General features: G+C 66.5%; 46 protein-coding genes and 5 tRNA genes (1 of these 51 running past the window's edge). 32 read left to right on the forward strand and 19 right to left on the reverse strand.

Features of this window, described 5'->3' with window-relative positions; genetic code table 11:
* Positions 1–276 precede the first annotated feature (276 nt).
* The 14 genes from folP (at position 277) to ABIA73_RS15790 (ending at position 17,767) form a co-directional block, all read left to right on the forward strand.
* On the forward strand, positions 277–1,173 hold the full coding sequence (gene folP, locus ABIA73_RS15725) for a dihydropteroate synthase (protein WP_088101360.1): 897 nt from the start codon (positions 277–279) through the stop codon (positions 1,171–1,173).
* Entirely contained in the window at positions 1,173–2,126 is a 954-nt protein-coding gene (miaA, locus tag ABIA73_RS15730) for a tRNA (adenosine(37)-N6)-dimethylallyltransferase MiaA (protein WP_032976514.1), read from the forward strand. Before folP ends, miaA begins: the two co-directional genes overlap by 1 nt.
* A 94-nt stretch (positions 2,127–2,220) precedes the next feature.
* Positions 2,221–2,496, forward strand: coding sequence for an RNA chaperone Hfq (gene hfq, locus ABIA73_RS15735; RefSeq protein WP_025878916.1), 276 nt, complete (start codon positions 2,221–2,223; stop codon positions 2,494–2,496).
* Between the two features lie 14 nt (positions 2,497–2,510).
* Positions 2,511–3,821, forward strand: coding sequence for a ribosome rescue GTPase HflX (gene hflX, locus ABIA73_RS15740; RefSeq protein ID WP_025878917.1), 1,311 nt, complete (start codon positions 2,511–2,513; stop codon positions 3,819–3,821).
* Between the two features lie 96 nt (positions 3,822–3,917).
* Positions 3,918–4,412: a CinA family protein gene (locus ABIA73_RS15745; protein WP_025878918.1), complete on the forward strand. Its 495-nt coding sequence runs from the start codon at positions 3,918–3,920 to the stop codon at positions 4,410–4,412.
* A gap of 35 nt (positions 4,413–4,447) precedes the next feature.
* Positions 4,448–6,130: a 2-polyprenylphenol 6-hydroxylase gene (ubiB, locus tag ABIA73_RS15750; RefSeq protein ID WP_025878919.1), complete on the forward strand. Its 1,683-nt coding sequence runs from the start codon at positions 4,448–4,450 to the stop codon at positions 6,128–6,130.
* A gap of 211 nt (positions 6,131–6,341) precedes the next feature.
* Complete coding sequence (gene lexA / locus ABIA73_RS15755; RefSeq protein WP_025878920.1) at positions 6,342–6,977, forward strand: transcriptional repressor LexA; 636 nt, start codon at positions 6,342–6,344, stop codon at positions 6,975–6,977.
* Between the two features lie 201 nt (positions 6,978–7,178).
* A complete protein-coding gene (recA, locus tag ABIA73_RS15760; RefSeq protein WP_025878921.1) occupies positions 7,179–8,216 on the forward strand; it encodes a recombinase RecA in 1,038 nt (345 codons plus the stop codon).
* A 110-nt stretch (positions 8,217–8,326) separates the two neighbouring features.
* The gene (gene recX / locus ABIA73_RS15765) at positions 8,327–8,818 is read left to right on the forward strand and encodes a recombination regulator RecX (protein WP_025878922.1); all 492 of its coding nucleotides are present in this window, start codon (positions 8,327–8,329) and stop codon (positions 8,816–8,818) included.
* A 105-nt stretch (positions 8,819–8,923) separates the two neighbouring features.
* A complete protein-coding gene (gene alaS, locus ABIA73_RS15770) occupies positions 8,924–11,572 on the forward strand; it encodes an alanine--tRNA ligase (RefSeq protein WP_025878923.1) in 2,649 nt (882 codons plus the stop codon).
* 148 nt (positions 11,573–11,720) lie between these two features.
* A complete protein-coding gene (csrA, locus tag ABIA73_RS15775) occupies positions 11,721–11,924 on the forward strand; it encodes a carbon storage regulator CsrA (RefSeq protein WP_025878924.1) in 204 nt (67 codons plus the stop codon).
* Positions 11,925–12,002: 78 nt separating this feature from the next.
* Positions 12,003–12,095 (forward strand) — tRNA-Ser (locus ABIA73_RS15780).
* Between the two features lie 288 nt (positions 12,096–12,383).
* Positions 12,384–17,114, forward strand: a complete 4,731-nt coding sequence (locus ABIA73_RS15785) for an ATP-dependent helicase (RefSeq protein WP_354276003.1) — start codon at positions 12,384–12,386, stop codon at positions 17,112–17,114.
* A 170-nt stretch (positions 17,115–17,284) separates the two neighbouring features.
* Positions 17,285–17,767, forward strand: coding sequence for a hypothetical protein (locus ABIA73_RS15790; protein ID WP_032976518.1), 483 nt, complete (start codon positions 17,285–17,287; stop codon positions 17,765–17,767).
* A 57-nt stretch (positions 17,768–17,824) separates the two neighbouring features.
* Here ABIA73_RS15790 and aceE read toward each other — a convergent pair whose 3' ends face one another.
* A complete protein-coding gene (aceE, locus tag ABIA73_RS15795; protein WP_354276004.1) occupies positions 17,825–20,497 on the reverse strand; it encodes a pyruvate dehydrogenase (acetyl-transferring), homodimeric type in 2,673 nt (890 codons plus the stop codon).
* 272 nt (positions 20,498–20,769) lie between these two features.
* On the opposite strand from aceE, the gene ABIA73_RS15800 reads away from it, so the two are divergent.
* From ABIA73_RS15800 to ABIA73_RS15815, 4 genes are all read left to right on the forward strand, one after another.
* The gene (locus tag ABIA73_RS15800) at positions 20,770–21,285 is read left to right on the forward strand and encodes an RNA polymerase sigma factor (RefSeq protein ID WP_025878928.1); all 516 of its coding nucleotides are present in this window, start codon (positions 20,770–20,772) and stop codon (positions 21,283–21,285) included.
* Positions 21,282–22,319 carry a FecR family protein gene (locus ABIA73_RS15805; RefSeq protein ID WP_333622262.1) on the forward strand — a complete coding sequence of 346 codons (1,038 nt, stop codon included), beginning with the start codon at positions 21,282–21,284 and terminating at the stop codon, positions 22,317–22,319. The genes ABIA73_RS15800 and ABIA73_RS15805 overlap by 4 nt, the downstream gene beginning before the upstream one ends.
* Before the next feature lie 141 nt (positions 22,320–22,460).
* Positions 22,461–25,394, forward strand: coding sequence for a TonB-dependent receptor (locus ABIA73_RS15810; RefSeq protein ID WP_354276005.1), 2,934 nt, complete (start codon positions 22,461–22,463; stop codon positions 25,392–25,394).
* An 11-nt stretch (positions 25,395–25,405) separates the two neighbouring features.
* Positions 25,406–27,001, forward strand: a complete 1,596-nt coding sequence (locus tag ABIA73_RS15815) for an alkaline phosphatase D family protein (protein WP_354276006.1) — start codon at positions 25,406–25,408, stop codon at positions 26,999–27,001.
* Positions 27,002–27,056: 55 nt separating this feature from the next.
* Here ABIA73_RS15815 and ABIA73_RS15820 read toward each other — a convergent pair whose 3' ends face one another.
* From ABIA73_RS15820 to ABIA73_RS15835, 4 genes are all read right to left on the reverse strand, one after another.
* Positions 27,057–29,165, reverse strand: coding sequence for a phosphocholine-specific phospholipase C (locus ABIA73_RS15820; protein WP_354276007.1), 2,109 nt, complete (start codon positions 29,163–29,165; stop codon positions 27,057–27,059).
* A 10-nt stretch (positions 29,166–29,175) separates the two neighbouring features.
* Entirely contained in the window at positions 29,176–31,554 is a 2,379-nt protein-coding gene (locus ABIA73_RS15825; RefSeq protein ID WP_354276008.1) for a TonB-dependent receptor, read from the reverse strand.
* Between the two features lie 117 nt (positions 31,555–31,671).
* Complete coding sequence (locus ABIA73_RS15830; RefSeq protein WP_059063777.1) at positions 31,672–32,598, reverse strand: c-type cytochrome; 927 nt, start codon at positions 32,596–32,598, stop codon at positions 31,672–31,674.
* Positions 32,595–33,941, reverse strand: a complete 1,347-nt coding sequence (locus tag ABIA73_RS15835; protein ID WP_354276009.1) for a c-type cytochrome — start codon at positions 33,939–33,941, stop codon at positions 32,595–32,597. The genes ABIA73_RS15830 and ABIA73_RS15835 overlap by 4 nt, the downstream gene beginning before the upstream one ends.
* Positions 33,942–34,124: 183 nt before the next feature.
* Here ABIA73_RS15835 and ABIA73_RS15840 point away from each other — a divergent pair, with 183 nt between their 5' ends.
* Positions 34,125–35,276 (forward strand): alpha/beta fold hydrolase, encoded by a 1,152-nt coding sequence (locus ABIA73_RS15840; protein WP_223482249.1) that lies wholly within the window; start codon positions 34,125–34,127, stop codon positions 35,274–35,276.
* A 3-nt stretch (positions 35,277–35,279) separates the two neighbouring features.
* On the opposite strand, the gene ABIA73_RS15845 is transcribed toward ABIA73_RS15840, so the two are convergent.
* The gene (locus ABIA73_RS15845) at positions 35,280–36,419 is read right to left on the reverse strand and encodes an MFS transporter (protein WP_354276010.1); all 1,140 of its coding nucleotides are present in this window, start codon (positions 36,417–36,419) and stop codon (positions 35,280–35,282) included.
* A gap of 187 nt (positions 36,420–36,606) precedes the next feature.
* Here ABIA73_RS15845 and ABIA73_RS15850 point away from each other — a divergent pair, with 187 nt between their 5' ends.
* Both ABIA73_RS15850 and ABIA73_RS15855 read left to right on the forward strand, forming a co-directional pair.
* Positions 36,607–37,302 (forward strand): alpha/beta hydrolase, encoded by a 696-nt coding sequence (locus ABIA73_RS15850; protein ID WP_033830819.1) that lies wholly within the window; start codon positions 36,607–36,609, stop codon positions 37,300–37,302.
* Positions 37,303–37,458: 156 nt separating this feature from the next.
* Positions 37,459–39,654 carry a TonB-dependent siderophore receptor gene (locus ABIA73_RS15855; RefSeq protein WP_154879985.1) on the forward strand — a complete coding sequence of 732 codons (2,196 nt, stop codon included), beginning with the start codon at positions 37,459–37,461 and terminating at the stop codon, positions 39,652–39,654.
* 54 nt (positions 39,655–39,708) lie between these two features.
* On the opposite strand, the gene ABIA73_RS15860 is transcribed toward ABIA73_RS15855, so the two are convergent.
* Complete coding sequence (locus ABIA73_RS15860) at positions 39,709–40,410, reverse strand: pirin family protein (RefSeq protein ID WP_025878940.1); 702 nt, start codon at positions 40,408–40,410, stop codon at positions 39,709–39,711.
* Positions 40,411–40,550: 140 nt separating this feature from the next.
* Between ABIA73_RS15860 and ABIA73_RS15865 the strand changes: the two genes are divergently transcribed.
* Positions 40,551–41,471 carry a LysR family transcriptional regulator gene (locus ABIA73_RS15865; RefSeq protein WP_025878941.1) on the forward strand — a complete coding sequence of 307 codons (921 nt, stop codon included), beginning with the start codon at positions 40,551–40,553 and terminating at the stop codon, positions 41,469–41,471.
* Between the two features lie 661 nt (positions 41,472–42,132).
* On the opposite strand, the gene ABIA73_RS15870 is transcribed toward ABIA73_RS15865, so the two are convergent.
* The 10 genes from ABIA73_RS15870 to ABIA73_RS15915 form a co-directional block, all read right to left on the reverse strand.
* Positions 42,133–42,209: transfer RNA gene (locus ABIA73_RS15870), tRNA-Arg, on the reverse strand.
* A gap of 32 nt (positions 42,210–42,241) precedes the next feature.
* Positions 42,242–42,318, reverse strand: a tRNA-Arg gene (locus tag ABIA73_RS15875).
* A 58-nt stretch (positions 42,319–42,376) separates the two neighbouring features.
* Positions 42,377–42,453, reverse strand: a tRNA-Arg gene (locus ABIA73_RS15880).
* A complete protein-coding gene (locus tag ABIA73_RS15885; RefSeq protein WP_099783584.1) occupies positions 42,444–43,370 on the reverse strand; it encodes an alpha/beta hydrolase family protein in 927 nt (308 codons plus the stop codon). Before ABIA73_RS15885 ends, ABIA73_RS15880 begins: the two co-directional genes overlap by 10 nt.
* Positions 43,367–44,176, reverse strand: a complete 810-nt coding sequence (gene thiD, locus ABIA73_RS15890; RefSeq protein ID WP_025879449.1) for a bifunctional hydroxymethylpyrimidine kinase/phosphomethylpyrimidine kinase — start codon at positions 44,174–44,176, stop codon at positions 43,367–43,369. The genes ABIA73_RS15885 and thiD overlap by 4 nt, the downstream gene beginning before the upstream one ends.
* A 332-nt stretch (positions 44,177–44,508) precedes the next feature.
* On the reverse strand, positions 44,509–45,177 hold the full coding sequence (locus ABIA73_RS15895; RefSeq protein WP_223482252.1) for a YoaK family protein: 669 nt from the start codon (positions 45,175–45,177) through the stop codon (positions 44,509–44,511).
* 10 nt (positions 45,178–45,187) lie between these two features.
* Positions 45,188–45,694: a hypothetical protein gene (locus ABIA73_RS15900; protein ID WP_025879447.1), complete on the reverse strand. Its 507-nt coding sequence runs from the start codon at positions 45,692–45,694 to the stop codon at positions 45,188–45,190.
* A complete protein-coding gene (locus tag ABIA73_RS15905; protein ID WP_025879446.1) occupies positions 45,691–47,091 on the reverse strand; it encodes a PhoH family protein in 1,401 nt (466 codons plus the stop codon). The genes ABIA73_RS15900 and ABIA73_RS15905 overlap by 4 nt, the downstream gene beginning before the upstream one ends.
* Positions 47,092–47,175: 84 nt before the next feature.
* Positions 47,176–47,655, reverse strand: coding sequence for a peroxiredoxin (locus tag ABIA73_RS15910; RefSeq protein ID WP_032977901.1), 480 nt, complete (start codon positions 47,653–47,655; stop codon positions 47,176–47,178).
* Between the two features lie 91 nt (positions 47,656–47,746).
* Complete coding sequence (locus tag ABIA73_RS15915; protein ID WP_025879444.1) at positions 47,747–48,307, reverse strand: glycine cleavage system transcriptional repressor; 561 nt, start codon at positions 48,305–48,307, stop codon at positions 47,747–47,749.
* A gap of 164 nt (positions 48,308–48,471) precedes the next feature.
* Between ABIA73_RS15915 and dapA the strand changes: the two genes are divergently transcribed.
* Positions 48,472–49,365, forward strand: coding sequence for a 4-hydroxy-tetrahydrodipicolinate synthase (gene dapA, locus ABIA73_RS15920; protein WP_025879443.1), 894 nt, complete (start codon positions 48,472–48,474; stop codon positions 49,363–49,365).
* Between the two features lie 32 nt (positions 49,366–49,397).
* A complete protein-coding gene (locus ABIA73_RS15925; protein WP_025879442.1) occupies positions 49,398–49,913 on the forward strand; it encodes a hypothetical protein in 516 nt (171 codons plus the stop codon).
* 357 nt (positions 49,914–50,270) lie between these two features.
* On the opposite strand, the gene fdxA is transcribed toward ABIA73_RS15925, so the two are convergent.
* The gene (gene fdxA, locus ABIA73_RS15930; protein WP_005409054.1) at positions 50,271–50,594 is read right to left on the reverse strand and encodes a ferredoxin FdxA; all 324 of its coding nucleotides are present in this window, start codon (positions 50,592–50,594) and stop codon (positions 50,271–50,273) included.
* A 186-nt stretch (positions 50,595–50,780) separates the two neighbouring features.
* Here fdxA and ABIA73_RS15935 point away from each other — a divergent pair, with 186 nt between their 5' ends.
* The gene (locus tag ABIA73_RS15935) at positions 50,781–52,205 is read left to right on the forward strand and encodes a sugar porter family MFS transporter (protein WP_025879441.1); all 1,425 of its coding nucleotides are present in this window, start codon (positions 50,781–50,783) and stop codon (positions 52,203–52,205) included.
* A 461-nt stretch (positions 52,206–52,666) separates the two neighbouring features.
* On the opposite strand, the gene ABIA73_RS15940 is transcribed toward ABIA73_RS15935, so the two are convergent.
* A tRNA-Glu gene (locus tag ABIA73_RS15940) sits at positions 52,667–52,741 on the reverse strand.
* A 49-nt stretch (positions 52,742–52,790) separates the two neighbouring features.
* On the opposite strand from ABIA73_RS15940, the gene pcnB reads away from it, so the two are divergent.
* The 7 genes from pcnB to pgi form a co-directional block, all read left to right on the forward strand.
* Positions 52,791–54,170 (forward strand): polynucleotide adenylyltransferase PcnB, encoded by a 1,380-nt coding sequence (pcnB, locus tag ABIA73_RS15945; protein ID WP_033830828.1) that lies wholly within the window; start codon positions 52,791–52,793, stop codon positions 54,168–54,170.
* A 3-nt stretch (positions 54,171–54,173) separates the two neighbouring features.
* On the forward strand, positions 54,174–54,659 hold the full coding sequence (gene folK / locus ABIA73_RS15950; RefSeq protein ID WP_080149163.1) for a 2-amino-4-hydroxy-6-hydroxymethyldihydropteridine diphosphokinase: 486 nt from the start codon (positions 54,174–54,176) through the stop codon (positions 54,657–54,659).
* 34 nt (positions 54,660–54,693) lie between these two features.
* On the forward strand, positions 54,694–55,509 hold the full coding sequence (gene panB, locus ABIA73_RS15955; RefSeq protein WP_080149162.1) for a 3-methyl-2-oxobutanoate hydroxymethyltransferase: 816 nt from the start codon (positions 54,694–54,696) through the stop codon (positions 55,507–55,509).
* Complete coding sequence (gene panC, locus ABIA73_RS15960) at positions 55,506–56,345, forward strand: pantoate--beta-alanine ligase (protein WP_032977891.1); 840 nt, start codon at positions 55,506–55,508, stop codon at positions 56,343–56,345. The genes panB and panC overlap by 4 nt, the downstream gene beginning before the upstream one ends.
* A gap of 72 nt (positions 56,346–56,417) precedes the next feature.
* Positions 56,418–56,924, forward strand: coding sequence for a hypothetical protein (locus ABIA73_RS15965; protein WP_354276011.1), 507 nt, complete (start codon positions 56,418–56,420; stop codon positions 56,922–56,924).
* A gap of 87 nt (positions 56,925–57,011) precedes the next feature.
* The gene (panD, locus tag ABIA73_RS15970; protein WP_004153087.1) at positions 57,012–57,392 is read left to right on the forward strand and encodes an aspartate 1-decarboxylase; all 381 of its coding nucleotides are present in this window, start codon (positions 57,012–57,014) and stop codon (positions 57,390–57,392) included.
* A protein-coding gene (gene pgi / locus ABIA73_RS15975) for a glucose-6-phosphate isomerase (RefSeq protein WP_354276012.1) crosses the window boundary here: on the forward strand, positions 57,389–57,671 show its 5' portion. Its footprint extends 1,232 nt past the window's final position; the window shows 283 of its 1,515 coding nt (coding positions 1–283); it begins with the start codon at positions 57,389–57,391; its stop codon lies beyond the right edge, outside the window. The genes panD and pgi overlap by 4 nt, the downstream gene beginning before the upstream one ends.

Raw genomic sequence — 57,671 nt, forward strand, 5'->3', positions numbered from 1 at the left:
ACCAGAGGGCGTTGCTCCTGAGGCTGCCGGCCAGCGGCCGGCACTACCGTGCCCGTTTACCGGAAGGGCTGGCGCTCCTCCAGCACACAGTTGCTACACGGACGTACTTGCGGCGTCCCCGCAATCCGACACCGTCCCGCCATCCCACGGATAGCCCGCTGTTGCCGCTGTTGCTGTTGTTGAGCTTGCCGGCCAGCGGCCGGCACTACCGCCTCTGCGGGTGCAGGGCGCAGCCCCGCCGCCTTAAACTAACCTTCGTTGCCCGCAGGATCTGCCATGTTCGACATCTCGCCCCAGCTCGATTGCGCCGGCCGCATCCTGCGCCTGGACCGTGCCCGGGTCATGGGTATCGTCAACGTCACCCCGGATTCGTTCTCCGATGGTGGTGCCCATGACACCACCGAGGCGGCGGTCGCGCATGGCCTGAAGCTGGTGGAGGAGGGCGCCGACCTGCTCGACATCGGCGGCGAATCGACCCGTCCGGGCGCGGCGCCGGTGTCGATCGACGAGGAACTGCGTCGTGTCATGCCGGTCATCGAGCAGCTGGCAGCGCGCACGACGGTGCCGATCAGCATCGATACCTTCAAGCCGGAGGTGATGCGTGCCGCGGTTGCTGCAGGCGCCGGGATGATCAACGACATCTTCGGCCTGCGCCAGGACGGTGCGCTGCACGCGGCGGCGGACGCAGGCGTGCCGGTGGTGCTGATGCACATGCAGGGCGAACCGGGTCACATGCAGGCCGACCCGCAGTACGACGATGTGGTCGCCGAGGTCCATGGCTTCCTGGTGCAGCGGCTGTTCGCCGCGGAGATGGCCGGCATCGCCAAGAAGAATCTGGTGATCGACCTCGGCTTCGGCTTCGGCAAGACCACGGCCCACAACATGACGCTGCTGGCCCGCTCGGAGCGTTTCCTTGAACTGGGCGTGCCGATGCTGGCCGGGCTGTCGCGCAAGCGCAGCCTGGGCGAGCTGACCGGTCGTCAGTCGCCGGCAGAGCGTGTCGCTGCGTCGGTGGCCGCACACCTGATCGCCGTGCAGCGCGGCGCCCGTATCGTGCGCGTGCACGATGTGGCAGCGACGGTCGATGCATTGAAGGTCTGGCAGGCGGTCGAGGCGGTACCTGCCGTGCGGGTGGACGCCAAGCCGACCCTCCGCTGGCCGGACGAAGACTGATGGCAGTGGATCAGCGGCCGCTGGCGATCGCCGTGATGGGGCCGACCGCCAGCGGCAAGACCGCCACCGCGATCGCGCTGGCGCAGCAGCTGGACGGTGAAATCGTCAGCGTTGATTCGGCGCTGGTCTATCGCGGACTGGATATCGGGTCGGCCAAGCCGGATGCGGCCGAGCGCGCGCAGGCACCGCACCACCTGCTGGACCTGCGCGATCCCTGGCAGACTTATTCCGCCGCCGAGTTCGCCGCCGACGCCGCCCGAGTGGTGGCCGACATCGTCGCCCGTGGCAAGACTCCGATCCTGGCCGGCGGCACGGGCCTGTACTTCCGCGCGCTGTTGCAGGGTCTGTCGCCGATGCCGGAGGCCGACCCGGCGATGCGTGCCGTGCTGAGCGCCGAGGCCGCCGAGCGAGGCTGGGCAGCGCTGCACGCCGAACTGGCCGCCGTTGACCCCGCCGCCGCAGCACGCATCCATGCCACCGACCCGCAACGCATCCAGCGGGCGCTGGAGGTCTACCGGCTGACCGGCACGCCGATCAGTGAATGGCAGCGCCGCCCCGGGGTGGCCCCGTTGCCGGTGCGCACGTTGAAGCTGATTCTGGCGCCGCGCGACCGCGCCGTCCTGCACCAGCGCATCGAGGCCCGCTTCGACGCCATGCTCGCGCAGGGCTTCCTCGACGAAGTGCGCGCCCTGCGTGCATTGCCGGAAATGCGGGCGGTGGCCGCACCGCTGGACCTGCCCGCCGTCCGCGCGGTGGGGTATCGCCAGGCCTGGGAGTACCTGGACGGGGACGGGGACGCGGCCCGCTTCCGGGACAAGTCCATTTTTGCCACCCGGCAACTGGCCAAGCGCCAGCTTACCTGGCTGCGCGGCGAGCTTGATGCGCGCTGGTTCGACCCCCATATGGATGGGGAGCGCCTCGCAGGCGCGGTGTCGACCTTCGTTGCACGCTGAACCGACGCTGGCCGTGTACCATCATGGGCCGGCAAGCGGCTCGGGGCCGCGGCAACCGCCGGCTACCAATAAGAACAATAATCAGGAGTGTGCAATGTCCAAGGGGCAATCGCTGCAGGATCCTTTCTTGAATGCACTGCGGCGCGAGCGCGTGCCGGTTTCGGTGTACCTGGTCAACGGCATCAAGCTGCAGGGCACGATCGAATCGTTCGATCAGTTCGTCGTCCTGCTGCGCAACACCGTCAGCCAGATGGTCTACAAGCACGCCATTTCCACCGTGGTGCCGGCGCGCAACGTCAAGGTCGGCCCGGGTGGTGGGTACGTGCAATCAGGTGAGGATGGTCAGGCGGGTGATGAAGCAGACGAATGATGTTGGAGCGGTGAATGTTTGACCGCTCGAAAAAGGGCGAACACGCCCTGTTGATCCAGCCGCATTTCGGCAAGCTGGAAGACGATGTGCTGGAAGAATTCGGTGATCTGGCGCGCTCGGCCGGGGCCAGCATCGCGGTGACCATCACCGCGCGGCTGGATCGCCCCAACCCGTCGACCCTGATCGGCAGCGGCAAGCTGGATGAGATCAAGGCCGCCGCCGAAGCCACCGGCGCAGACCTGATCCTGGTCAACCACGCGTTGAGCCCGGGCCAGGAGCGCAATCTGGAGCGTTTCCTCGAGCGCCGCGTGATCGACCGTACCGGCCTGATCCTGGACATCTTTGCCCAGCGTGCGCGCAGCCATGAAGGCAAACTGCAGGTCGAGCTGGCCCAGCTGCGGCATATGTCGACACGGCTGGTGCGCGGCTGGACCCATCTGGAGCGCCAGCGTGGTGGTTCGATCGGCCTGCGCGGCCCGGGTGAAACCCAGCTGGAAACCGATCGTCGCCTGCTGCAGAAGCGGGTTGAACAGCTGCAGAAGCGGCTGGAAAAAGTCGAAGTACAGCGCACCCAGATGCGTCGTGCGCGTGTGCGCAGCGAACTGCCGCGCGTGGCCCTGGTGGGCTACACCAATGCCGGCAAATCAACCTTGTTCAATGCGATGACCGGCGCCGAGGCCTATGCGGCCGACCAGTTGTTCGCCACCCTGGATCCGACCGTACGCCGGATCGCCGTGCCCGGTGGCAACGTCGTGCTGGCCGATACGGTTGGTTTCGTACGCGACCTGCCGCATGACCTGGTGGCGGCCTTCCGTTCGACCCTGTCTGAAGCGCGGGAAGCGGATTTCCTGCTGCACCTTGTCGATGCCGCCGATCCGCACCGCGAGGAGCGCATCGCCCAGGTCGACGAAGTGCTGACCGCCGTCGGTGCCGGCGACCTTCCGCAGTTGCTGGTGTTCAACAAGATCGACCGCATCGAGGGTGCCGACGTGCGCCACGACGGCCAGGACGGCGTGCCGGATGAATCGCGGCGTGAGCGGGTGTGGATTTCCGCACGCGACGGGCAGGGCATCGAGCTGTTGCAGGCCGTACTCGGCAAGCGGTTGGGTCTGCAGCACGTCACCGGCGAGTTGCGCCTGCCACCCAGTGCCGGCCGCCTTCGCGCTCGCCTGCACCAATTGGAAGTGGTGCGCAGTGAAGAGGCTGATGAAGAAGGCTGGCTGTTGCAGGTCGATCTTCCCATCGCCGAGGCCGAGAAGCTGGCGGCCAGCGCCGATGGCGAGCCGATCCGGGCCCTGCTGCCGGAGAAGCTGCCCGAATGGTGAGGCAGTGCCGGCCGTTGGCCGGCATGTCCTGCGGCCGCGACACCACCCTGCCATCTGCGGTACAACGTGCAGGTTCTTCACTTTTCAGCTACCCCGATGGCCTTCCCGACCGACGCCGAACTCAATGCCCAGGCCGCTGCGCTGGGCCAGCGCCTGCAACAGGCTTCGCTGCAGCTGGTGACTGCTGAAAGCTGCAGCGGCGGCTGGATCGCCAAGTGCATGACCGACATCGCCGGTTCCTCGGCGTTCTTCGACTGCGGCATGGTGGTCTACAGCTACGAAGCCAAGCAGCGCCTGCTCGGCGTGCGCGCGCAGACGCTGGAGCAGTTCGGTGCGGTCAGCCGCGAAGCCGTGCTGGAGATGGTCTCCGGGGCACTGGTCAATTCCGGTGCCGGCATCGCGGTGGCGGTGACCGGTATCGCAGGGCCGGGCGGTGGCAGCCCGGACAAGCCGGTCGGCAGTGTCTGGATCGGCTGGAAGCGCCGTGGTGGCTATGCCCGGGCCGAACTGTTCCAGTTCGATGGTGACCGTGAAGCCATCCGCCGACAGACCGTAGCGGCGGCATTGCACGGCATCGACGCCCAGCTGTGACATGCTGCTCCGGCAATCAACCGGAGTAGGCAACGATGTGGGAGACGCTGGGCACCGTCCGTGACCTTGGCCGGCTGCAGGAAATTGCCGCCGTCCTGATCCGCTACGGCTTCGGCGACGTCGTGCGGCGCATCGGCCTGGCCACGGTACTGGAACGTGCCGGCCGCCTGCTGCACTGGAACGAGGAGCGGCAGGAAATGCTGCGGATGACCGCGCCGGTACGCGTGCGCAGCGCCCTGCAGGATCTCGGGCCGACGTTCGTGAAGCTGGGCCAGGTGCTCGCCACCCGCGTCGACCTGCTGCCGCCGGACTGGATCGCCGAACTCTCCGAGTTGCAGAACGCCGTCCCGGCATTGCCCTACGAGAAGATCCGCGAACAGCTCGAGGCCGACCTCGGTGCGTCTCCGTCGCAGGTGTTTGCCTTCCTTGATGAAACCCCGATGGCCGCAGCTTCGTTGGCCCAGGCCCATCGGGCGCGGTTGCGTGATGGCCGCGAAGTGGTGCTGAAGGTGCGTCGCCCTGGTATCCGTGACGTGGTTGAAGCCGATCTGCGCCTGCTGGCACGGCTGGCCGAGATCGTTGAGGCACGGCTGCCGGATCTGCGCCGCTACCGGCCCGCCGAGGTGGTGCAGCAGTTCACCGTGTCGCTGCGCCGCGAGCTGGATTTTGCCGCGGAGTGCCGCAACGCCGAGCGCATCGCGCGCAACTTCGAGGGCCGTGACGACATCCTGATTCCGGCGGTGCACTGGCAATGGACCTGCGAAAGCCTGAATGTCCAGGATTTCGTCGACGGCATTGCCGGACGTGATCTGGCCGGTGTCGATGCGGCCGGCATCGACCGCCGTGAACTGGCCCGGCGTGGCGCCGACATCGTATTGAAGATGGTGCTGGAGGACGGCAGTTTCCATGCCGATCCGCACCCGGGCAACATCATCTACCTGCGCGACGGCCGCATCGGCGTGATCGATTTCGGCATGGTCGGCGCGTTGTCGGAGGTGCGTCGCTTCCAGGTCGCGCAGCTGCTGCATGGTCTGGTCGAACAGGATCCGCAGGGCGTGGCCGATGTGTTGCTGGACTGGGCCGGTGGCGTGGAAGTGGACGAGAACCGGTTGCAGCACGACATCAGCCTGTTCGTCGACCAGTACCGCGGCGTGCCGCTGAAGGACCTGCGCATCGGCCAGATGCTGGGCGACATCACCCAGTTGCTGCGCAGCTACAACCTGACCCTGCCGGCAGACTTGGCGCTGATGATCAAGGCCTTCCTGACGCTGGAGGGCATGGGCCGCCAGCTCGACCCGGATTTCGACATGGCCAGCGCCGCGCGCCCGTTCCTGGAGCGGGTGGTACTGCAGCGCTATGCGCCGCGGGCGCTGTTCAAGCGTGGCCGACGCAGCCTGCTCGGCATGATCGACTTCGCCGGTGATTTGCCGCGGGACCTGCGCAAGCTGGTCCAGGCGGCGCGCCGTGGCCGGCTGCAGCTGAAGGTCGAGACCAACGCGCTGCAGGGCTTCGGCGACCAGGTCAACCGCGCCGCGAACCGGCTGGTGATGGGGATCGTCACGGCAGCCTTGATCATCGGCTCCTCGATCGTGATGCACAGCGTAGGAGGCGTTTCCAGCCGTTGGCTGCTGGCGTTGGGCGTGTGTGGTTTCATCGGCGCAGGGTTCTGCGGGGTCTGGATCCTGTTCTCGATCTGGAGAAGCGGCAAGCACACGTAGTGTGATTACCGCGGTGGTTCCCGCCGGGAACCGTGGCATCGCGCAGCGATTCCTGTAGCGCCGACCGCGGGTCGGCTGCTTCTGCCTTTGCCGCCCCCAACCAGCCACGCCGCATTCCCGGTAGCGCCGGGCCATGCCCGGCGGCTTTCGCTCCTGCCGGAATCGCCCTCGGCACTTGCAGTCCTGGGTGTTAGTAGTAATACTACTAACCATGGACCTGACCGACACCCAGCAGGCGATCCTGCAGTTGATCGCCGAGCGTATCGAGAGCGAAGGCGCACCCCCTTCGCAGACTGAAATCGCGCGTGCCTTCGGCTTCAAGGGCGTACGCGCAGCGCAGTATCACCTGGAGGCGCTGGAGCAGGCCGGGGCGATCCGTCGCGTGCCGGGCCAGGCCCGCGGCATCCGTCTGGTGCAGGCACCGCCGGTGGAGAAGCTGGCCGAGCCGGGCCTGCCCGACAGCGTCCTGCGTCTGCCGATCCTGGGTCGGGTTGCTGCGGGTCTGCCGATCGGCGCCGACATCGGCTCGGATGATTTCGTGGTGCTGGACCGGGTGTTCTTCTCGCCGGCACCGGACTACCTGCTGAAAGTGCAGGGCGATTCGATGATCGACGAAGGCATCTTCGATGGCGACCTGATCGGTGTGCACCGGACCCGCGATGCCCATTCCGGGCAGATCGTGGTGGCCCGCATCGATGACGAGATCACCGTCAAGCTGCTGAAGATCGCCAAGGATCGCATCCGCCTGCTGCCGCGCAATCCCGATTACAAGCCGATTGACGTGCTTCCGGACCAGGATTTCTCGATCGAGGGCCTGTACTGCGGGCTGCTGCGACCGAACCGTTGACGATTCATCCTGCAATTCCCGCGGTCTTTTGTGGCGATTCTCTGGTTCTGCTGAGGTTGGTACGGATGTCCGATAATTTTTTTCCGAACGCCGGGCAGAATCTCAGCCTGTGCGATACGCCAGCCTTAAAGTGAACCCATGGCCAAGAAGACTTCCAAAGACAGCACCTCCAACGACGTGACCTCTGCAAGGACCAATCCGATGGACGAGAACAAGAAGCGCGCCCTCGCTGCAGCTCTGGGCCAGATCGAAAAGCAGTTCGGCAAGGGTTCGGTGATGCGCATGGGCGACCGCGTGGTCGAGCCCGTCGAGGCGATCCCGACCGGTTCTCTGATGCTGGATATCGCATTGGGCATTGGTGGCCTGCCCAAGGGCCGCGTGGTGGAAATCTACGGTCCGGAATCCTCCGGCAAGACCACGTTGACCCTGCAGGCCATCGCCGAGTGCCAGAAGCTGGGTGGCACCGCCGCCTTCATCGATGCCGAGCACGCGCTGGACCCGATCTACGCAGGCAAGCTGGGCGTCAATGTCGACGATCTGCTGCTGTCGCAGCCGGATACCGGTGAGCAGGCGCTTGAAATCGCCGACATGCTGGTGCGCTCCGGTTCGGTGGACATCCTGGTGGTCGACTCGGTCGCCGCGTTGACCCCCAAGGCTGAAATCGAAGGTGAGATGGGCGACCAGTTGCCGGGTCTGCAGGCGCGTCTGATGAGCCAGGCGCTGCGCAAGCTGACCGGCAACATCAAGCGCTCGAACACCTTGGTGGTGTTCATCAACCAGCTGCGCATGAAGATCGGCGTGATGATGCCGGGCCAGAGCCCGGAAGTGACCACCGGCGGCAACGCGCTGAAGTTCTATGCCTCGGTGCGCCTGGACATCCGCCGTATCGGCGCGATCAAGAAGGGCGACGAGATCATCGGCAACCAGACCAAGATCAAGGTCGTCAAGAACAAGCTGGCGCCCCCGTTCAAGCAGGTCATCACCGAGATCCTGTACGGCGAAGGCATCAGCCGCGAAGGCGAGCTGATCGATATGGGTGTCGAAGCCAAGCTGGTCGAGAAGGCCGGTGCCTGGTACAGCTACGGGGAAGAGCGCATCGGCCAGGGCAAGGACAACGCCCGTGGCTATCTGCGCGACAACCCGCAGGTTGCCGCCAAGCTTGAGGCTGAGCTGCGCGAGAAGTTCCAGCCGACCGAAGCCGTCCGTGAGGAAGGCGAAGACGAAGGCGACGACGAGTAAAGGCTTGCTGTGGGGCAGGGCGGCGCCGTCAGTGACGTCGCCCTGTCCTGCAGATTCGGTTTCCCCGACGGGGGACGCGCCAGGGACGGCGCATTTGATTGAAGGCGAGAATGAACGATTCCGACGCCCCGGCACCCGGCCGTAAGCGCCGCGTACGCGAACAGACGCCTGTCCAGCGCGCCTTGGGCCTGCTGGTCCGTCGTGAGCACTCGCGCAAGGAGCTGACCCGCAAGCTGACGTCCCGGGGCATCGAGGACGAGGCTGCGCAGGCGGCGGTCGACAAGCTGACCGAGGCAGGTTGGCAGGACGACACCCGGTTTGCCGAGAATCTGGTGCGCATGCGCGCCAATACGGGTTATGGCCCCATCCATGTACGTGCCGAGCTGGGAACCCACGGGCTGGACAGCGAGCAGATCACTGCTGCGATGGATACCTTCGAGGGCGACTGGACGGAGAATGCCCGGGATCTGGTCCGTCGCCGCTTTGGTGAGGCCGGTCCGCAGGACCTCGCGCAGCGCCGCAAGGCCGCCGATCTGCTGGCCCGCCGGGGCTTCGATGGCGACAGCATCCGCCGCGCGACCCGCTACGATCCGGACGACTGAGACTGATGGCGCCGGGCCTGATACCCTTTGGGGTTTCGGCGGTCCGTTCGACCCTGGCCACTGCGGCCGGCGGCACGGGCCCCGGCCCGCAGACTGCCAGCCCCCATGAACGCATCCGCCAAATTCACGACATCCCAGATCCGCAGCGACTTCCTTGAATTCTTCAAGGGCAAAGGCCACACCATCGTGCCGTCGGCGCCGCTGGTGCCGGGCAACGATCCGACCCTGCTGTTCACCAACTCCGGCATGGTGCAGTTCAAGGACGTGTTCCTGGGCGCGGAAAAGCGCAGCTACGTGCGCGCGGCCGACGTCCAGCGCTGCCTGCGTGCCGGTGGCAAGCACAACGATCTCGACCAGGTGGGCTACACCGCCCGCCATCACACCTTCTTCGAAATGCTGGGCAACTGGTCCTTCGGCGATTACTTCAAGAAGGATGCGATCGCCTGGGCCTGGGAGCTGTTGACCCAGGTCTGGAAGCTGCCGGCCGAGCGCCTGCTGGTGACGGTCTACCAGACCGACGACGAGGCCTACGCACTGTGGCGCGACATGATCGGCATTCCGGAAGACCGGATCGTCCGCATCGGCGACAACAAGGGCGCGCCGTTCGCCTCGGACAACTTCTGGCAGATGGCCGATACCGGTCCCTGCGGTCCGTGCACCGAGATCTTCTACGATCACGGCGACCATATCGCCGGTGGCCCGCCGGGCTCGCCGGACGAGGACGGTGACCGTTTCATCGAGATCTGGAACCTGGTCTTCATGCAGTTCGATCGCCAGCAGGACGGCACGTTGATGCCGCTGCCGGCACCGTGCGTGGACACCGGCATGGGCCTGGAACGCCTGGCCGCGATCCTGCAGCACGTGCATACCAACTACGAGATCGACCTGTTCCAGGCGCTGATCCGCAAGGCATCGGAGCTGACCGGCACCGCTGATCTGGAAAACAAGTCGCTGCGCGTGATCGCCGACCACATCCGCGCCTGTTCGTTCCTGATCGTCGATGGCGTGCTGCCGTCCAACGAAGGCCGCGGCTACGTACTGCGCCGGATCATCCGCCGCGCACTGCGACACGGCTGGATGCTGGGCGTGCGCCAGCCGTTCTTCAGCAAGCTGGTGCCGACCCTGGTCGAGCAGATGGGCGAGGCCTACCCGGAACTGCCGGCACAGGCCGATACCGTGGTGCGTGCCCTGCAGGCAGAAGAAGAGCGTTTCGCCGAGACGCTGGACTCGGGCATGAAGATCTTCGACGACGTTGCGGCCAAGGTCAGCAATGGCGTGATCCCGGGCGTGGACGCGTTCCGCCTGTACGACACCTACGGCTTCCCGCTCGACCTGACCCAGGACATCGCCCGCGAGCGTGACCTGACCGTGGACATTGACGGCTTCAACGCCGCGATGGAGACGCAGCGCGAGACCGCGCGTGCCGCCGGCAAGTTCGGCGGTGGCGTGACGCTGTCGGCCGATCTGGTCGCCACGCTCAAGCCGACTGTCTTCCTGGGCTATGACCGCCTGCAGGCCGACGGCCTCGGCGTGGTCGCGATCCTCAAGGATGGCCGCCCGGTGGAAGCTGCCCAGGCCGGTGACGAGGTCATCGTGCTGACCAACCAGACCCCGTTCTACGCCGAGTCCGGCGGCCAGGTCGGCGACACCGGCACCTTGTCCGCTGCCGGCGTACAGCTGCAGGTGAGCGATACCCAGAAGTTCGCGGGCCAGTTCCATGGCCACGTCGGCAAGATCACCCAGGGCAGCCTGAAGATCGGTGACGTGCTGTCCGGCCAGGTCGATGGCGAGCGCCGTGGCGCCACCATCCTCAACCACTCGGCGACCCACCTGCTGCATGCTGCCCTGCGCGAAGTGCTTGGCACCCACGTGCAGCAGAAGGGCTCGCTGGTGGCGCCGGACCGCCTGCGCTTCGACTTCTCGCATTTCCAGCCGATCAGCGCCGAGGAACTGGCGATCATCGAGCGCAAGGTCAACCAGCAGGTGCGCGCCAACAACGCCGCCGAAGTGCACAACATGGGCATGCAGGAAGCGCTGGACTTCGGCGCGATGGCCCTGTTCGGCGAGAAGTACGGCGAGAACGTGCGCGTGCTGAAGATGGGCGACTACTCCACCGAGCTGTGTGGTGGCACCCACGTCAACCGGACCGGTGACATCGGTCTGTTCAAGATCACCTCCGAAGGCGGTGTCTCGGCCGGTGTGCGTCGTATCGAGGCCGTCACCGGCCAGGGCGCGCTGGACTACGTGGATGCCGAGGAGGCCCGTCTGGCCGAGGCCGCCGAGCTGCTGGGTGGCAGTGCTGCCGACGTGGTCGAAAAGATCCGTGCGCTGGGCCTGCGCCAGAAGCAGCTGGAGCGCGAGCTGGAGGCCGTGAAGGCCAAGGTAGCCGCCGGCGCCACCGCCGACCTGTCCGGCCAGGCCGTCGAGGTCGCCGGTGTGAAGGTTCTGGCTGTCCGCCTGGAAGGCTTCGACGCCAAAGCCCTACGCGATGCCATGGACCGCCTGAAGCAGCAGCTGGGCGACGCGGTGATCGTGCTGGCCGGTGCCCAGGACGGCAAGGCGGCCCTGGTTGCGGGCGTGAACGGCAGTGCAATGGGCAAGGTCAAGGCCGGGGAACTGTTGTCCCATATCGCCGGTCAGATCGGGGGCAAGGGCGGCGGACGCCCGGACCTCGCCCAGGGTGGTGGCGAGGACGGGCCCGCCCTTGCTACCGCGCTGGCTGCGGTCGTCGAATGGGTCAGCCCCCGCCTGTGATGAATCCCTGCCGTCCCCCTCCTTGTAGGAGCGGGACGGCTGACGGTACCATTGCGAATCTTTTCCCTTTGTCGTGGGCGCGCTTCTTGACGGAGCGTCAAGCCGGTGGGGGATACCCTTCCACACGGTTCCATGGAGACTTAAAAAAATGTTGATCCTGACTCGCCGCGTCGGCGAAACCCTGATGATCGGTGACTCGGTGAGCGTCACCGTGCTTGGCGTCAAGGGTAACCAGGTGCGTATCGGCATCACTGCGCCGAAGGACGTCGCTGTGCATCGCGAAGAGATCTACCAGCGCATCCAGCGTGGTGACGAAGCCGGCAGCACCGGTGGTGAAAATTCTGCGGAATAAGGCTTTACCTTCGCGCGTGATTAACGTTATGATTCACGCCCCGCTGAGGTGCAACGCACCAGACGCGGAGAAAACCCCGGAGCGATGCCCGAGCGGCTGAAGGGGCTCCCCTGCTAAGGGAGTATAGGGTCAAAAGCTCTATCGAGGGTTCGAATCCCTCTCGCTCCGCCAGATGCAAAAGAACGCCCGCAGATCCTCGATCTGCGGGCGTTTTCTTTGTGCGTCACGTTGACCTGCGGCCCACGATCGCGGTGCCAGGTTCGCACCATGACCGCCGAGCGGAGCACGCGATGACCAGTGCGAAGAAGGCTACCTTCCTGCAGCGACGTCTGGCGTTTCCGTGACGGCAGGATGGCTACGCTCCGGGCCTTTGTTGTCGACCCCGGATCAGCTGCCTGATGCAGCCAGCGCCAGCCAAGGCCCGGCCAACGGCCCGCAGCTGGGTATGATCGACGCACCATGACGCCGCCTGATTCCCCGCAGGACCCGCTGCAGCGCTTCCATCCCGCGACGCAGGCCTGGTTCCGTGCCGCGTTCGACGCCTCCACGCCGGTGCAGGATCAGGCCTGGTCGTCGATCGGTGCCGGGCAACATACCCTGGTCATCGCGCCAACCGGATCGGGCAAGACACTTGCCGCATTCCTGCATGCCATCGACCAGCTGTTCGCCGAGCGTGATCGGCAAGCGCGCGCAGCGCCGTTGGCCAAGCCGGTGCGGCGAACCCGCGTGCTTTACCTGTCGCCGATCAAGGCGCTGGGCAGCGACGTGCAGCGCAACCTGCAGGTGCCGCTGCAGGGCATCACCGACGAGCGCGCCCGACGCGGCGAGCCGGCGGTGCAGCTGACCGTCGCATTGCGTACCGGCGATACCTCCAGCAGTGAACGTGCAGGCCTGGTGCGGCGGCCGCCGGACATCCTGATCACTACGCCCGAGTCGCTGTACCTGATGCTGACCTCGCAGGCACGCGAGATCCTGCGCGATGTGCAGACCGTCATCCTCGATGAAATCCATGCAGTGGCCGGTGGCAAACGCGGTTCGCATCTTTCGCTGAGCCTGGAACGGCTGGATGCGCTGCTGCACGAACCGGCGCAGCGCATCGGCCTGTCGGCAACGGTGCGGCCGGTCGACGAGGTGGCGGCGTTCCTGGGCGGCGACCGCCCGGTGAGCGTGGTCCAACCCGGCTCGGCGCGGCAGCTTCAGATGCGCATCGTTGTGCCGGTGGAAGACATGTCCAGCCTGGCTACGCAGGGCACGCCCGGGGAGCGCGACGGCGGCGCGCGGATCGGCTCGATCTGGCCGCACGTGGAGGCAAGCATTCTCGACAACGTGCTGCGCCATCGCTCGACGATTGTCTTTGCCAATTCGCGTGGCGTAGCCGAAAAGCTGACCGCACGCCTGAACGAGCTGCACGCCGGACGCAGTGGCGAAGACGGCGCAATCCGTGGCGATTCGGGTAGCGGGTTGGCCTATGGCTCTTTCACCGGCAGTACGGTCAACCGGGTCTCCGCTGCGCCGGCACTGATTGCACGCGCGCATCACGGATCGGTCTCCAAGGAGCAGCGCGGCGAGATCGAGCAGGCGCTGAAATCGGGTGCACTGCGCTGCGTGGTGGCCACGTCCAGCCTGGAGCTGGGGATCGACATGGGGCTGGTTGACCTGGTGATACAGGTGGCCGCGCCGCCGTCGGTGGCCAGCGCCCTGCAGCGCGTTGGTCGCGCCGGCCACCAGGTGGGTGGCATGTCCCGCGGTCTGGTGTATCCGCGTACGCGGCGCGACCTGATCGATGCCGCTGTGGTGGTGGACAGCATGCTGGCCGGACGCATCGAGGCCATCGCTCCGCCGCGCAACCCGCTTGATGTGCTGGCCCAGCAGACGGTGGCGGCGGTGGCGATGGAGCCGTGGCAGGCCGATGCCTGGTATGCGCGGGTACGCCGTGCCGCACCGTACCGCTCACTCCCGCGCAGTGCCTTCGACGCGGTGCTGGACATGCTTTCCGGCCGCTATCCGTCCGAGGATTTCGCCGGCTTCCGGCCGCGGCTGGTATGGAACCGGCAGAGCGGTGAGCTCAGCCCTCGCCCTGGTGCGAAGCAACTGGCAGTTACCAGCGGCGGCACCATTCCCGACCGTGGCATGTACAGCGTGGTGCTGCCTGAAGGAGAAGAGCGGGCCGGATCGCGCCGCGTCGGTGAGCTGGACGAGGAGATGGTCCACGAGTCGCGGGTGAATGATGTGATCACGCTGGGCGCGACCTCATGGCGGATCGACCAGATCACCCACGATCAGGTGGTGGTGACGCCTGCACCCGGACGTTCGGCGCGCCTGCCGTTCTGGCGTGGCGAAGGTGTGGGCCGCCCTGCCGAACTGGGACAGGCCATCGGCGCGTTTCTCGCCGCGTTGGAGGCGCACATCGACAGCAGTGACACCCCGGCGAAGGCGCTGCACGCACGCCTGCAGGCCAGTGGCCTGGACGCCAACGCGATCAGCAACATGCTCGGTCTGGTCGCCGAGCAGCGGCAGGCCACGGGCGTGCTGCCCACCGATCTGCGCCTGGTGGTGGAACGCTGCCGCGACGAGCTGGGCGACTGGCGGGTGATGCTGCATTCGCCGTATGGCCGCCGCGTGCATGATCCGTGGGCATTGGCGGTGGCAGCACGATTGCGCGAACGCTGGGGCATCGACCCGGCCGTGGTCGCCAGCGACGATGGCATCATCGCGCGGATTCCCGACAGTACCGGGCGCGTTCCGGGGGCGGACATGTTCGTGTTCGAACCGGAGCGGTTGCGCCGTACGATCACCGCGGCGGTCGGTCATTCGGCACTGTTCGCGGCGCGCTTCCGCGAGTGTGCCTCGCGCGCACTGCTGTTGCCGCGTCGCACGCCGGGGCGTCGATCGCCGCTGTGGCAGCAGCGCCTGCGCGCCGGCCAGTTGCTGGAAATCGCGCAGGCCCATGCGGAGTTCCCGATCCTGATCGAGACCGCCCGCGAGTGCCTGCAGGATGTCTACGACCTGGATGCGCTGGACGCGCTGATGCAACGCGTTCAACGCGGCCAGGTGCAGTTGCTGGACGTCGCGACCGAGGTGCCTTCGCCGTTCGCGGCCAATCTGCTGTTCGGCTATGTCGCCGAGTTCATGTACGAGGCGGACGTGCCGCTGGCCGAGCGCCGCGCCTCGGTGCTGTCACTGGACAGTGGCCTGCTCGCCGAGCTGCTGGGCCAGGTAGACCTGGGCGAACTGCTGGATGCGGGGGTGGTCGATCAGGTTGAATGTGAACTGCAGCGGCTGGAACCTGCGCGCAGGGCCCATGGCATGGAAGGCGTGTCCGACCTGCTGCGCGAGCTGGGACCGTTGCCTGCATCGGACCTGGCGCTGCGCCTGTCCGATCCGGAATGCGTGGAAGTGCACCTGGCAGCGCTGCAGGCGCAGCAGCGCGCCATCCCGGCTTCAATTGCCGGCCACACGCAGTGGGTCGCCGTGGAGGACGCCGCACGTGTGCGCGATGCGTTGGGTACGGCGCTGCCGGGCGGGCTGCCCGAGGTGTTTCTTGCAGGCATGCCCGATCCCCTCGGCGATCTGCTGGCCCGCCACGCACGTACGCATGCGCCCTTCACCAGCAGCGCGCTGGCCAAGCGGTTCGGGCTGGGTGTGGCGGTGGTCGACGGCGCGCTGGAACGGCTGCAGGAGCAGGGGCGGGTGCTGCGTGGCAATTTCGGCGCAGCGCGGCGACAGCAGGGAAATGAGCGGGTGCATCCGTCGCCGGACGTAGTGCACGAATGGGTCAGCGAAGATGTGTTGCAGCGTCTGCGCCTGCGTTCGCTGCAGGCCGCACGTGAAGCCACCCGGCCGGTGCCACCGGCAGCCTATGTGCGCCTGCTGCTGGAGGGGCAGGGGGTGTTGCTGGAAGGCGGCGCCGGGCGTGCCCGCAATGGTGCCGTTGCGGCCATGCTTGAGGGCAGCGACGGCGTTGCCCGTGTGGTCGAGCAGCTGGCGGGGTTGCCGCTGCCGGTTTCGGTGTGGGAACACCAGGTCCTGCCGGCCCGGGTGCGCGACTACGCACCGGCCCTGCTTGATGAGCTGCTGGCGACCGGCATGGTGCTGTGGGCCGGGCACGGGCGGCTGGGTGACGACGACGGCCTGGTATCGCTGCACCTGCAGGACCATGCCGCTGAAACGTTGCCGCTGCTGCCGGAAGCGGATCCGGCGCTGCGTACACCGATGCAGGACGCCATCGTGCAGGTCCTGGCCGATGGCGGCGCCTACTTCGCGCGGCAGCTGGCCACGCAGGTGCAGTCACGCCTGGCCGGCAGTGCGGCGGCGGCCGAGGACTTCCAGCTGGCGCTATGGCAGCTGGCCTGGAGGGGCGAAGTGAGCAGCGACCTGTGGTCGCCGTTGCGGGCCCTGGCCGGTGTGCGCCAGCAGCGGGCGCGCGTTGCGTCGGCCTCGCGGCGCAAGCGGGGTTTCCGCTTCATGCCGACGCTGGACGCGCGGGCCACGGCGCTGGACCCGGCCATTGCCAGCGGGCCGACCCTGGCGGGGCGATGGTCGTTGCTGCCCCGCGAGCGCAGCAACGACACGGTGCGGGCGCTGGCGCTGGGCGAAAGCCTGCTTGATCGCTACCGGGTGGTGACCCGGGCGGCGGCAATGACCGAAGCGGTAACCGGTGGGTTCCCTGCACTGCAGCCTGTCTATCGAGGCATGGAAGATGCCGGGCAGGTCCTGCGTGGCCGCTTCGTGGCGGGGCTGGGCGGAGCACAGTTTGCAGAGCGCGGCACCATCGACCATCTGCGCGAGCTGTCCGAGCGTGTGCCGCGTGAGCTGTCGGTCGTCGCGCTGTCAGCGCTGGATCCGGCCAATCCCTTCGGCAGCCTGCTGCCGTGGCCGCAGCCGGTGGCCGGTGCACGTCCGCTGCGGCGTTCCGGTGCGATGGTGGTGATCGGCAACGGCCGGTTGCTGCTGTACCTGGCGCAGGGCGGGCGGCAACTGTCCAGCTGGATCGAGGGCGGGGCAGAGGATGCGGCCAACACTCTGGTTGCCGCTGCACAGGCCCTGGCGGTGGCATTGCGCCGGGGGCGGCGCCTGTCCTTCACCCTGGAACGGATCAATGATGTGCCGGTGCATCGCGGCGCGCTGGTGGACGCGCTGCGGGCCGCAGGCTTCAGCAACGAGCCGCGCGGGCTGGGATGGAACGGCTGAGCGCGGTGGAATCACCTCGATGAATGCTCACCCCGTGGGGCCTGGCCCCGGATCGGACTGCCGGACTGTGATGCAGTTCGTTACGCGCCTGCCCCGGTGGCTGCAGAGTCCGGGTAGTGTGGCCATCGTGCACGTTGCGCAGACGGTTCTTCACTCGACAGGAGACTCACATGAAGCTGTTTTCTGCTGTGCTGCTGTCCCTTCTTTCGCTGCAGGCATCGACGGCGCAGGCGGCCGACGCTATGCGTTCGCCCCTGCTCGGCCGCTGGTCGCTGGAGATCGCCACTTCCGCTCTTCCTGAGGCGCAGCGGCCGCAACAGGTCGTGCTGGAATTCAAGGATGCCGGTGCGGGCAGGTGGAGCTCGCACGTGGATATCGTCCTGCATGACGGCAAGACCATGAAATCCGACGGTACGCTGGCGCTGGATGGCACGCCTGCGGCGCTGACCGGCAGCTACGGCGCCAACCAGGCAACGCTGAAACTGCCAGCGCCGAACACGCTGGTGATGCAGCTGGTCGATCATGGCGCGCCGGCGTCCACCCGCGTGTACACGGTGGCCGCCGATCGTTCAACGATGACCGAGACCAAGGCCTTCTTCGGCCATGACGGCACGCCGATCCTGCAGACCAACCTGTTCAAGCGGTTGCCGTAGTGATGTGATGCAGCGGCACCCACAGAAGCGTGCTCTGCGGGTGCCGTTGCTGTTCTGTCATGCTGCGGCGGGATCGCGCTTGCCGGTGTCGATGCCGTACCGGTCGATCGCCTGCTGCAGCAGGCCCCGTTCCACATGCCCGTCATCGGCCAGGGCCTTCAGTGCCGCCAGTACGATGAAGTGACGATCGACTTCGAAGAATGTGCGCAGCGATTCGCGAGTATCCGAGCGGCCAAAGCCATCGGTGCCGAGTGCGATGAAGCGCCGGTCGTTGATGAAGGGGCGGATCTGGTCGCCGACGATCTTCATGTAGTCGGTCGCCACCACCACCGGGCCGGCATGGTCCTGCAGGCACTGCTGCACGTAGGGAACGCGCGGCTCGTCGGCCGGATGCAGCAGGTTCCAGCGCTCGGCAGCCAGGCCATCACGGCGCAGTTCGGTCAGGCTGGTGGCACTCCAGACATCGCTTGCGATGGCGAAATCCTGCTGCAGCAGATCGGCGGCGGCCAGCACCTCGCGCAGGATCGAGCCACTGCCCATCAGCTGCACGCGAGGCTGTGCCGTGCTGTCGGCAGCGGCGGGACGCAGCAGATAGAGCCCCTTCAGGATGCCGGCTTCGGCGCCGTCAGGCAGTGCAGGGTGCGGGTAGTTCTCGTTGAGCAGGGTGATGTAGTAGTAGATGTCTTCCTGGTCCACATACATGCGGCGCAGGCCGTCGTGGATGATCACTGCCAGTTCGAAGTTGTAGGTCGGGTCGTAGGACACGCAGCTTGGAATCACCGAGGACAGCACGTGGCTGTGGCCATCGTCGTGCTGCAGGCCTTCGCCCATCAGGGTAGTGCGGCCGGAGGTGGCGCCAAGCAGGAAGCCACGGGTGCGCGCGTCGGCCGCTGCCCAGGCCAGGTCACCGACGCGCTGCAGGCCGAACATCGAATAGAAGATGTAGAACGGAATCGTGGCCAGGCCGTGGTTGCTGTACGCGGTGCCCGCTGCGATCCACGAACAGATAGCGCCGGATTCGTTGATGCCTTCCTGCAGGATCTGGCCGTCCTTGGACTCCTTGTAATAGCTCAGCTGGCCGGCGTCCTGCGGGGTGTACAGCTGGCCCAGGAAGGAATGGATGCCGATCTGGCGGAACAGCCCTTCCATGCCGAAGGTACGCGATTCATCGGGCACGATCGGGATCACCAGCCTGCCCAGTTCGGGATCCTTGAGCAGGGTGGTGAGGATGCGTACGAAGCCCATGGTGGTGGATTGGCCACGATCACCGCTGCCCTGCAACTGCACGTTGAACGTGGACAGCGGCGGCAGCGGCAACGGATCGACCTGGGTCAGCCGTGCCGGCAGCTGGCCGCCCTGCGCCTGGCGACGCTGCGCGAAGTAGAGCGCCTCGGCGCTGCCCGGTTGCGGGCGCAGGTAGGGCATCTCTTCCAGCTGCCCGTCGCTGACCGGCAGGTCGAAGCGGTCACGGAACGCACGCACCGCGTCGGCGCTCATCTTCTTCAGCTGGTGGTTGATGTTCTGGCCTTCGCCGGCCTCGCCCATGCCGAAGCCCTTCACCGTCTTGGCCAGCACCACGCTCGGGCGACCGCTGGTGTTCACCGCCTGCTGGTAGGCGGCGAATACCTTCTGCGGATCGTGGCCGCCGCGTGCCAGTGCCCAGATCTCGTCGTCGCTCATGTCCGCCACCAGCGCCAGCAGTTCCGGGTAGCGCCCGAAGAAGTGCTCGCGCACGTAGGCGCCGCTCTGCGACTTGAAGGTCTGATAGTCACCATCCACGCACTCCATCATGCGCTGGCGCAGCAGCCCGCTGTGATCGCGTGCCAGCAGCTCGTCCCAACCGCTGCCCCAGATCACCTTGATCACGTTCCAGCCGGCGGCGCGGAAGGTGCCTTCCAGTTCCTGGATCACCTTGGCGTTGCCACGCACCGGTCCGTCCAGACGTTGCAGGTTGCAGTTGACCACGAACACCAGGTTGTCCAGGCGCTCGCGCCCGGCCAGCGAAATGGCCGCCAGCGATTCGGGCTGGTCCATTTCGCCGTCACCAAGGAAGGCCCAGACCTTGCGGCCCTGGTGCTGCTTCAGCCCCCGGTATTCCAGGTAGCGCATGTAGCGGGCCTGATAGGCCGCCGTCAGCGGGCCCAGGCCCATCGACACAGTGGGAAACTGCCAGAACCCGGGCATCAGCCGCGGGTGCGGATACGAGGACAGGCCCTCGCGTCCGGCTTCGCGGCGGAAGTTGTCCATCTGCTCGACACTGATGCGGCCTTCCACGTACGCCCGGCCGTAGATGCCCGGGGCCGAATGACCCTGGATGTAGATCATGTCGCCGTCGAAGGTTTCGGTCCGTCCACGGAAGAAGTGATCGAAGCCCACGTCATACATGACTGCTGCGGATTGGTAGGTGGCGATGTGGCCGCCGACATTGGAATGCCTGCCGGCACGCAGCACCATCACCATGGCGTTCCAGCGGATCATCGCGTTCAACCGCCGCTCGATGGCCAGATCACCCGGGTACGCGGGCTGGCGTTCGAGCGGGATGGTGTTGGTGTAGGCGGTCCACGCGCGGGTGTGCAGGTCGCCATGCTGCTGCACATCGAGTGCATCGAGCTGGTCCAGCAGATAGTGCGCGCGGGGGCGGCCGCCGGCCTCGATCACCGCCTGCAGGGACTCGCGCCATTCGCGGGTTTCCTGCGGATCGGCGTCGAGAGGGAAATGTGCCTGGTTCATGCTGCGTCTCCAGAGAGCGCCGGTTCTGCACCTGCACGGCACCGCCGGCAGGGCGACAGCTCTGGAGCGGAGTCGCGCCGGCAGGTCCGTGGCGCGGGGGCGGCCGTGGTGGCTGCCGAGGAGACAAGCGTAGGCGCCGTATCGGCTGGCGGGTAGACGGGCGACGATTGGGTCTGCGCGAACCTTCGCTTGGCCATGCAGCGCTGCAATGCGGATGTCATCGTTGGTGTGCACCCTGCTGGGTTTTCCAGCCTCGGGGTGGTTGGTCGGTTGTGAACAGCGTCAGGATCTGGGAGAAGAGCTACGCCTTGCGGCGCCGCCTGCTGCGTGGCTTCTTCCTTCGGCGTGGTTCACAGGCTGCCGATGCCGAGGACCTGGCCCAGGAGGTCTACCTGCGGCTGCTGCGCAGTACCGGCGAAGATGCCCAGGCGATCGAGAACCCCGAAGCCTATCTGTTCGCGGTGGCGGCCAACCTGGCGCGTGAACAGGCACGCTCGCGCTCCGGCCTGCCACAGATCGAGGACGTCGACCTGCTGGCCGAGGTACTGCGCAGCGAGGAGGACATCGAAGCTGATTTCGAGCGGGCGCAGCGCTGGAGCGGAATCCGCGGCGCCATCGCGCAACTGCCGCCGACAACGCGGCGGGTGATGGAGCTGCACTATCGCGATGGGCTGGATTGCCGGCAGGTGGGAGCACAGCTGGATGTGTCGGTGCACATGGTGCGCAAGCACATCGGCAAGGGACTGGATGCCTGCAGGAAGGCGCTTGGCGCCGGGAAGGATGGATGAACCGGCAGGAGCCTGCAGCGATGGATGACGAGGTGGCCGAGCAGGCCGCGCACTGGTTCCTGTGCAACCGCGAGGGTGACCTGAGCGCCGCTCAGCGCATCGAGTTCATGGCATGGATGAAGCGCTCTCCCGAACACATACGCGCGTACCTGCATGTCCTGCACGTGCACCGGCAGGTAGGCGCGGTGATGGTGGCGTACGGACAGGAGCAGGGGGACAGGGCCGCGTTGCCGGAGCTGCCGGCAACGGCGAAAGTCGTGCCGTTGTTTGCCGTACCGGTGCCCGTGCCGCGCGCCGTGGTCGCATCGCGATCACGCCGACCACTCTGGAGGCGGGTGGCTGCGGTGGCCTGCTGCCTGTTGCTGGTGGCCGGACTGGTGCCGTGGCTGATGCCTCGCGAACAGATGCTGATCGCCGGCCACGGGCAACTGCGTGAGGTGGTGCTGGCTGACCGGACGCAGGTGCGCCTGAACGCAGACAGCCGCCTGCGGGTGAACATCGGCTGGTTCAGCCGTCGGGTTGAACTGCTGAGCGGCGAGGCCACGTTCGATATCGCAGCGGATCGCCGGCCGTTCGAGGTGCAGGTTGGCGATCTGCGGATCCGCGACATCGGCACCGTGTTCGATGTCTCGCGCCGTTTGCAGAGTACGCGCATCGGCGTGGTGTCCGGCGAAGTGGAGGTCTGGACCGCCGGCAGCGGGCAACGACGGCTGGCGCAGCTGCCTGCCGGGAAGGTGGTCCAGGTCGATCACCGCAGCCATGCGGTGCAGCCATTGGAAATACCGATGTCCATGCTGCTGGACTGGCAGCAGCGCCGGGTGTCGTTCCGCGATGAGCGGCTGGACGAGGTGGCGGCTGCCTTCAACCGCCACAACCAGGTACAGGTGCGGCTGACCGATGACGCGGCGCGCGCGGCGCGCCTGTCAGGCAGCCTGGAGGCGCACCGGGTCGCAGCGCTGCAGGCATTCCTGCAGCGGGACGCGCGCTTCGTCATCCGCCGCGAAGCGGACACGGTGTGGGTGTCCAGCCGTTGATCGCGGTTCGGCGAAGGGCTGTCAGAAAAAATTCATCGAATCGGCGTTCTCCACTTCCGCCGATGCCGGCTCTTACTTGGGAGAAGCCGCTGTCGCCTGCCGACGCGGTACCAGCAGTCCTCTCTCCTCCAAGGAACCGTGATGCGCAAGAAGCTCTATCTGTCGGTGGTACTGGCCTTGTCTCCCTGTCTGGGTGCGCATGCACAGGTGGCGTCGGCCAATGGGCTTGAGACCCGGGTCACCGCAGCGATCGCCGCGCAGCCGCTGAGCCAGGCGCTTGAGCAGCTGTCACGCAGTTCGGGCGTGCAGTTCCTGTATGCCGGCGCGGGCGCTGCACCCATGGCGGGCGCGGTACCGCGAGGAGCCACCGTCAAGCAGGCGCTGGACACGCTTCTGGCCGGCACCGGCCTGCGCTACACGGTGGTGGACGGCAACGTGATCGCCATCGACGCGGCACCGGTCTCGCGGGAAAGCCGGCAGGCCGCACCGGCATCGCGCCCACCGGAAGCGGTGGTGGCCCCGACCCTGGGCACGGTCAAGGTGATCGCCGCCCATGAGGTCATCGACCAGAAGAAGACCTCGCCGGTGATCAAGGATTCGGTGATCTACGACGAGATGGACAGCTATGGCGATGAGACGCTGGCCGAGAGCCTGATGGCCGCGCCCGGCCTGAGTGCGGTGGAAGATGCGGGCGAACCGCGTTACGTGACCGTGCGCGGCGTGCAGGCCAATCTCAACTACACGACCATCGACGGCATCGCGATCGCAAGCGTGGGCGGCAGTGGCTCCGGCGAGCGCATGAACAACCTGCAGCTGATTCCCAGCGACATCGGCACCCGCACCGACATCTACAAGAGCTTCAGCGCCGAGCAGGCACCGGATGCCATCGGTGGTGTGATCGACATCATCAGCCGCAGCGCCTTTGACCGCTCCGGCAAGTACGTGTTCGCCGACGTGGCCGGCATCCATTCCACGGCCGAGACCAATGTGGGGCGCAGCGCGGGGGGCGACCACAAGACCCTGGGCCACTTCGGCAAGAGCGCCAAAGCGGTGTTCTCCAACCAGTTCGGCGGCGATGATCAGTTCGGCATCGTCGCGGTCGCGCGCTATGAACAGCGCTCGCGCAACAGCGTCAAGCGCTGGGTGGAATCGAACTACTACTACAACGATGCCGGCAAGTACCTCACCGATGGAACCACCGGCCCCGACGAGGCGAAAGGCTGGAACGGCCTGCGCGCGCCGGGCAACTTCAGCACCGGCACCTACACCAACTACATCACCAACTTCGGTGGCTCGGCCAAGCTGGAATGGAAGCCATCGGACGACCCGTTCTATGCCTCGCTGCTGCTGTACTCGTACCGGTTCTACGAGAACTCGACGATGAACAAGACCGATCTGTATGGCAACGCCAAGTTCCCGGTACGCAACCAGAGCGAAGACGGCGGCACCACCCAGATCAACAGCATCTACATCAAGAACCGCCACGACCGCTGGGACCGCAGCAACCGCGGCGCGATCGCCAGTTTCAACTGGGATATCGGTGACCTCTCGCGGCTGACCCTGCGTGCCGGCCACACCGAAGAGACCTTCCACAACAACCAGGTCTACTGGGGCGTGCGCGCCTACCCAAGCAACCTGTTCGTTGACTATGCCAACGACAGCCATGGTTTTCCGAACGCCGTGGGTGTTTCCGATTCCAGCCTGCTGACCAGCTCGGCGTTCAAGCTCAATCCGGCGCAGGCCTATATCTCGCCGCGCGACGCCAAGGAAAGCATCGACAACCTGCGCGCCGACTTCAGCTACAACATCGATGCCGATGCACGCGGTTTCGGTCTGGCTGCCGGTGCCGAGTATCGCCACCTGAAGATCTGGCAGGACATCGATTTCGATTACTACAAGACCAGCGCGACCTTGAACGACTATCTGTACCCGGGTTCGACCCTGCTTGGCAGCGTTCCCGGTTTCCCGTTGATCGACAACCGCAAGTGGCATGACGAGCTTTACCCGAAGCTGGGCAACAACGATGCGGCGTACCCGAATGCCGACTTCACCAGCGATTACAAGTACGTGGAAGACGTTGCCAACGCCTACGTGTCGGCGCATTACGCCTGGGACCGGCTGCTGCTGATCGGCGGCCTGCGCTACGACCACACCACCTTCGATGCGTTCAGCCCGTTCAGTGAGGATGGTGGCACCACCTACACATCGGCATTCCGCAAGAGCAGTGGCGGCTACAACAACCTGCTGCCGTCGCTGAACGCCACCTTCAAGCTGAGCGAAGACCAGCGCCTGAGGTTCTCCGCCAGCCGCACGCTGGGCCGGCCGACGCCCAGCAACATCGCCCAGGCCACCAGCACCAGCTGCGGCGACGACGAGCTGGGCGGAGGCTTCTGCACCATCAAGCAGGGCAATGCCTGGCTGCAGCCGCGCCGCTCGACCAACCTCGATCTTGCCTGGGACCTGTACTTCAACGGCAACAACGGCCTGGTCTCGGTGGCGTTGTTCGACAAGGTCATCAAGGACGACATCTATACCCTGACCACGTTCGAGAACGTCGGCGACATCCGCTACCGGATCACCCAGCCGATGAACACCGATGAGTCGACGCTGCGCGGTGTCGAGTTCGCGGTAGCCAACCGCAACCTGCAGTGGGGCCGCCACCGCTTCGACATGTACCTCAATGCCACCCGCCTGGACGGGCAGACCAACTACCGCATCAGCGACGGCAGCGAGCGCCGCCTGGACCGCCTGCTGTACCAGCCGGACTGGTCGGTGAACGGCTCGGTGATCTGGCGCATGCCATGGAAGAGCTCGCAGCTGCGCGTATCCGGCACCTACCGCAGCCGGATGCTGGTCGACTTCGGCGATACCCAGTGGCTGGATTCGTACTACGACCCGTACATGACCTTCAACCTGGCCTTCAGCCACAAGGTCAGCAAGCACGTGACGCTGAAGTACGAGGCCAAGAACCTGTTCAACACCCAGCCGACCTACAGCACCGGTCCGAACGGCCGCTTCCGCACCGAGATCGATGACTACGGCCGCTTCTTCTACTTCCACATCATCTACAACTGAAGGCGACCGTCTTGGATACGATCAATCGCAGGCGTTTCCTTGCCCTGTCCGGACTTTCCGCATTGGGTGCGTGGGCCGGAGCGGCCCGCGCGCTGGCTGCGCAGAACGATGTGGCAGCGCTGAATCCGCGCAACCTGCTCGCATCGCCGCGCTTTGCCAGTACGCCGTTCACTCTCGGCGTGGCGTCGGGTGATCCGTCGGCCGACGGCGTGGTGCTGTGGACGCGGCTGGCCACCGAGCCACTGGTGTTCGGCGGCGGCATGCCAACCCGGCCGATGGCGGTGGCATGGCAGCTGGCCGCCGACGAGAGCATGCGCACCGTGATGCGGCAGGGCACCGCGCTGGCCCACCCCGAGCTTGGCCATGCGCTGCACGTGGAACTGGACGGCCTGGCGCCTGGGCGGCCGTACTGGTACCGCTTCACCGTGGGAGGCCATGCCAGTGCGATTGGCCGCACCCGCACCCTGCCTGCGGCCAACGCACGGGTCGACCGCGTGCGCTTCGCGGTGGCCGGTTGCCAGCACTACGAGGAGGGGCACTACAGTGCATGGCGGCACATTGCCGAGGAGCCGCTCGACTTCGTGTTCCATTACGGCGATTACATCTACGAGGGCGAAAGCCAGCCTGGCGTGCGCAGGATGAACGGCCAGCCGTTCACCAACCTGCGCAACCATGTTGGCCCGCAGACCTACACGCTCGACGACTATCGCCGGCGCTACGCGCAGTACAGGACCGATACGGACCTGCAGGCCGCGCACGCCGCGTCGCCGTGGTTCGTCACGTTCGATGACCACGAAGTGGACAACAACTGGGCCGGCGCCGAGGACCAGGACGGCACGCCCAGTGAAGTGTTCCTGCTGCGCCGCGCACAGGCATTCCAGGCGTACTACGAGAACATGCCGCTGCGTGCTTCGTCGTTCCCGCGCGACGGCCATATGCAGATGTACCGGCGCGCGCGCTATGGCACGCTGCTGGACCTGCACCTGCTCGATACCCGCCAGTACCGCAGCAAGCAGGTGGACATCGCGCAGCGCGGGCAGGTGGAATCTCCCGAACGAAGCATTGTTGGCGCAAAGCAGGAGCAATGGCTGTTCGACGGCCTGGCCGACGCCGCGCCGCGCTGGCACACCATCGCCCACCAGGTTTCGCTGGGCAACTACCTGCGCGAGAAGGACGGCGTGGTGCAGGCCTCCGACGACCAGTGGTCCGGTTATCTATCCAGCCGCCGCCGCCTGCTCGATCACATCCAGAAGGTGGGCTTCGGCAACGTGGTAACCGCCTGTGGCGATGCGCACCGCCACTATGCCAGCGACCTGGTGCAGGACAATGCCGATTCCGGGGCGATTTCCAGTGAGTTCCTGGCCACTTCGATCACGTCGGGCGCGGACGGGCAGGGCGTGGATGCCTATGCAGAGAACCAGCTGCGGCACAGTCCGCACCTGAAGGCGACGACGGACAAGCGTGGTTATGTGCTGTGCGACGTCACCCGTGATGCCTGGATCGGTGACATGAAGACGCTCGATACGGTCATGCAGCCGAACGGCGCGCTGCAGAGCTGGAAGCGCTATGCCGTGGAGCACGGTCGGCCGGGGTTGCAGGAGGCCTGAGCGGGATGTTCCACCCTGTGGAGCCGAGCACGCGCCCGGCTCCACAGAATCACTTTCAGCCGTGATCGAAGCGCAGCGGTTCGCTGCCCATGGCAGGGTCGCTGGTGCCAGGCCGGCCGTCTTCGGCACGTCCGGCGAGGCGTTGCTCGACGCCCTGCGAGCGCACGATCAGGTCGTACCAGCCTGCGGTTGGTGCGGGATCCCAGGCCAGTACGGTTTCCGCGCCGGCCACCAGCTGCAGTTCGCGGGTGGGCATGTGGCCGGCGTAGGCGCCGGCCTGCACTTGGACCTTCCGCGCTGAAGGCGATGGATTGCGCAGTGTCAGGCGCATCTGGCCGTCCGCGCGCTCCACGTGCGCGTGCAGCGGCGCGAGCGTGCCATCGCCGCGATAATGGCGATGGAATCCATTCGGTCCCAGCAGCCAGAGATCGTAACGACCCTGCGCATCCAGCGGCCAGCGATCCTGCAGCGGGGCACCTGGTACCACGGTGTAACGGCGCGGAACGGCGTCCAGGCGCAGGCGGTCGTAGACATGCAGCACGGCCGCGGCGCCATCGCTGGCCAGCTGCAGGGTGAGACCAGCGCCATCCACCGATGTGGCCTGCACGTGCGGCCGATAGGGCAGTGCCCGTGCAGGACGTACGCCGGGCTCCTGGCGGGCCGGATGCAGGCCATCGGGCAGCGCGGGCACGGTACGGCCGGGCAGGGCGGCGGCGCGCGCGGCGACAGCGGTGACATCGGGCAGCGCCTTGGCAAAGGGGCGGGTGTCGCGCTGGGCGAAGTCGAAGGCGTTGCTCAGATCACCGCAGACCGCACGCCGCCACGGCGAGATGTCCGGCGCGGCGACGCCGAAGCGGCGCTCGATCAGACGCAGCACCGACGTGTGGTCGTACACTTGCGAGTCGACCCAGCCGCCGCGGCTCCACGGTGAAATCACATACAACGGTACGCGCGGGCCAAGCCCATAGGGGCGCCCACGCAGCTCGGCGGCATCGTATTTCTCGTCGCCCGGTGCCGGGCGGTGGTGGTATTCGCCCTCGGTGCTGACCGCCGACGCACCGGCCCAGCCGGCACCAAGCGGGGAGGGCGGTGCCGGTGGCGGCACATGGTCGAAGAAGCCATCGTTCTCATCGAACATCAGCAGCAGGGCGGTACGGCTCCACACCTCTGGATCGGCGGTCAATGCATCCAGCAGGCGCGCGGTATAGGCGGCGCCCTGCGCGGGGCTGGACGGACCGGGGTGCTCGCTGCCGGCTGCGTCGGCAATGATGAAACTGACCTGAGGCAGGCGCCCGCTGATCGCGTCCTCGCGCAGCTGCGCCAGGCCACGGGTACTGACGCCGCGCGCGCGCAGCTCCGGGTCATGCCCCGGGCCGCCGCGGTACGCCTGGCGGAAGGTCTCGAACCCGGCAAGCGGGTTGTCGGTGAAGTTGTCGGCCATGTCCTGGTAGATCTGCCAGGACACGCCGGCCTGCTGCAGCCGCTCGACATAGCTGGCCCAGCGGTACGAGTCCGGATGGCCGCCCAGCTCGGGGAAATTGTCGTGCGAATTGGCGATCACCGGGCCGCCTGCCTGGCCCTGGGCGTCGTTGTGGCCGGTCCACAGGAACACGCGGTTCGGGTTGGTGCCGGCCTGCATCGCGCAGTGGTAGGCATCGCACAGCGTGAACGCATCGGCCAGGGCGAACTGGAACGGCATGTCGCTGCGCTGGAAGTAGCCCATCGAATGGTTCTGCTTGGCCTTGGGCCAGTGCGCCATGCGCCCGTGGTCCCACGCCTGCTGTGCATCAGGCCAGGTGTGGGGCGTGCCTTCCACCCGCATGTAGCTGAAGTGCGCAGCGGTATCCAACGGAAAGGGGGCGATGGCGCGTTGTCCGCTGGCGTCGGGCTGCAGCCACAGGCTGCGCGGGCGGTCGCCACCGGGCAGCGGTGATGCCGGGGCAACGAAACGGTCACCGAAGCCACGCACGCCCGGCAACGTGCCGAAGTAGTGGTCGAACGAGCGGTTCTCCTGCATGAACACCACGATGTGCTGCAGGTCCTGCAGGCTGCGCGTGCGCGAAGCAGGGGCGATCGCTGCTGCCCGGGCGATGCTGGGCAGCAGCGGCGAAAGGCCGGCGGCGACGCCGGCCTGCAACAGTCGGCGTCGGCCGGTATCAGTCACAGGGTCACACTCACAAGTCCACGCGGAAGGAGATGCCGACGGTGCGCGGGGCGCCGATGAAGGCGTTGTCGCGGCCGTCCACCCCTGCAAGATAACGCTTGTCGGTCAGGTTGCTCACCACCAGGTTGGCGCCCATGCCCTTCAGGCGCGGCGACAGGCCCTGCAGGTCGAAGCCGATGTTGGCGTTGAACACGGTGGCCGAGGGCAGCTTGTTGACGTTGGCCGCATCCAGGTAGCGTTCGCCCAGGTAGCGGCCGGACAGGCCGAAGTTCCAGTTCTCACCCTGCCAGTCGGCCGACACCACCAGGATCTGCTCCGGCTGGCCGATCACCTTGGCGCCATCGACGATGCCCAGCTGCGTGTCGCGCGCGTCGTTGCCGCTGCCCAGGTACTTGGAACGGTTGTAGGTGTAGGCCGCATTGATGCGCCAGCCATTGTCCCAGCCGTAGCCGAAGGCCGCTTCCAGGCCGTTGCTCTCCACGCCGCCGAAGTTCTCGTAGACGCCATCGGTCTCGCCGAGGTAGTCGATGCCGCTGACCAGGCCGGCTGGCAGATACACGATGCGGTTGTCGAACTTGATGTTGTACAGGGTGACCGAGGCGGTCAGCGGCCAGCGGCTGATGCGCATGCCCAGTTCGATGTTGTCGGCGGTCTCCGGTTCGACGTTGCGGAAGCGCTGGGGATCGGTTTCACCCAGCACGCCGGACGGGATCGCGGCGAAGTTCTGCGAGTAGCCGGCGAACAGTTCCAAGCCCTCCACGCCCGGGGCCCAGGTGAAGCCGGTGGACAGCAGCGGATCGGACTTCGAGTCGGACTTCACATTCTCGGCGGCGCCGATCACGCGGTGGCGGGACTGGTCGACGAAGAACTGCTTTACGCCCAGGCGCGCGCTGAACGGGCCGAAGCGGGCCACGTCCTCGACGTAGTACATCTGCTCGTCGACCTTGTACTTGTCCTCGAACTGCACCCAGTAGGGCTGGTGGTCGAAGGCGATGTCCTGGCCGACGTTGAGCAGGCGGTGCCAATCGCGGCGCACGGAACGGTCCAGCTTCTCCACCCACAGCCCGCCGCGTACGGTGTTGTCGATGGCGCCGAAGGTCTGCCGCCATTCGACGTCGGCGGTCACGCCCACGCGATCGTTGTCGTAGTGGGAGTGGCGGTAGGACTGCGCGCCCTGCACGTTGCCGGCGTAGCAGTTGGGGTCGTACTCGGCGCTGAAGCCGAGTCGCGGCGTGCAGCTGGCCAGGCGCTGGGCGGAACTGCCGTCGGGGTTCACGAAGTAGATCTGGCCGCGGTTGCTGCCACCGTAGACCGTCCTGCCGCCGAGGTACTCCGATTGCGGGCGACCGGCACCGTCGTCGTTGACGTCGGCCAGGTACGGCGGCAGCCAGTCACCGCGACCCTGCATGCGGTGCCCGTAGGCGGCCATCGAGGCCTTGAAACCGTTGCCGCCATCGAAGGCTGCGCGCAGGTAGCCGAACGTGTTCTCGCGCAGTGCGCGCGAACCGGAACGGTAGTTCTGGTCCAGATACGGAATGCCGGTCAGGGTGCCGACCAAGCCGTCGCGGTCGGGGTTGGTGGCGAACCCTTTCGGCGAAACGCTGGTGTACTCCGGCTCGTCGGCATCGTTGTAGGACAGGTAGCCGGTCAGGGTCCAGCGGTCCAGCTCGGTGATGAACTTGCCGGCGATGTTGTCGTTGCTGGTGTGGCCGGTGCCGTCGATCCAGTCATGCACGCGCGCCGACGATGCGCTGATCAACGCGCGGGTGTGTCCTGCAAGCAGGCCGGTGTCGTAGCGCACGTAATACTTGCGCGCTTCATTGTCACCGGCACCCACCACCATGCGCAGTCGCTGTTCGTGCAGCGGGTCGCTGGTGAGGAAGTTCAGGGTGCCACCGAGTGCTTCGTTCGAGCGCGAGGAGATATCGGCCGTACCCTGGCTAACTTCCACCGTTTCCAGGTCGAGCGTGTCGATGTAGCGGTTGGCCAGCGAGCCGCCGCCATAACCGGAACCACCATTGGGCAGGCCATCGATGGTGGTGCCGATCTGCTGGGTGTCGCGGTTGGTGACAAAGCCGCGCATGCTGATCTGCGTGCCCCACACCGAGGAACCGGTGGCATCGGCTTCGCTGACGACCACGCCGGGCACTTCGTTGAGCGCGCCATTGACGCTGCTCAACACGGTCTGCCGGTTCAACGTTTCCTGGCGCACCGAGGTCTTGGCATAACTGGTGGCCTGGCCGATCACCTGTACCTGGTCCAGGGTCCGCGCGTCGGCGCTTCGCGTATCGGCCACATCGCCCTGCGGTGCTTCAGCCAGGGCATCCAGTGCGGGAGCAATCAGCAGGGCAAGCAGCGAGATACGGGGAAAGCGCGCAATCGTTCGCATCGAAACCGGACCTTCAAGGGAGGAAAGTCCGGGAGTGTCGGCAGCGCCGATGACATGGCGGTGACGCGCAGATGCAGGGAGTGTGTTGTGTGACGGCCGGCAGGGCCGGGGCGTTGCTCAGTAGCGCGCGTCCTTCGGTTTCGGATCACGCGGCCAGTCCTTGGCCTTGCCGGCGAAGTCCGGGCGCGGCTGGTTGATGAAGTAGCTGGCGATATCCACCGCGTCCTGGTCGGGCATCACCTGCTGGCCCAGTGGCGGTTCACGGGTCGTTGCCGGCGGCATGTTGTGCTTGACGAAGCCTGCGGCCTTGTACAGACGCGCCATGCCGGCACCGATATTGAAGCTGCGCTCGCCCCACAACGGCGGGAACGCGATATCGCCGCTGGCGTCGCGCCGGCCTTCGCCGTTGTCGCCGTGGCAGGCGGCGCACTGCGCGGCATACAGCGCCTGTCCACGTATCGGGTCCGGTGTCAGCGTGCTGTCGATCGGCCCTTCGCTGGGCGCGGCCACGCGCGTACCCTCCGGTACCGGGCGGCTCAGCCACGCCATGTATTCCAGCATCGCACGCATCTCCGGCGCGTCCTTGGCCAGCGGTTTGCCGTTCATCGAACGCTGCAGGCAACCGTTGATGCGCTCGGCCAGGCCGATTTCCCTGCCCGGTCGCGGCATGTAGCGCGGGTAGCTGCCGCCTCCGGTGTTCAAGTAGTGGTTGCCGAACGGTCGCTTGCCCTCGGCCATGTGGCACGAATTGCAGTTCAGATCATTGCCGACGTTGTCCGGCAGAAGGCGTGCGGTCTCGTTGAGCAGGCGACGGCCGAACATCACCGCGTCGGCGTTGCCGAGGCTGGCGATCTCCTCGGCACTGGGCACGTGGTACTGGCCCACCACCTGGCCGTGGCTGTCGAGGATGTCCAGGGTCCTCGCGACTTCCGCGTCCAGGTCCGGGTACAGGTGCTGGTACAGCAGCGTGCCAGCACCGGCCAGCAGCACCGCAACGACCGCGCTGGCGATCAACACTGTCGAACGCTTCTTCGAACGCCTCATTGCGCCGTCTCCTGCGGGACCACATGCGCCGGCTTGTCACGCACCACCCGGCGCATGCGCGCTACGTCCAGTTCAGTGACCGCGCTGGCCTGGTTGCCCCAGCTGTTGCGGATGAAGGTGAGGATGTCGGCGAGCTGCGCATTGGGCAGCTGCTCGAAGCCCGGCATGGTGAATGCCATGCGGTCATGCGCGGTATGTGGCGTGCGCCCGCCGGTCAGGGTTACCTGCACCAGCGAGCTGGGATCATCGGCGAAGACGATGGAGTTGCCCGCCAGGGCTGGGTAGACCCGTGGCATGCCGCGGCCATCTGTGCGATGGCAGGCCTGGCAGTGTTCGGCGTAGGCCAGCGAACCGGCCACCCGGTAGTCGCCGCCGCGCAGTGCGGCGGTAGTGGTGTCGGTGCCCGGCGTCCACTGCGCGCTGTGCCCTTCGCGGGCCGGCAGCTGCTTCAGGTACCGCGCCATCGCCAGCAGATCGGCGTCGGACAGGTACTGCGTGCTGTGCTCGACCACATCGGCCATGCCGCCAAAAGCCGCGGAGCGATCGGTGCGGCCGGTACGCAGGAACTCGACGATTTCGGCTTCGCTCCAGCTGGCCAGGCCGGTCTGTTCATTGCGCAGGTTCTTCGCGTACCAGCCTTCCAGCACCGAGCCGGACAGGAACTGGCGGCTGCCATCGTCGGCCATCGCCTTTTCCTGGAAGGCCAGCCCGCGCGGGGTATGGCACGCGCCGCAATGGGCCAGGCCTTCAACCAGTTCGGCGCCGCGCTGCTGGCCGGCATCCAGGGTGGGATCAGGGCTGAAGCTGCGCGGGCGTGCGAACAACAGCTGCCACCAGGCAAGCGGCCAGCGCATGTTTGCCGGCCACGGAATCGTGCTGTCGGCGTTGTCCTGCCGGACCGGCTGCACCGCACCCATGAAGTAGGCATACAGCGCCTTGATCTCGGCATCGCTGGCGATCACGTACGAGGCGTAGGGCATGGCCGGATACAGCGGCTGGCCGTCATGGCGGATGCCACGCCGCACCGCGCGCTCGAAATCGGCGTAGTCGTATGCGCCGATGCCGGTCTCCGTGTCCGGTGTGATGTTGGTCGAGTACAGCGTGCCCATCGGGGTCTGCATGCCAAGGCCACCGGCGAACGGCCTGCCGCCCGGTGCGGTATGGCAGGCGGCGCAGTCGGCAGCACGCGACAGGTACCGGCCCTGTTCGATCAGGGCCGGGTCGTGGATGTCGACCTCGGCGTGTTGCGGTGGGGCGAACCAGTACGGTGTACTGCGGGCGATGCCGTAAGCGGCGGCCAAGGTGGCGGCCAGGGCAATGGCGAGCTTGAACGGGGTGCGCATGCCGGCACTGTGGCCATTCGTGCGATGGCGTTCATTGATCCGGATCAATGCTTTGGCCGGTCGCGACATTGTGACAAGCTGAATCGATCCTGCGCTGTCATCAACCCGTCATCCAGCTGCGATAGATGGCGCTGGGCGTGGCCGCTAACCTGCCACGCTGTCGCACTTTTCCCCTGACTGCCCATGAAGCGCCTGCTGCTGCTTTTGCTGGCGTGCGCCGGCCTGTGGCTGGCTGCATGCTCTTCCTCGATGACGGCCTCGTCCACCTCGCTCAGCGACCGCCTGATCGCGCCCGGTGGCGTCTCGACCCTGCTTGATCAACCGCGTATCGCCGCAGCTGTGGCCGCGCTGCCGAACCGGCATGGCTTCGCCCCGGGCCGTGATGGCGTGCCGATCTTCTGGCGTGCTTTCGATCCGGGCGACTACGGTGCGCGCTACCACTACCTGCCGCAGCAGCACCAGAACGGCCTGCCGCTGGATACCGGGTTGAGCCTGTCCGTACCGCAGCCGTTCCGCGCGCAGGCGCCGCGCGGCACCGTGGTGCTGCTGCACGGCTGGATGATGAACGGTGATTCGATGCTGCCATGGTCGCTGCAGCTGGCCGAGTCGGGCTACCGCGTGATCACCCTGGACCTGCGCAACCATGGCCAGTCCGGCGCCGGTCCCTCCGGCTACGGCACCTACGAGTCGGACGATGTTGTGGATGTCATCGCCGAACTGCGCGCGCGCGGCGAAGTGACCGGCCCGCTGTACCTGTTCGGCGTTTCCTACGGCGCTGCCACCGCATTGTTCACCGCCGACAAGCTGGGCGACCAGGTCGCCGGCGTGGTGGCGATGGAATCGTTCGCCAATGCCGGGGTTGCGATCCGCACCATGATTCCGCATCTGATGGCCCTGCAGCCGGAAGGGTTGAAGGCACAGGCCATCGCTTCTTATGCACGCTGGCGCTACGGCAGCCAGGACATCAACCAGGTGGTGGCCGCCGCCAGCCGCCGCATCGAAGTGGATCTGGACAAGGTGGATGTTGCCCGCGCGCTGGCCGATACCCGCGCCTGCGTGCTGCTGCTGCACGGGCAGGGCGACCAGCACATTCCGGTCAGCCAAGGCCGCGCGTTGGCGCAGGCCAATCCGCGTGCGCACTACATCGAGATGCGCGGCGAAGATCACATCACCCTGCCGCTGCGGCTGGACCTGCTGGCCGGAGTGGTCGATGACTGGATGGCGCGCGACGAGCACCATCCGAAAGCCGCGTGTCCAGCACCGCAGTTGCCGGCCCAGGCCGAATGGCTGGTGCATGGCGTCGACACACCCGCAAAAACCCCAGCACGCAGCTGAGCTTCAGGGCAGGCGGCGGGCCAGCGAACGTGCAGATGTCGCTACACCCAGCAGCATCGCTGCCACGCACAGGAAGGCAAAGCCCAGGCTGGTGGCATGGGCGAGCGCGCCGATCGCTGCGGGGCCTGCAAGAATGCCGGCATAGCCCAGCGTGGTGACTGCGGTGATCGCAATGCTCTCCGGCATCGCGCGCTGCTGGCCGGCCATCGAGAACAGGGCGGGCACGATGTTGGCGCAGCCCAGGCCCACCAGCACGTAGCCAACCAGCGCCATGGCGAAGGAGGGCACCAGTGTGGCCAGCGCGAAACCGGCCGCAGCGGTGATGCCGCCAATGACGATGGTACGGGTGCGGCCGAGGCGCTCGACGATGCCATCGCCGAACAGGCGCATCGCCGTCATCGCCAGCGTGAACACGGCAAAACCGGCGCCGGCCTGGTCGCGCGGCACGTGGCGTATTTCGGCCAGGAACACCGCGCTCCAGTCCAGCATCGAACCCTCGGCCAGGAACACCACGAAGGCGAGCACGCTGATGAACAGCACCACGCCGTGCGGCAGGGCCAGCATCGGGCCGTCATGCAGAATGCGCTGCGGGCGCCAGTGCGGTGCCGACAACAGGGCCACCAGCAGCATCGCCGCCACGGCAACCAATGACGCCAGCCACAGGGGCGTGCCGAGAACCAGCAGGCCGGTCATGCAGCCGGCGCCGATGAAGCCGCCGATGCTGTAGAACGCGTGGAAGCCGGACATCATCGGCCGCCCTGCATCGCGCTCGACGGCCACCGCCTGCATGTTCATCGTGCAGTCCATCGCCCCCACACCCGCACCGAAGACGAACAGCGTTGCTCCCAGTGCCAGCGGCGTGGGGGCGAGCGTCAGCAGTGGCAGGGCGAGCAGGATCAAGGCCGTGGTCGCGATCATCAAGCGGCGCGAGCCCAGGCGCGCGGTCAACGCACCGGCCAGTGGCATCGCCAGCAGCGAGCCGAGGCCAAGGCACAGCAGCAGCCCGCCCAGGCTGGCGTCGGACAACCCGGCCTTGGCCTTGGCGAAGGGCACCATCGGTGCCCAGGCAGCGGTGGCAAAGCCGGGAATGAAGAACGCAGCGCGGGTCGCGTGCTGCTGGGCGCGGGGAGAAGAGGGCGTCATGCGCGAGGAAGGCTCCAGAGGATCGCCTTCATGAAAACGTTTTCAGAAGCCATCGGCAAGTGCCATGGATGACATCGGGCGACGCATACGAATGCAGTGGTCCGGATGCGTCACCGTTGATTAACGCCATCAGTGGAGAGTAGCCCGACGGTCGGCATTCCGCCCGGCCGCCGCCGGAGATCAGCGCATGAGCACCACACCGACCATCCTCCTCGTCCATGGGTTCTGGGGCGGGGCCGCACACTGGGGCAAGGTCATCCTGGAGCTGCACCGCAAGGGCCACGACCAGGTGAAGGCGGTCGAACTGCCGCTGACCTCGCTGGTCAACGACGCCGAGCGGACGCGCAGGATGATCCGCCAGATCGATGGCCCGGTCGTACTGGTCGGGCACTCCTACGGAGGCGCGGTGATCACCGAAGCCGGCAACCAGCCGAATGTGCAGGCGCTGGTCTACATCGCCGCATTCGCGCCGGACAGTGGTGAGAGCCCCGGTGGCATCACCCAGCAGCACCTGCCCGAAGCGGCACCGAACCTCGCCCCGGACAGCGATGGCTATCTGTGGCTGCGTGCCGACAAGTTCCATGAGAGCTTCTGCCAGGACCTCAGCGCCGACGAAGGCTGGGTGATGGCGGTGACCCAGAAGGCGCCGCTGGCCAGCACCTTCGGCGATGCGATCAGCGATCCGGCGTGGAAGCACAAGCCGAGCTGGTACCAGCTTTCCAGCCAGGACCGGATGATCGCGCCACAGAACCAGAAGGCCATGGCCGAACGCATGCAGCCCAAGCGCCTGCTGCAGCTGGAGGCAAGCCATGCCTCGCTGGCCTCGCATCCCTCCGAAGTGGCAGCGCTGATCCTGGAGGCCGTGGCTGCCGTCGACGGCTGACCATCGCCACGGAGCAGCGCCTGGTCAGGCCCGGGCACCACCCACGACAGCGGGGGCGCAGGAGAGTAAACTCCTGCGCCGGCGGCCCTTGGCCGCATTCCCCCCTTCCCCTCGAGCCGCCGCCAGAGGATCCCACCCCTTCGTGGAGGTCCCGTCGTGTCGTCTGTGCCTGTTCGTTTTTCCGTGCTGTCCCTGCGTCGTCGCCCGTTGGCGAATGCCCTTGCCCAGGGTCTTCTGCTGACCACAGTGGCCACTGCCGGCGCCGCCTCGGCGCAATCGGCGCCGGTTGAAGAAGAGGGCAGGACAGCCTCCCAGACCCTGCAGACCGTGCAGGTCACCGCCAACCAGCTGGGCACCATCACCGAGGGCAGCGGCGCGTACACGCCGGGTACCATCGCCACCGCCACCCGCTTGGTGCTGACTCCGCGGCAGACCCCGCAGACCATCAGCGTGATCACCCGTGCGCAGATGGACGACTTCGGTCTGGATGGTATCGATGACGTGATGCGGGTGACCCCGGGCATCAGCATCGTCACCTACGACAGTGAGCGCACCGAGTACTACGCACGTGGTTTTGCCGTGCAGAACTTCCAGTACGACGGCATTCCGATGTCACGCGACTCGGCGTACTCGGCCGGCAATACGCTCAGCGATACCGCGATCTACGACCGCATCGAAGTGCTCAAGGGCGCCACTGGCCTGCTGACCGGCATGGGCGACCCCGGCGCGACCATCAACCTGGTGCGCAAGAAGCCGGGCAAGGAATTTGCTGGCAGTGCGACGCTGGGCGTCGGCCGCTGGGACGATTACCGTGCAGAAGTCGATGTCGGCGGCCCGCTGACTGCCGATGGCCGCGTGCGTGGGCGTGCGGTAGGTGCCTGGCAGGACAAGCATTCCAATCTGGATTTCTACCAGCGCACCAGCAAGGTCGGCTATGCCGTGCTGGAAGCCGATCTGGGCGAACGCACGCTGCTGACAGTCGGTGGCGACGTGCTGGAGAGCGATCCCAAGGGCTCGACCTGGGGCGGTATTCCGCTGCTGGACAGCCAGGGCAATTTCAACGACATGCCGCGCTCGTTCAACAACGGCACCCACTGGAGCGGTTGGCGCCAATACGTGCGCACCGGCTTTGCCACGCTGGAACATACGTTCGACAACGACTGGGTAGCCAAGCTGCAGCTCAACCATCAGGTCAACGGCTACGATGCGGCACTGGCCGGTGCCGCCGGTGGCAATCCCGATCCGGTCACCGGCGAAGGCGTCTCGTTGTGGCTGGGCAAGTACGTCGGCAAGACGGTCAGCAACGCGGCCGACTTCTATCTGAGCGGCAATTTCGGCCTGTTCGGTCGCCAGCATGAACTGGTGGTCGGCGGCAGTGCCTCGCGCAAGCGCTGGACCAACACCGGCTATTCGCCGCAGCCCGGGTACCCGACCGCCGTTGCCGACTACAACAGCTGGAAGGGTGACATCCCGGAACCGGAATGGCAGCGCGGTTATGGCAACAATGAGGTGACCCGCGAGAACGGCCTGTACGTGGTCGGTCGCTTCGACGTGGCCGACCCGTTGAAGGTGATCGTCGGCAGCCGCCTGGCCAGCTACCGTTCGCCGCAGACGCGCGAGACCGGCGTGTTCGTGCCTTATGCCGGCGTGGTCTACGACCTTGGCCAGCACTATTCGGTGTATGCCAGCTACAGCACCATCTTCAAGCCGCACAGCGAACGCGACGAACAGGGCAAGGCACTGGATCCGCTGGAAGGCCGCAGCTATGAAATGGGCCTGAAGGCGGAGTTCCTCGACGGCCGCTTCAATGCCAGCGCGGCACTGTTCCAGCTCGACCAGGACAATTTCGCCCAGCCTACAGGCGGCAAAACGCCCAACGGAGAAGATGCCTATCGCGCACTGATGGGCGTACGCACCAAGGGCTACGAACTGGAGATGTCCGGGCAGTTGGCCGAGGGCTGGCAGGTGCAGGGTGGCTTTGCGCACAAGATCGCCCGCCAGGCCGGCAGCAAGGTGACCACGCTGGAGCCGGAAAACCAGTTCAGCCTGCACACCAGCTACCGCCTGCGCGGCGACTGGCAGGGCCTGACTGTCGGTGGCGGTGCGCGCTGGCAGGACTCCACGTTCGGCGACATCACCAATCCGGCCAGTGGCACGTCGGTGGTTCATCGCACCCAGCCGTACTGGCTGCTGGATGCCATGGCCAGGTACCAGTTCAACGATCGCCTGTCGGCCACGGTCAACGTCAACAACCTGCTGGACAAGCGCTATTACACGATCTTCAGCTGGTACAGCACCTACACCTGGGGCGAGCCGCGCAACGTGCGGCTGGCAGTGACGTACAGGTTCTGATCGCGTTGCAACAGGACATGCCCGCGATGCCGGATGGCATCGCGGGCATGCTGGTTACAGCTTCAGGTCGAACACCAGCACTTCGGCGTCGTTGCCGTTTTCCAGAGTCAGCTGTGCCTCGTCGCTGACCTGCAGTGCGTCACCCGCTTCCAGGGTGATGCCATTGACCTGCAGCTGGCCACGCGCCACCTGCACATACGCGCCGCGGCCGGCAGCCAAGGCATGGTGCAGCTTCTGCTCGCCATCGAGGATGGTGGCGAAGATGCGCGCATCCTGATGGATGTGCAGCGAACCATCGGCGCCATCCGGCGAGGCGATCAGGCGCAGCTGGCCGCGCTTGCTCTCCGGCGTGAAGTGGGTCTCCTCATACGACGGCGCGATGTTCTCGGCCTCCGGGAAGATCCAGATCTGCAGGAAATGCACCGGATCGCTGGCCGAATGATTGAACTCGCTGTGGCTGACGCCGCTGCCTGCGCTCATGCGCTGCACGTCGCCGTAGCGCAGCACCGAACCGGTGCCCATCGAGTCCTTGTGTTCCAGCGCGCCGCCCAGCACGTAGGAGACGATCTCCATGTTGCTGTGGCTGTGGGTGCCGAAACCCTGGCCGCCGATCACCTTGTCTTCGTTGATGACCCGCAGCGGGCCGAAGCTCACATAGCGGGGGTCGTAGTAGCTGGCGAACGAGAAGGTATGGCGCGAGGACAGCCAGCCATGCTCGGCCAGGCCACGGGTAGCGCTCTTGCGGATCTGCAGCATGATGGAATCTCCTTGTTCGATGGTTTCGATGGGGCGGGGTGGGCGGGTAGCCGCTGTGTTTCCCCGTTGAAGAGAAGTATCCGCTTGCACCTTGGGTTTGAAAAACGGATAGTTTTGACAGCCATCATCGAAAATTTCGAATGCTCAAGCTCAGCCTCGATGCCCTGCAGATCCTGGACGCGATCGACCGCCGAGGCTCCTTTGCCGGCGCCGGCAAGGCCCTGCACAAGGTGCCTTCGACCATTTCCTACACCGTGGCCAAGCTGGAAGAGGATCTGGGGGTGCAGCTGTTCGACCGGATCGGCCCGCGGGCGGAGCCGACCGAGGCCGGGCGCGCGCTGCTGGAGGAGGGCAGGCACCTGCTGCGTGCGGCCCGGGAGCTCGAGCTGCGGGTGCGGCGGGTGGCCTCGGGCTGGGAGGCGGAATTGACCCTGGCGGTGGATTCGGTGTTTCCGACCTGGCTGCTGGGGCCGGATATCGCCGCGTTCCGCGAGGTGGCGGCGCCCACCCGGCTGCGCCTGTTTGGCGAAGCACTGTCCGGTACCTGGGAAGCGCTGCTGGACCGGCGCGCCGACCTGTTGGTCGCGGCTCCCGGTGAGGGTCCCAGTGGCGGGGGCTACGTGGTCGAGCCGCTGGGCAGCGTTGATTTTGTGTTTGCGGTGGCACCCGGGCATCCGCTGGCGTCCGTACCGGGTGTGCTGGGCCGCGAGCAGTTGGCGCCGTATTGCGCGATCGCCGTGTCCGACTCGGCGCGGCGGCTGCTGCCACGAACGGTGGGCCTGTTGATGGGCCAGGAGACGTTGACCGTGCCGGACATGGCCAGCAAGTTGAAGCTGCAGTGCCAGGGGCTGGGATTCGGCTTCCTGCCCGAGCCCTGCGCGCGCGCGGCGGTGGCGCGCGGCCAGCTGGTGATCCGCGAGGTCGAGGAGCACAAGCCGGAAGAGACCTTCTGGCTAGCCTGGCGCACCGGTGAAGATGGCGCGGCCCTGCGCTGGTGGCGCGAGCGCCTGCGGCGGCCGGAGCTGCTGGCGCAATGGTGGCAGGCGATGGCAGAGGGGTAGGGTTCGGCAGGGCTGCGCCCTGCACCTGCAGTAGTGCCGGCCGCTGGCCGGCAACCTCAACAGCAACAGCAACAGCAACAGCAACCTCAACAGCAACAGCAACAGCAACAGCAACAGCAACAGCAGAAGCTGGTTTCCTGTGGGGAGGCGGGGTGGGTCCGGTTGCAGGAGACGCCGTAAACCCGTCCATGGGGGCTTGGCCGCGGCATCCATGCCGCGGACACTCCCGCAACCGGACCCACCCCGCCTTCGACAGATTTTCGCGATCTGCCGGAATGGCTTGGCCTGCTCTTGGTGGGTGTCGACCTTGGTCGACACGTAGATCCACGCCAGGCATGGATGTCCTTCGTTCAACTGTCGAAATATTCGAATTCAATGGAGTCATCCACGCATGGCGTGGATCTACCGCAGATCGCGGTGATCTGTCAGGGGCGGGGCGGTATGGGTAGGCAGGACCGTTGGCGCCATGGATGGCGCCATCGAGCCCCCATGGATGGGTTTACGGCGTGTCCTGCCTATCCATACCGCCCCGCCATCCCACGGAATGCCTGCTTCTGCTGTTGCCGTTGCCGTTGCTTTGGCCTCTGCAGGTGCAGGGCGCAGCCCTGCCGAAAAACACACATAAAAAAACAGCAGGCCGGGGCCTGCTGTTTCGGTGTAATGGTGCGCCCGGAGAGATTCGAACTCCCGACCGCCTGGTTCGTAGCCAGGTACTCTATCCAACTGAGCTACGGGCGCCAATTACATAAACTTGTTGTGTTGATCGTGTGTGGTGCGCCCGGAGAGATTCGAACTCCCGACCGCCTGGTTCGTAGCCAGGTACTCTATCCAACTGAGCTACGGGCGCGCGGTACACAATCAAATTTTACTGCACTTCCAGCGGCGGATGCTGAAGGTCTGTCGAGTGGTGCGCCCGGAGAGATTCGAACTCCCGACCGCCTGGTTCGTAGCCAGGTACTCTATCCAACTGAGCTACGGGCGCCCTGCGACAGGAGCGGAATTATGCGGATGTCGGCGCGAGTCGTCAACGCTTTTGTGAAAATTTTCACCCAACTGAATGAAAAACGCCTCTGCGACAGCCTCCGGGTGTTTCATCCACGCGAAGTGATCGGCCTGCGTACCCAGCTCCTGCGCAGAAAGCACGCGTAATTCCGAGGCGACATTCGGCAGTTTCGCCAGCAGCGCCTGCATTGATCCGCTTGGCGCCAGCCAATCGTCTTCCATCAGCACCGCCTGCGCACTGCCGTGCACGCGCGCCATCTGCGCATCCAGGTCCTCGTCCATGCCTGCGGCGGCGTAGTGATTGCTCAGCCCTACGCGTGCCCAGTCGGCGATCAGTCCGCGTGCTTCGGTGCCGCCGAAACCGAGCCGGCGCCCGTGCAGCACGCCTTGGCGCCGCGCGATCCACGGCAGGAAGCGATAGAACAGTGGCAGCAGCCAACCGCGTGGTGGCGGGAACGTGCGCCAGAACGGTGTGCCGCTGGCGGCCAGCCACAATCGATCGAACGCCTGTGGCCGTCGTCCGGCGTGCACGCAGGCCAGCTGCCCGCCCAGGCTGTGGCCACCGATGATCCATGGCAGTACCTCCTGCGCGTCATCGGCATCGGCGAGCAGGGCCTGGCTGGCCGGCAGATCGTGGTCGAGAATCTGCCGGTAGCCCCAATCCTGGCTGCGCGACGGGCGCAGCGAGCTGCTGCCATTGCCACGCCATTCGTGCAGGTAGACCGCCACGCCCCTGGCTGCAAGTGCCTGCGCCAGTGGTACGTAGTGGCGCGCGGCCACGCCCAGCGCCGGCAGCCACAACAGCCGTGCCAGCGGCTGTGCGGGCACGCAGGCGATCACGTCGAAACGGTGGCCATCGCCGCTGTTCACGGTGAGCGCGCGTGGCGAATCGCTCATGCGTGGGGCGCCGCGCCGAAGTGGTCCAGTACCAGCACCTCGCTGCGGCCGGGCGCATAGCCCTGCTGCAATCCGCGCGCTACGTAGTCGATGCCGGCTTCGCAGGCATTGGCCAGGCTCAGCCCGTTGCAGAGCTGCGCGGCGATGGCCGAGGCCAGCGTGCAGCCGGTGCCATGCGCATCCAGTGGCAGGCGGGCATGGATGAATTCTTCGCTGCTGACGCCGTCGAAGTAGCGGTCGACCACGCGGTTGCCTTCGTGCAGGTGCCCGCCCTTCAGCAGCACTGCACCGGCGCCCAGATCAAGGAGCGAGGCGGCGGCCCGCTCTGCATCGTTGCCATTGGCGATGCTGCGGCCGACCAGCAGCTCCGCTTCGGGTGCATTGGGGGTGACCAGGGTGGCCAGTGGCAGCAGCCGTTGGCGCATTGCCTGCAGCGCGCTGTCCTCCAGCAGGCGCGCACCGCTGGTGGCCACCATCACCGGGTCGAGCACCACGTGCGGTGGTCGATGGCGTTCCAGTGCATCGGCCACCGCGTGGATCACCTCGGCGTTGGCCAGCATGCCCAGCTTCACCGCGTGGATGTCGAAGTCGTCGAAGCAGGCTTCGATCTGCGCGCGCAGGAAGTCGATCGGTGGCACGTGCACGGCGCGGACGCCGCGGGTGTTCTGCGCGGTCAGTGCGGCAATCACCGACAGCCCATGCACGCGATGCGCGGCGAAGGCCTTCAGGTCGGCCTGGATGCCGGCGCCGCCGCCGGAATCGGAACCGGCAATGGTCAGGGCGGAAACAGGGGTGGTCGGGCTCATGCAGCGATTGTGCCGTGCTGCCTTGCCAGGGGGTAGTGCCGGCCGGGCTGCGCCCGGCACCGGCAGAAGCCGGGGCAACAGCAACAGCGGCTCTGGATTTCTGCGGGGGAGGCGGGGGGGGGGGGGGGGGGGGGGGGGGGGGGGGGGGGGGGGGGGGGGGGGGGGGGGGGGGGGGGGGGGGGGGCGGGGCGGGGCCCCCCCCCCCCCCCCCCCGGGGCCGCCCCCCCCCCCCCCGCCCCCCCCCCCCCCCCCCCCCCCCCCCCCCCCCCCCGCCTTCGATAGCTTCCTGGTGACGGTCAGTAGATCCACGCCATGCGTGGATGACACCATGCTCAACGCCGCCAGCGTGCCCACTGCTGGTAGGACACATAGCCCAGCCCGGTCAGGCCGGTCAGCAGGGCAGGGGCCAGCAGGGCGTCGTACTGCCAGCGCACGAACAGCCAGGCGCCGATCACGCCGCCAGCAAGGAAGCCGCTGATGATCAGGCCGCTCAGGGTCAGGCGTCGTATCTGCAGCGGCAGCCCGCGCAGCAGGTGGCCGAGACCGATGCCGAGATCGGTGAACATGCCGCTGAGATGAGTGGTGCGTACGACGGCACCACTGAAGGTGGTGGCCATCGCATTCTGCAGTCCGCAGGCCATCGCGGCCGCCAATGCGCCCCATATCTGATGCTGCTTGAACAGCGGAATGGCCGCCAGCAGCAACAGCGATTCCAATGCCAGCGCCACGCCGTAGCGCCGGCCGAGCTGCAGTGCGCTGTCCTGGATCAGCAGTCCGCTGACCATCGCGCCCAGCGAAAATGCGATCAGCAGACCCCACAAATGGGCGACCGCGCGCCAGTCACCTTGCGCCAGTGCCATGCCGAGCTGGCTGGTGCTGCCGGTCATGTGGCTGACCGCCTGGTGTTCAAAACCGAGGAAGCCAACCACATTGACCATGCCGGCCACGCACGACAGGGCGACCGCGCCGATCCAGACCCAGGTGGGCAGGCGGATTCCCATGGCAGGCCCCTCAGGGCCCGCCGAAGCCGCCGTTGAACTGCAGCTCGCTGAAGGTCCCGCTGGCCGGGTCGAAGACCGCGCCCCAGAACTGCGCGCCGCCATCGCAGACCCGCACCGCCTCGCGGGCGGGCCGCAGGCTGTTGTCTTCAGGCAGATGGAACGCGTTGATGTAGATCACCTGCTTTCCGTCCAGCTCGATGCCGACGTACTGGCGATCGAAATCCAGCACGTGTGGCACCTGCGCTTCCAGCGATGCCAGCTTCGCTTCCAGCTGGTCCACCTGCTGCCGGCTCGGTGCCCAGTAGCCGCTGACCCGCCCGGCCTCGCGGCCGGGGCTGGGGCGCGAGCAGGTGTCGAGCACCTGCGCGGCGATGATCGGGCGGGTGACCACCCAGGACTGGCCACTGCGTTCTGTGGTCGGCACGCTGGCCGGTCCCTGCGTGGTCGCGCAGGCACCGAGCAGCGTGGCAATGGCGACCGCCAGCGATGGCAGCAGCAGACGGGTGCAGCGGTTCACAACACCTCCGAGGCGTAATCGGCCAGCCGCGAGCGTTCACCGCGACGCAGCGTGATGTGCGCGCTGTGTGGCCAGTTCTTGAAGCGGTCCACGGCGTAGGTCAGGCCCGACGTGGTTTCGGTCAGGTACGGGGTGTCGATCTGTTCGACGTTGCCCAGGCAGACGATCTTGGTGCCGGGGCCGGCACGGGTGATCAGCGTCTTCATCTGCTTGGGGGTCAGGTTCTGTGCCTCGTCCAGGATCAGGTAACGCGACAGGAACGTACGGCCGCGCATGAAGTTCATCGAGCGGATCTTGATGCGGCTGGCGAGCAGGTCGTTGGTGGCCTGGCGGCCCCAGGTGCCGCCTTCCTGATTGTGCGTCAGCACTTCCAGGTTGTCGGTCAGTGCGCCCATCCACGGCGTCATCTTCTCTTCCTCGGTACCGGGCAGGAAGCCGATGTCCTCGCCGACGCTGACCGTGGCGCGGGTCATGATGATCTCGCGGTAGCGCTGCTGGTCCATCGTCTGCGCCAGGCCGGCGGCCAGTGCCAGCAGGGTCTTGCCGGTGCCGGCGGTACCGAGCAGGGTGACGAAGTCGATCTCCGGATCCATCAGTGCGTTGAGTGCGAAGTTCTGCTCGCGGTTGCGCGCGCTGATGCCCCACACGGCATGGCTGCCGTGGCGGAAGTCATCGACCAGCGACAACACCACCTTGCCATCGCCGACGATCCTGCTGACGCGCAGCTCGACTTCGTCTTCGCCCGGCAGGTACACGTACTGGTTCGGGTACCACTCTTCGCCGTCCTGGGCGAGGATTTCGTAGTGCGTGCGGCCCTTGTCGCTCCAGCTGCGCAGATCCTCGCCGTGGCGCTTCCAGAAGTCTTCCGGCAGCTCGGTGGCGCCGGTGTAGAGCAGGCTGAAATCGTCCAGCGCGCGGTCGTTCTCGTAGTCTTCCGAGACGATGCCGGCGATGGCCGCCTTGATGCGCAGGTTGATGTCCTTGGAGACGAACACCACCGGGATCTCCGGCGTTTCTTCCTTCAGCGCCAGGATCGCGCCGAGGATGGCGTTGTCCGGGATGACCTTGCCAAAGCTCTTGCCCGCGTCGAAATGGCTGGTCTGGAAGCGCAGCAGGCCCACGCTCTGCTTGCCGCGCAGCTGCAGGCCCTGCGGCCGCTGCAGCGGAATGCCCTCGGCCAGGTTGTCCAGGCCCGAAGCCTGCACCAGTTCGTTGAGGAAGCGGCTGACCTGGCGGGCATTGCGGCTCGCTTCGGTCGTGCCCTTCTTGCCGTTGTCCAGCTCCTCGATCACCTGCATGGGCAGGTAGACATCGTGCTCCTCGAATTTGAACAGCGCGGTGGGATCGTGCATCAGCACGTTGGTATCCAGCACGTAGATGCGCTTGCCTCGGGTCATCATCGGTTCCTGGTTACGGACAGGGAAAAACCACCACGGCCTGCTGCAGGGCAGGGTGGTGGCGGACAAAGTGGGCGATGGGACTCACTTGGACTGATTGGCCTTCAGTTCGGCGAGGACGGCGTCGGCATGGCCGGCGACCTTGACCTTGCGCCATGACTGCACGATGCGGCTGTCGGGGGAAATCAGGAAGGTGCTGCGCTCGATGCCACGTACCTGCTTGCCGTACATGTTCTTCATCTTGATCACGTCGAAGGCGCTGCACAGCGCTTCGTCGGCATCACTGACCAGCGGGAACGCGAAGCCCTGCTTGGCACAGAAGTTGTCGTGGGACTTCACCGAGTCGCGGGAGACGCCAAGCACGACCGCGCCCGCTTTCCTGAAGTCGGGCAGCAGTGCGTTGAAGTCGATGCCCTCGGTGGTGCAGCCCGGGGTGCTGTCCTTGGGGTAGAAGTACAGCACCAGCCACTGGCCGGCGTAATCGCCGAGGGTGGCCTGGGCGCCGCCGGACAGCGCCAGCGGCAGGGAAAGGGTGGTGCTGTCCAGGGTATCGCCGTTGTTCATGAGGTCCTTCTGTCGAGCCTGGGTTCTTTCTACGACAATTGCATGAAACGCCACGCGCCCGTGAGGAGCGCGCGAAGAATCAGGGTTTCAATCAGAACTTCATCGGGTCCATGATCGCGTCCAGGTTCAAGTGGTCGCAGAACTCGAGGAAATCATCGCGCAGGGCGGCGATATGCATGTTGGCCGGCACGCCGATGGTGACCTGTGCGCTGAACATTTCCGCACCGGTCTGCATGGCGCGGTAGCGCGTGCTCTGCAGGGTCTCGATGGTGATGCCCTGGCGGTCGAAGAAATCGGCCAGCTGGAACAGGATGCCCGGCTTGTCGGCGGCGATCACCTCGACGATGTACGGCAGCAGGTTGGACTGCGCCTGCTTGGCTTCGGTGCGATACCACACCAGCTTCAGGCCTTCCTCGCGCTCGAGCCGGGTCAGCATCGCTTCCAGCTTGGCGACCGAATCCCAGGAGCCGGTGGCCAGCGCGGTCACCGACACATCGCGGCCCACGGTGGCCAGGCGTGCATCCACCAGATTGCACCCGCTGTCGGCGATGCGGCGGGTGACGGACAACAGGGGGGACTCCGGATGCGTCGTATAGGCGTTGATCAGGAGGTGGTTTTCGCTCGGCGCTGGGCGCGGGGTGGTGTCGGTCAAGGCGATTCCGGGTAATGCATGCGTTAGTCTGAATGCCCGCCAGAGGCGGGGATCCACCGGTGTCCAGCATACTTGCCCGTGCTTTCGCGCCGCAAGTAACATTCAGAACGCCCGCGCCCTTCCGTGGCGGACGTTTTCCCTCCCCAGCCAAGAGCAGCACGTCCTTGTCCCTTTCCGGCCTCATCACCGCGCTGGCGACCCCCTTCCGGGCCGACGGCGCACTCGACCCCGACGGTTGGCAGCGCCTGCTGCACCTGCAGCTGGAGGGCGGCGTCCAAGGCGTTGTCGTTGCCGGCTCCACCGGCGAGGCAGCCACCCTGTCCGATGCGGAGTACGACCAGCTGCTGGCCAGCGCGGTCGAACGCATTGCCGGCCGCGTTCCGGTCCTGGCCGGTACCGGCCTGTCCGGCACCGCCAAAACCATCGAACAGACCCGCCGTGCTGCCGCGCTTGGCGCCACCCACGCGCTGGTGGTCACCCCGCCGTACGTGCGGCCGACCCAGGCTGGCCTGATCGCGCATTACCGCGCGGTCGCCGACCAGGCCGGAGTGCCGGTGGTGCTGTACAACGTGCCCGGCCGCACCGGCTGCGACATGCTGCCGGAGACCGTGGCCGAGCTCGCCAGCCATCCGAACATCGTCGGCATCAAGGAAGCGGTGGGCGATACCGGCCGCGTGCGGGCACTGCTTGACCTGCGCAGCCCGACCTTTGCCGTGCTCACCGGCGATGACGGCACGGCCGCACGTTCGATCCAGGCCGGCATGGACGGTCTGATCTCGGTCGGTTCCAACGTGCTGCCCGGCGCCTATCGCCGGATGTGCGATCTGGCCGCTGCCCGCGACCACGAAGCCGTTGAATCCTGGGACGCTCGCCTGCAGCCGTTCCATGACTTCTGCGGTGTCGAATCCAACCCGATTCCGGTCAAGGCGCTGTTGCGTCGGATCGGCATCGGTCACGATCTGCGCCTGCCGCTGCTGCCGCTTTCGGCCGCACACGCGCCTGCCGCCGACCATCTCGCCGGCGATATCGCCGCCCTCGAAGCCCTTTCCAGCCACTGACCTTCCGTCTTGGTCTGATCCAGGAGATTCACATGCGCCAATCCGTTTCCGCCGTCCGCGTGCTGTCCTTCGCGCTCCTTGCCGTGGCCACCGCAGCCGGCACCACCGGTTGCTTCAAGCGTGGCGTCAAGGGCGACTACGCTCTGGCCCCGGAAGTGCGTCCGCTGGAAGTGCCGCCGGACCTGAACCTGCCGGCAGGCGCCGGCAACAACCAGGTGCCGACCCTGAGCTCGGCGACCAAGCCGGCCACCCCGGCCGCCGCTGCCCCCGCCGTCAGCGCCACCGGTTTCACCATTGCCGGCAGCAAGGATGAAGCCTTCGCCAAGGTCGGTACCGCGCTGGAAGGCGTGGAAGGCCTGACCATCGCTACCCGCGCGCAGCTGTTGGGTTCGTACGACGTGGCCTATGAAGGCAGCAACTTCCTGGTCCGCGTGGTCGCCGTCGACGCCGGCGCCTACATCTCCGCGGTCGACCCGCGTGGCCTGCCGGCCACCGCCGAAGCCCCGGTGAAGCTGATTGCCGCGCTGAAGGCCAAGCTGGCCCCGTGATGGCCGGTTGGGCGGGTGCGGACCCTGCTGGTTCGCACCTGCCGTGGTAGAGGCCGACCCTGGTCGGCGCCTTTGTCCCAACCAAGGTTGGCAGCTACCAGGGCCAGAACAGAAAAGGGCGCCTTGGGCGCCCTTTTCATTGCCCGCTGGTTCGCACCTGCCGTGGTGGAGGCCGACCTTGGTCGGCGCTTTTGTGCCAACCAAGGTTGGCAGCTACCAGGGCCGGAACAGAAAAGGGCGCCCTGGGCGCCCTTTTCATTGCCTGCGGGTTCGCACCTGCCGTGGTAGAGGCCGACCTTGGTCGGCGCTTTTGTGCCAACCAAGGTTGGCAGCTACCACGGCCATGGTGCCTGCGCCTCAGCGCTCCAGCAACTTCAGCTTGTCCGGCTTGCCATCCCACTCACCGGCGTCGGCCGGCGGGTCCTTGCGCACGGTCAGCACCGGCCATTCCTTCGCCAGTTCTGCATTGAGGGCGACGAAACCTTCCTGGCCGGCGGGAACATCGTCTTCCGGGAAGATCGCGTTGACCGGGCACTCGGGTTCGCAGAGGGTGCAGTCAATGCACTCGTCCGGGTCGATCACCAGGAAGTTCGGGCCTTCGTGGAAGCAATCCACGGGACACACTTCCACGCAATCGGTGTGTTTGCACTTGATGCAGTTTTCGGTGACGACAAATGGCATGGGTAGAGGGCGAATCGCTTTCTGAACCTGCCAATTCTAGAACAGGTTGGCCCCCGGTGTCGGTTGCCGTGTGAAAGTGGGGCGGATGGGCGGCCCGAAGACCCATTTGGCGGCGTGCCCGCCCTGTGCGACGCTGCCAGGGCCGCCGGCCCGCTTCGGTCGGCCCCCTTCCTTGCAGGATCCTTCATGTCGCCAGTCCAGCCCGGTGCCGCCTCCAACGGCGGTGAGAACACTGCCTTCATCGTCCTGATCAGTTGCGCCGCCACCCTCGGCGGGTTCCTGTTCGGCTTCGATAGTGGCGTCATCAATGGCACCGTCGATGGCCTGCGCCAGGCCTTCAACTCCAGCGAGGCCGCGCTCGGCTTCGAGGTCGCCTCGATGCTGCTGGGGTGCGCGATCGGCGCGTTCGTGGCCGGTTGGCTTGGCGATCGGCTGGGACGTCGCGGCGTGCTGATCGTGGCGGCCGTGATGTTCCTGGTGTCGGCGCTGGGCGCCGGCGCTGCACATGCCTCCTGGTTGTTCGTCTGCGCACGCGTGCTCGGCGGGTTCGCTGTCGGTGCGGCCAGCGTGATGTCGCCGGCCTACATCGCCGAAGTCGCCTCTGCGCGCTATCGCGGCCGGCTGGCGACCGTGCAGCAGATGGCGATCATCTGCGGCCTGTTCGCAGCGTTCCTCAGCAACTATCTGCTGGCCCGGGCGGCGGGTGCGTCGACCGAGCCGCTCTGGCTGGGGCAGGAAGCCTGGCGCTGGATGTTCTGGATGCAGGCACTGCCGTCGCTGCTGTTCCTGCTGTTGTTGCTGGTGATCCCGGAAAGCCCGCGCTTCCTGGTGATGAAGGGCCGGCAGGCGCAGGCGAGGGCGGTGCTTGGCCGGTTGTACGGCGAACGTGCCGCGGTGAACAAGCAGGCCGAGATCGAAGCCAGCCTGGCCCAGGACCAGCACAAGCCGCGATTCGGCGACCTGGTCAACAAGGCCACCGGCAAGCTGCGCCCCATCGTCTGGGTCGGCATCGGCTTGGCGATGTTCCAGCAGCTGGTCGGCATCAATGTGGTGTTCTATTACGGCGCGGTGCTGTGGCAGGCGGTGGGTTTCTCGGAAAGCGATGCGCTGCTGATCAACGTCCTGTCCGGTGCGCTGAGCATCGGCGCCTGCCTGCTGACGGTGGTGCTGATCGATCGCATCGGCCGCAAGCCGCTGCTGTGGGTCGGTTCGGTCGGCATGTCGGTGGCCCTGGTGCTGATGGTGGTGGCCTTCGCCAGCGGCAGCCTGGCCGAGGGGCGCCTGCAGCTGTCCGACGGCATGGGCCGGCTGGCGCTGGTAGCGGCCAACGTCTATGTGGTGTTCTTCAACATGTCGTGGGGCCCGGTGATGTGGGTGATGCTGGGCGAGATGTTCCCGAACCAGATCCGCGGCCCGGCGTTGGCCGTGGCCGGTGCGGCGCAGTGGACGTCGAATTTCGCGATCACCGTGACCTTCCCGATGCTGCTGGCCGGCATCGGCCTGGCCGGTGCGTACGGCATCTACACCGTCGCCGCGATCCTCTCGATCATCTTCGTCATCCGCTACGTGCGCGAGACCAAGGGCAAGGAGCTGGAGCAGATGGAAGGCTGATGGCTTGGCCTGAGTTTCAGCGCCTCCCTGTTCCGAGGGGAGGCGGCAGGCCAGCCGCTCCAGGACACGCCGTATACCCATCCATGGGGGCTCGATGGCGCCATCCATGGCGCCAACGGTCCTGGATCGGCTGGCCTGCCGCCTCTCGACAGATCGCGGGTGGCGGACACACGCAAGCGCGTCCGGGCTGATCTGCTTCGGAGGAGCGAGGCTGTTCTTGATCTTGCCGCCGGCGCGGGAATTGTCAGGAGGGGGCGGGCCACCCTGTCCTGGACCGTTGGCGCCATGGATGGCGCCATCGAGCACCATGGATGGGCTTTTGCGTGTCCAGGACAGGGTGGCCCGCCCCCTCCCTCGCAGGAACAAGGAGGCGCTCAAGCGACCAGCCCAGTCGGCGACACGAATCCGGAAAACAGAAAAGCCCGCACAAGGCGGGCTTTTTCGGTTCCTGCTGCGGCGACTGGTGCTCCCTAGGGGACTCGAACCCCTGTTTTAGCCTTGAGAGGGCCACGTCCTAACCACTAGACGAAGGGAGCAGTGTGTCGCTGCCGGTGCAGGAGCGCTAGTATATGCACCTCGATGCCATTGGGCAATCCCGAAACTTCAACCGGAAGCGCCAACATCATTTCCTCTGCTACATCACCGTTCAGCCTGCGCGTCATCCCGCGCGACCAGCACACGATCTCCCGCAAGGACATCAGCCCGAACGCTTTGCGCGTGCTTTATCGACTGCGCGATGCCGGCTTCGGCGCCTACCTTGTCGGCGGCGCGGTGCGCGATCTGCTGGTCAATGGCCAACCCAAGGATTTCGACGTGGCCACCGATGCCACGCCCGAACAGGTCAAGCAGTTGTTCCGCAACTGCCGCCTGATCGGCCGCCGTTTCCGCCTGGCCCATGTTGTGTTCGGCCGCGAGATCATCGAAGTCGCCACCTTCCGTGCCAACATCGATGACGGTAGCGGCGACCGCGAGATGGAAAACGGCATGCTCGTGCGCGACAACGTGTACGGCAGCATCGAAGACGACGCCATCCGCCGCGACTTCACCTGCAATGCCCTGTATTACGCCATCGAGGACTTCTCGGTGCGTGACTACACCGGCGGCTTCGAAGACGTGCAGGCACGCCTGATGAAGCTCATCGGCGACCCGGTGCAGCGTTACCAGGAAGACCCGGTGCGCATGCTGCGTGCGGTCCGCCTGGCGGCCAAGCTCGGCTTCCAGATCGAAGAGGGCACTGCCGCACCGATCCCGCAGCTGGCCGGCCTGCTCAACGAAGCCGCACCGGCGCGCCTGTTCGAGGAAGTCCTGAAGCTGTTCCTGTCCGGGCATGGCGTTGCCAGCTTCGAAGGACTGGAACGCTACGGCCTGTTCGACGTGCTGTTCCCGGAAAGCGCCAAGGCGCTGAAGTCGAACCGCACCGGCGCGCTGCGTCGCATGCTGGTCGAGGGCCTGGCCAACACCGATGCACGCGTGGCCAATGACGAGCCCGTGTCGCCGGCGTTCCTGTTCGCGCTGTTGCTGTGGCCGGCTTACTGCCGCGCACAGGCAACGCTGCTCAAGCAGGGCGTGGCACCGGAAGAGGCACAGCGTCGTGCCGCCGACCGTGTCACCGTGCAGCAGCTGAGCACCATTGCATTGCCGCGCCGTTTCTCGCTGCCGATGCAGGAGATCTGGCTGCTGCAGGCGCGCTTCAGTTCGCGCCAGCGCAAGCGCGTGATGCGCACGCTCAGCCACCCCCGTTTCCGCGCCGCCTTCGATTTCCTGGCCCTGCGCCAGGTGGCATCGGCAGAGCACGAGGCCGACGTCGCGTTCTGGCGCGAAGCGCAGGCGCAGTCCGGGCATGAGCTGGATTCGTCGCTGGATTCCCTGCACAGCGATGCCGGCGATGAGGAGGGTGGAGCGCCGCGCAAGCGTCGTCGTCGCCGTCGTCGTCCCGATGGCGCAGCTGCCGGTGCTGCCGAGTAATCCATGACCGGTGCCTGGATCGGGCTGGGCGCCAATCTTGGCGACGCAGCCAACACCGTCCGCGCGGCCATTGCCGCGCTGGACGAGCTGCCCGGAACCCGGCTGAGGCAGGCCTCGCGGTTGTACGCGACGCCGGCATGGGGCAACGAGGACCAGCCACCGTTCGTCAACGCAGTGGCCTCGGTCGACACCGATCTGCCCGCCGTCGAGCTGCTGCAGGCCATGCTCGCGCTGGAGCAGCGCTTCGGCCGCGTACGTGATCCCGCCGTGCACTGGGGGCCGCGTGCGCTGGATCTGGATCTGCTGCTGTTCGGCGAGCAGGTGCTGGACCTGCCCGAGCTGAAGGTGCCGCATCCCTACCTGCACGAGCGTGCGTTCGTGTTGGTGCCATTGGCCGAAATCGCCGCCGATCTGGCCATTCCCGGCCACGGTCGCGTACGGGATGCAGTGATGCGGGTGGATGCCTGCGGGATCGCGCCGTTAGGGTGATAATGCCCGGGTTATCTCCCCCGGTTATCAGCACATGAGCACCCACGCAGACAGCAAGCCCTGGACCGTTCCCGCCCTGGCCGAGGCCAAGCGCAATGGCCAGAAGCTGGTCATGTTGACCGCCTACGACGCAGGCTTCGCCCGCACCTTCGATGCCAATGGCGTCGACCTGATCCTGATCGGCGATTCGCTGGGCATGGTCGTGCAGGGGCACGATTCGACCCTGCCGGTGACCGTCGCCGACATGGTCTATCACACCCGCGCAGTCGCCCGCGTGCTGCAGCGTGCGCTGCTGATCGCCGACCTGCCGTTCGGCGCCGATGCCACCCCGGAACGCGCGCTGGATGCTTCGCTGCAGCTGCTGCAGGCGGGTGCGGAGATGGTCAAGATCGAAGGCGCCGGCTTCAAGGTCGACATCATCCGCTACCTGGTCGAGCGCGAGATCCCGGTGTGTTCGCACCTGGGCCTGACCCCGCAGTCGGTGCTGCGCCTGGGTGGCTTCAAGATCCAGGGCCGTGGTGATGCCGCGCGCCAGCTGGTGGACGATGCCAAGGCCGTGGCTGAAGCCGGTGCCAGCATCATGGTGCTCGAATGCGTGCCGAGCCCGGTTGCCGCCGCCGTCACCGCCGCGGTGCCGGTGCCGACCATCGGTATCGGTGCCGGTCCGCAGTGCGACGGCCAGGTGCTGGTGCTGCACGATTTCCTCGGTCTGGACAGCGGCCACCGTCGCCCGAAGTTCGTCAAGGACTTCCTGGCTGAAGGCGGTTCGGTGGCCGGCGCCACCCGTGCCTACGCCGATGCCGTGCGCGATGGCAGCTTCCCCGACGAAGAACACGCGTACGCCCAATGATCCAGACCTTCAACGAACTCGGTGCGCTGCGCGCGCAGATCGCGCAGTGGAAGGGCGAGGGCCTGCGCGTGGCGCTGGTGCCGACCATGGGCAACCTGCACGGCGGGCACCACGCGCTGGTCACCCTGGCAAAGCAGTACGCCGACAAGGTGGTGGCCAGCATCTTCGTCAACCCGACACAGTTCGGGCCGAACGAGGATTTCAGTCGCTATCCGCGCACCCCCGAAGCCGATGTGGCCGGGCTGGAGCAGGTGGGCTGCGATGCGGTGTGGCTGCCCAGCGTCGAAGCGATGTACCCGCTGGGCGTGGACAAGACCACGCAGATGCATGCGCCTGGCGTCAGCGAGGTGCTGGAAGGCGCCAGCCGCCCGGGCCATTTCGATGGCGTGTGCACGGTGGTGGCGCGGCTGTTCCTGCAGGTGCAGCCGGATGTGGCCGTGTTCGGCCGCAAGGACTACCAGCAGCTGGCGGTCATCAAGCAGATGGTGGCCGAGCTGTCGTTCCCGATCCAGATCGTCGGTGCCGAGATCGTGCGTGATGAGGATGGCCTGGCCAAGAGCTCGCGCAACCAGTACCTCAGCGCCGAGCAGCGCCCCTTGGCGACCACCCTTCACCGCACCCTGCTGGGCATGCGCGAAGGCTATGTGGCCGGGCACGCGCGTGAACGCATCGAGGCCGACGCCGTCGCTGCGCTGCAGGCAGCGGGCTTCCAGGTGGATTACGCGGTACTGCGCACTCCGGAGCTGGCCGAGCCGAGTTTCGATGGCGGCGGCCGCGTGGCCCTGATCGCCGCGCGCCTGGGCACCACCCGGTTGATCGACAACCTGGAGTTCTGAACCGCCCCGCGCGGTTGTGCAGGGCGCCCGCAGTGGGCGCCCGTGTTCGCCGGACAAGGATGACCTGCCGATATGACCTCGTTTCCAGCCAGCCCCGGCCGCCGCGCCGTGGCGGCGATCCTGGCGGTGTTCGCCGCCGCGCTGCTGCCTTCGCTGGTGATCGGTGGCCTGATTGCCGGTCTCAGTCTCGGCCAGGAAGTGGCCACGGCCGCGCTGGCGGCCGCATTGATGTTCGTGCTGGCCTTCGCCCACGCCGTGGCGGTGCTGCTGCCGATGGGCCTGATCCTGCTGTCTTCCGGCCGCCTGCGCTGGGTGTGGTTCGCGCTGGTCGGGGCAGGGCTGGGCGCGCTGGCCATGGCCACCTGTGCCTGGCCCGACGGCTCCGGCGGTGCTCTTATGAGCCAGCTGTCCTCTGCGGGCAACTTCGACTGGGCCAGCTATGCCTTCTCGGTACTGGTGGCGGCCGGATTCGGCATGATGGCCGGACTGGCGTTCCATGCCGTGTTCCGGGCCGTGCTCCGGGCCGTGCTGGCCGGCGCCGCGGCGCCATCGCCGGGCGCGCAGCAGCGCACCGGCTGAACGGTCTTCAGCATCCTGCGGCCGCTACCTGACGGTTGCCGCGTGGGTGCTAGAATCCGCTCTTTCCTTTGCCGTTGCAGCGCCCCCATGCACCTGTCCCTGCTCAAGACCAAGATCCACCGCGCCACCGTCACCCATTCCGAGCTGAACTACGAAGGCTCCATCGCCATCGATGACAACCTGCTGGCTGCCACCGGCATCCGTGAGTTCGAGCAGGTGCACATCTGGGACGTGACCAACGGTGCGCGCTTCTCGACCTATGCGATCCGCGCCGAAGCCGGCAGCGGCGTCGTCTCGCTCAATGGTGGCGCCGCGCGCCACGTGCAGGTCGGTGACATCATCATCATTGCCGCCTTCGCCAGCATGACCGAGCAGGAAGCCGACAGCTTCAAGCCGAAGCTGGTGTACGTGGATGGCAACAACCAGATTTCCCACACCAACGACACGATCCCGACCCAGGCCGCATGACAACGAACAACGGATTCGACTCGCTGCATTCCCACGCCCAGCGCCTGAAGGGCGCAAGCATTCCCGGCCTGCTCGCCGCCGAACCCGGCCGTGTACAGGACCTGGCGCTGCGGGTCGGTCCGTTGTATGTCAACTTCGCCCGGCAGAAATACGATGCCGCAGCGTTGCAGGCGCTGTTGGCGCTGGCTGCCGAACGTGATGTCGGCGGCGCCATCACGCGCCTGTTCCGTGGCGAGCAGGTCAACCTGACCGAAGGCCGCGCTGCGCTGCATACCGCGT

It is taken from the genome of Stenotrophomonas sp. 2694, from assembly GCF_040548715.1.
Lineage (GTDB): Bacteria > Pseudomonadota > Gammaproteobacteria > Xanthomonadales > Xanthomonadaceae > Stenotrophomonas > Stenotrophomonas indicatrix.

Coding starts and splice junctions, on each gene's coding strand:
- folP (WP_088101360.1), top strand. CDS start 277: ATGTTCGACATCTCGCCCCAGCTCGATTGCGCCGGCCGCATCCTGCGC.
- miaA (WP_032976514.1), top strand. CDS start 1,173: ATGGCAGTGGATCAGCGGCCGCTGGCGATCGCCGTGATGGGGCCGACC.
- hfq (WP_025878916.1), top strand. CDS start 2,221: ATGTCCAAGGGGCAATCGCTGCAGGATCCTTTCTTGAATGCACTGCGG.
- hflX (WP_025878917.1), top strand. CDS start 2,511: ATGTTTGACCGCTCGAAAAAGGGCGAACACGCCCTGTTGATCCAGCCG.
- ABIA73_RS15745 (WP_025878918.1), top strand. CDS start 3,918: ATGGCCTTCCCGACCGACGCCGAACTCAATGCCCAGGCCGCTGCGCTG.
- ubiB (WP_025878919.1), top strand. CDS start 4,448: ATGTGGGAGACGCTGGGCACCGTCCGTGACCTTGGCCGGCTGCAGGAA.
- lexA (WP_025878920.1), top strand. CDS start 6,342: ATGGACCTGACCGACACCCAGCAGGCGATCCTGCAGTTGATCGCCGAG.
- recA (WP_025878921.1), top strand. CDS start 7,179: ATGGACGAGAACAAGAAGCGCGCCCTCGCTGCAGCTCTGGGCCAGATC.
- recX (WP_025878922.1), top strand. CDS start 8,327: ATGAACGATTCCGACGCCCCGGCACCCGGCCGTAAGCGCCGCGTACGC.
- alaS (WP_025878923.1), top strand. CDS start 8,924: ATGAACGCATCCGCCAAATTCACGACATCCCAGATCCGCAGCGACTTC.
- csrA (WP_025878924.1), top strand. CDS start 11,721: ATGTTGATCCTGACTCGCCGCGTCGGCGAAACCCTGATGATCGGTGAC.
- ABIA73_RS15785 (WP_354276003.1), top strand. CDS start 12,384: ATGACGCCGCCTGATTCCCCGCAGGACCCGCTGCAGCGCTTCCATCCC.
- ABIA73_RS15790 (WP_032976518.1), top strand. CDS start 17,285: ATGAAGCTGTTTTCTGCTGTGCTGCTGTCCCTTCTTTCGCTGCAGGCA.
- aceE (WP_354276004.1), bottom strand. CDS start 20,497: ATGAACCAGGCACATTTCCCTCTCGACGCCGATCCGCAGGAAACCCGC.
- ABIA73_RS15805 (WP_333622262.1), top strand. CDS start 21,282: ATGAACCGGCAGGAGCCTGCAGCGATGGATGACGAGGTGGCCGAGCAG.
- ABIA73_RS15810 (WP_354276005.1), top strand. CDS start 22,461: ATGCGCAAGAAGCTCTATCTGTCGGTGGTACTGGCCTTGTCTCCCTGT.
- ABIA73_RS15825 (WP_354276008.1), bottom strand. CDS start 31,554: ATGCGAACGATTGCGCGCTTTCCCCGTATCTCGCTGCTTGCCCTGCTG.
- ABIA73_RS15830 (WP_059063777.1), bottom strand. CDS start 32,598: ATGAGGCGTTCGAAGAAGCGTTCGACAGTGTTGATCGCCAGCGCGGTC.
- ABIA73_RS15835 (WP_354276009.1), bottom strand. CDS start 33,941: ATGCGCACCCCGTTCAAGCTCGCCATTGCCCTGGCCGCCACCTTGGCC.
- ABIA73_RS15840 (WP_223482249.1), top strand. CDS start 34,125: ATGAAGCGCCTGCTGCTGCTTTTGCTGGCGTGCGCCGGCCTGTGGCTG.
- ABIA73_RS15845 (WP_354276010.1), bottom strand. CDS start 36,419: ATGACGCCCTCTTCTCCCCGCGCCCAGCAGCACGCGACCCGCGCTGCG.
- ABIA73_RS15850 (WP_033830819.1), top strand. CDS start 36,607: ATGAGCACCACACCGACCATCCTCCTCGTCCATGGGTTCTGGGGCGGG.
- ABIA73_RS15860 (WP_025878940.1), bottom strand. CDS start 40,410: ATGCTGCAGATCCGCAAGAGCGCTACCCGTGGCCTGGCCGAGCATGGC.
- ABIA73_RS15865 (WP_025878941.1), top strand. CDS start 40,551: ATGCTCAAGCTCAGCCTCGATGCCCTGCAGATCCTGGACGCGATCGAC.
- ABIA73_RS15885 (WP_099783584.1), bottom strand. CDS start 43,370: ATGAGCGATTCGCCACGCGCGCTCACCGTGAACAGCGGCGATGGCCAC.
- thiD (WP_025879449.1), bottom strand. CDS start 44,176: ATGAGCCCGACCACCCCTGTTTCCGCCCTGACCATTGCCGGTTCCGAT.
- ABIA73_RS15895 (WP_223482252.1), bottom strand. CDS start 45,177: ATGGGAATCCGCCTGCCCACCTGGGTCTGGATCGGCGCGGTCGCCCTG.
- ABIA73_RS15905 (WP_025879446.1), bottom strand. CDS start 47,091: ATGACCCGAGGCAAGCGCATCTACGTGCTGGATACCAACGTGCTGATG.
- ABIA73_RS15910 (WP_032977901.1), bottom strand. CDS start 47,655: ATGAACAACGGCGATACCCTGGACAGCACCACCCTTTCCCTGCCGCTG.
- ABIA73_RS15925 (WP_025879442.1), top strand. CDS start 49,398: ATGCGCCAATCCGTTTCCGCCGTCCGCGTGCTGTCCTTCGCGCTCCTT.
- fdxA (WP_005409054.1), bottom strand. CDS start 50,594: ATGCCATTTGTCGTCACCGAAAACTGCATCAAGTGCAAACACACCGAT.
- ABIA73_RS15935 (WP_025879441.1), top strand. CDS start 50,781: ATGTCGCCAGTCCAGCCCGGTGCCGCCTCCAACGGCGGTGAGAACACT.
- folK (WP_080149163.1), top strand. CDS start 54,174: ATGACCGGTGCCTGGATCGGGCTGGGCGCCAATCTTGGCGACGCAGCC.
- panB (WP_080149162.1), top strand. CDS start 54,694: ATGAGCACCCACGCAGACAGCAAGCCCTGGACCGTTCCCGCCCTGGCC.
- panC (WP_032977891.1), top strand. CDS start 55,506: ATGATCCAGACCTTCAACGAACTCGGTGCGCTGCGCGCGCAGATCGCG.
- ABIA73_RS15965 (WP_354276011.1), top strand. CDS start 56,418: ATGACCTCGTTTCCAGCCAGCCCCGGCCGCCGCGCCGTGGCGGCGATC.
- panD (WP_004153087.1), top strand. CDS start 57,012: ATGCACCTGTCCCTGCTCAAGACCAAGATCCACCGCGCCACCGTCACC.